Origin of the sequence: Pseudarthrobacter humi, from assembly GCF_024294965.1 — a bacterium.
Lineage (GTDB): Bacteria > Actinomycetota > Actinomycetes > Actinomycetales > Micrococcaceae > Arthrobacter > Arthrobacter humi.
This window is the reverse complement of the sequence record NZ_JANCLV010000021.1, coordinates 1-46,548: the sequence shown is the minus strand read 5'-3', so window position 1 is coordinate 46,548 and position 46,548 is coordinate 1. Positions and strand designations below refer to the sequence as shown.

46 protein-coding genes are annotated in these 46,548 nt (G+C 61.9%); 26 read left to right on the top strand and 20 right to left on the bottom strand.

The window, feature by feature from the left end:
- The first annotated feature begins 406 nt into the window (after nucleotides 1–406).
- The 11 genes from NFC73_RS19570 (at nucleotide 407) to NFC73_RS19520 (ending at nucleotide 12,367) form a co-directional block, all read left to right on the top strand.
- Nucleotides 407–1,612, top strand: coding sequence for an HIRAN domain-containing protein (locus tag NFC73_RS19570; protein ID WP_254752986.1), 1,206 nt, complete (start codon nucleotides 407–409; stop codon nucleotides 1,610–1,612).
- A 145-nt stretch (nucleotides 1,613–1,757) separates the two neighbouring features.
- Nucleotides 1,758–2,324 (top strand): recombinase family protein, encoded by a 567-nt coding sequence (locus NFC73_RS19565; RefSeq protein ID WP_254752984.1) that lies wholly within the window; start codon nucleotides 1,758–1,760, stop codon nucleotides 2,322–2,324.
- Between the two features lie 578 nt (nucleotides 2,325–2,902).
- A complete protein-coding gene (locus NFC73_RS19560; protein WP_254752982.1) occupies nucleotides 2,903–3,616 on the top strand; it encodes a GntR family transcriptional regulator in 714 nt (237 codons plus the stop codon).
- Between the two features lie 58 nt (nucleotides 3,617–3,674).
- Nucleotides 3,675–4,592: an ABC transporter substrate-binding protein gene (locus NFC73_RS19555; protein ID WP_254752980.1), complete on the top strand. Its 918-nt coding sequence runs from the start codon at nucleotides 3,675–3,677 to the stop codon at nucleotides 4,590–4,592.
- A 136-nt stretch (nucleotides 4,593–4,728) separates the two neighbouring features.
- Entirely contained in the window at nucleotides 4,729–5,544 is an 816-nt protein-coding gene (locus tag NFC73_RS19550) for an amino acid ABC transporter permease (RefSeq protein WP_254752978.1), read from the top strand.
- A gap of 1 nt (nucleotide 5,545) precedes the next feature.
- Nucleotides 5,546–6,334 carry an amino acid ABC transporter ATP-binding protein gene (locus NFC73_RS19545; RefSeq protein WP_254752976.1) on the top strand — a complete coding sequence of 263 codons (789 nt, stop codon included), beginning with the start codon at nucleotides 5,546–5,548 and terminating at the stop codon, nucleotides 6,332–6,334.
- A 25-nt stretch (nucleotides 6,335–6,359) separates the two neighbouring features.
- Nucleotides 6,360–7,493 (top strand): NAD(P)/FAD-dependent oxidoreductase, encoded by a 1,134-nt coding sequence (locus tag NFC73_RS19540; protein WP_254752974.1) that lies wholly within the window; start codon nucleotides 6,360–6,362, stop codon nucleotides 7,491–7,493.
- Nucleotides 7,494–7,737: 244 nt separating this feature from the next.
- The gene (locus NFC73_RS19535) at nucleotides 7,738–8,757 is read left to right on the top strand and encodes an NAD/NADP octopine/nopaline dehydrogenase family protein (RefSeq protein WP_254752972.1); all 1,020 of its coding nucleotides are present in this window, start codon (nucleotides 7,738–7,740) and stop codon (nucleotides 8,755–8,757) included.
- A 357-nt stretch (nucleotides 8,758–9,114) separates the two neighbouring features.
- Complete coding sequence (locus tag NFC73_RS19530; RefSeq protein ID WP_254752970.1) at nucleotides 9,115–9,411, top strand: hypothetical protein; 297 nt, start codon at nucleotides 9,115–9,117, stop codon at nucleotides 9,409–9,411.
- Between the two features lie 224 nt (nucleotides 9,412–9,635).
- On the top strand, nucleotides 9,636–9,845 hold the full coding sequence (locus tag NFC73_RS19525) for a hypothetical protein (RefSeq protein ID WP_254752968.1): 210 nt from the start codon (nucleotides 9,636–9,638) through the stop codon (nucleotides 9,843–9,845).
- Between the two features lie 1,799 nt (nucleotides 9,846–11,644).
- Nucleotides 11,645–12,367 (top strand): polysaccharide deacetylase family protein, encoded by a 723-nt coding sequence (locus NFC73_RS19520; protein WP_254752966.1) that lies wholly within the window; start codon nucleotides 11,645–11,647, stop codon nucleotides 12,365–12,367.
- 510 nt (nucleotides 12,368–12,877) lie between these two features.
- On the opposite strand, the gene NFC73_RS19515 is transcribed toward NFC73_RS19520, so the two are convergent.
- Nucleotides 12,878–13,537, bottom strand: coding sequence for a TetR/AcrR family transcriptional regulator (locus tag NFC73_RS19515; protein WP_141001228.1), 660 nt, complete (start codon nucleotides 13,535–13,537; stop codon nucleotides 12,878–12,880).
- Between the two features lie 122 nt (nucleotides 13,538–13,659).
- On the opposite strand from NFC73_RS19515, the gene NFC73_RS19510 reads away from it, so the two are divergent.
- The 8 genes from NFC73_RS19510 to NFC73_RS19475 all read left to right on the top strand — a co-directional run bounded on the left by NFC73_RS19510 (nucleotide 13,660) and on the right by NFC73_RS19475 (nucleotide 23,714).
- Nucleotides 13,660–15,000: an ABC transporter substrate-binding protein gene (locus NFC73_RS19510; RefSeq protein ID WP_251424534.1), complete on the top strand. Its 1,341-nt coding sequence runs from the start codon at nucleotides 13,660–13,662 to the stop codon at nucleotides 14,998–15,000.
- Entirely contained in the window at nucleotides 14,997–15,950 is a 954-nt protein-coding gene (locus NFC73_RS19505) for a carbohydrate ABC transporter permease (RefSeq protein WP_141001230.1), read from the top strand. Before NFC73_RS19510 ends, NFC73_RS19505 begins: the two co-directional genes overlap by 4 nt.
- Nucleotides 15,947–16,852, top strand: a complete 906-nt coding sequence (locus NFC73_RS19500) for a carbohydrate ABC transporter permease (protein ID WP_251424532.1) — start codon at nucleotides 15,947–15,949, stop codon at nucleotides 16,850–16,852. Before NFC73_RS19505 ends, NFC73_RS19500 begins: the two co-directional genes overlap by 4 nt.
- Nucleotides 16,849–19,983, top strand: a complete 3,135-nt coding sequence (locus NFC73_RS19495) for a glycoside hydrolase family 2 TIM barrel-domain containing protein (protein ID WP_254752964.1) — start codon at nucleotides 16,849–16,851, stop codon at nucleotides 19,981–19,983. The genes NFC73_RS19500 and NFC73_RS19495 overlap by 4 nt, the downstream gene beginning before the upstream one ends.
- Entirely contained in the window at nucleotides 19,980–20,957 is a 978-nt protein-coding gene (locus NFC73_RS19490) for an aldose 1-epimerase family protein (protein ID WP_308292699.1), read from the top strand. Before NFC73_RS19495 ends, NFC73_RS19490 begins: the two co-directional genes overlap by 4 nt.
- A complete protein-coding gene (gene galE, locus NFC73_RS19485; RefSeq protein ID WP_141001236.1) occupies nucleotides 20,954–21,976 on the top strand; it encodes a UDP-glucose 4-epimerase GalE in 1,023 nt (340 codons plus the stop codon). The genes NFC73_RS19490 and galE overlap by 4 nt, the downstream gene beginning before the upstream one ends.
- Nucleotides 21,977–22,343: 367 nt before the next feature.
- Nucleotides 22,344–23,369: an ATP-dependent 6-phosphofructokinase gene (locus NFC73_RS19480; protein ID WP_141001238.1), complete on the top strand. Its 1,026-nt coding sequence runs from the start codon at nucleotides 22,344–22,346 to the stop codon at nucleotides 23,367–23,369.
- A 72-nt stretch (nucleotides 23,370–23,441) separates the two neighbouring features.
- Nucleotides 23,442–23,714 carry a hypothetical protein gene (locus tag NFC73_RS19475; protein ID WP_141001239.1) on the top strand — a complete coding sequence of 91 codons (273 nt, stop codon included), beginning with the start codon at nucleotides 23,442–23,444 and terminating at the stop codon, nucleotides 23,712–23,714.
- Between the two features lie 431 nt (nucleotides 23,715–24,145).
- Here the strand turns inward: NFC73_RS19475 and NFC73_RS19470 are convergent, their stop codons facing one another.
- The 15 genes from NFC73_RS19470 to folE all read right to left on the bottom strand — a co-directional run bounded on the left by NFC73_RS19470 (nucleotide 24,146) and on the right by folE (nucleotide 36,124).
- Entirely contained in the window at nucleotides 24,146–24,787 is a 642-nt protein-coding gene (locus tag NFC73_RS19470; protein WP_254752960.1) for a plasmid pRiA4b ORF-3 family protein, read from the bottom strand.
- 409 nt (nucleotides 24,788–25,196) lie between these two features.
- Entirely contained in the window at nucleotides 25,197–25,787 is a 591-nt protein-coding gene (locus NFC73_RS21070) for a uracil-DNA glycosylase (protein ID WP_372494692.1), read from the bottom strand.
- A 250-nt stretch (nucleotides 25,788–26,037) separates the two neighbouring features.
- Nucleotides 26,038–26,259, bottom strand: a complete 222-nt coding sequence (locus tag NFC73_RS19460) for a hypothetical protein (protein ID WP_254752958.1) — start codon at nucleotides 26,257–26,259, stop codon at nucleotides 26,038–26,040.
- Between the two features lie 102 nt (nucleotides 26,260–26,361).
- On the bottom strand, nucleotides 26,362–26,841 hold the full coding sequence (locus NFC73_RS19455; RefSeq protein WP_254752956.1) for a hypothetical protein: 480 nt from the start codon (nucleotides 26,839–26,841) through the stop codon (nucleotides 26,362–26,364).
- 132 nt (nucleotides 26,842–26,973) lie between these two features.
- Nucleotides 26,974–27,342, bottom strand: coding sequence for a YegP family protein (locus NFC73_RS19450; RefSeq protein ID WP_254752954.1), 369 nt, complete (start codon nucleotides 27,340–27,342; stop codon nucleotides 26,974–26,976).
- Complete coding sequence (locus tag NFC73_RS19445; RefSeq protein WP_254752952.1) at nucleotides 27,311–27,469, bottom strand: hypothetical protein; 159 nt, start codon at nucleotides 27,467–27,469, stop codon at nucleotides 27,311–27,313. Before NFC73_RS19445 ends, NFC73_RS19450 begins: the two co-directional genes overlap by 32 nt.
- A gap of 83 nt (nucleotides 27,470–27,552) precedes the next feature.
- A complete protein-coding gene (locus tag NFC73_RS19440) occupies nucleotides 27,553–27,915 on the bottom strand; it encodes a DUF3040 domain-containing protein (RefSeq protein WP_254752950.1) in 363 nt (120 codons plus the stop codon).
- Between the two features lie 245 nt (nucleotides 27,916–28,160).
- Nucleotides 28,161–28,601 (bottom strand): DUF488 domain-containing protein, encoded by a 441-nt coding sequence (locus tag NFC73_RS19435; RefSeq protein ID WP_254752948.1) that lies wholly within the window; start codon nucleotides 28,599–28,601, stop codon nucleotides 28,161–28,163.
- A 298-nt stretch (nucleotides 28,602–28,899) separates the two neighbouring features.
- A complete protein-coding gene (locus NFC73_RS19430) occupies nucleotides 28,900–30,780 on the bottom strand; it encodes a glycoside hydrolase family 15 protein (RefSeq protein ID WP_254752946.1) in 1,881 nt (626 codons plus the stop codon).
- Nucleotides 30,777–31,253, bottom strand: coding sequence for a hypothetical protein (locus NFC73_RS19425; RefSeq protein WP_254752944.1), 477 nt, complete (start codon nucleotides 31,251–31,253; stop codon nucleotides 30,777–30,779). Before NFC73_RS19425 ends, NFC73_RS19430 begins: the two co-directional genes overlap by 4 nt.
- Before the next feature lie 11 nt (nucleotides 31,254–31,264).
- Nucleotides 31,265–32,389 (bottom strand): transaldolase, encoded by a 1,125-nt coding sequence (gene tal / locus NFC73_RS19420; RefSeq protein WP_254752942.1) that lies wholly within the window; start codon nucleotides 32,387–32,389, stop codon nucleotides 31,265–31,267.
- The gene (locus NFC73_RS19415) at nucleotides 32,386–33,192 is read right to left on the bottom strand and encodes a pyrimidine reductase family protein (RefSeq protein ID WP_254752941.1); all 807 of its coding nucleotides are present in this window, start codon (nucleotides 33,190–33,192) and stop codon (nucleotides 32,386–32,388) included. The genes tal and NFC73_RS19415 overlap by 4 nt, the downstream gene beginning before the upstream one ends.
- On the bottom strand, nucleotides 33,189–34,190 hold the full coding sequence (gene folP, locus NFC73_RS19410) for a dihydropteroate synthase (RefSeq protein ID WP_254752939.1): 1,002 nt from the start codon (nucleotides 34,188–34,190) through the stop codon (nucleotides 33,189–33,191). Before folP ends, NFC73_RS19415 begins: the two co-directional genes overlap by 4 nt.
- Nucleotides 34,190–35,440, bottom strand: coding sequence for an NAD(P)/FAD-dependent oxidoreductase (locus NFC73_RS19405; RefSeq protein WP_254752937.1), 1,251 nt, complete (start codon nucleotides 35,438–35,440; stop codon nucleotides 34,190–34,192). The genes folP and NFC73_RS19405 overlap by 1 nt, the downstream gene beginning before the upstream one ends.
- 51 nt (nucleotides 35,441–35,491) lie before the next feature.
- A complete protein-coding gene (gene folE / locus NFC73_RS19400) occupies nucleotides 35,492–36,124 on the bottom strand; it encodes a GTP cyclohydrolase I (RefSeq protein ID WP_254752935.1) in 633 nt (210 codons plus the stop codon).
- Nucleotides 36,125–36,208: 84 nt separating this feature from the next.
- On the opposite strand from folE, the gene NFC73_RS19395 reads away from it, so the two are divergent.
- The 3 genes from NFC73_RS19395 to NFC73_RS19385 all read left to right on the top strand — a co-directional run bounded on the left by NFC73_RS19395 (nucleotide 36,209) and on the right by NFC73_RS19385 (nucleotide 38,362).
- The gene (locus NFC73_RS19395; protein WP_254752933.1) at nucleotides 36,209–36,874 is read left to right on the top strand and encodes a helix-turn-helix transcriptional regulator; all 666 of its coding nucleotides are present in this window, start codon (nucleotides 36,209–36,211) and stop codon (nucleotides 36,872–36,874) included.
- A gap of 244 nt (nucleotides 36,875–37,118) precedes the next feature.
- Entirely contained in the window at nucleotides 37,119–37,985 is an 867-nt protein-coding gene (locus tag NFC73_RS19390; protein WP_254752931.1) for a universal stress protein, read from the top strand.
- An 86-nt stretch (nucleotides 37,986–38,071) separates the two neighbouring features.
- Entirely contained in the window at nucleotides 38,072–38,362 is a 291-nt protein-coding gene (locus NFC73_RS19385; protein WP_254752929.1) for a hypothetical protein, read from the top strand.
- A gap of 62 nt (nucleotides 38,363–38,424) precedes the next feature.
- Here the strand turns inward: NFC73_RS19385 and NFC73_RS19380 are convergent, their stop codons facing one another.
- Both NFC73_RS19380 and merA read right to left on the bottom strand, forming a co-directional pair.
- Nucleotides 38,425–38,841 carry a VOC family protein gene (locus NFC73_RS19380; protein WP_254752927.1) on the bottom strand — a complete coding sequence of 139 codons (417 nt, stop codon included), beginning with the start codon at nucleotides 38,839–38,841 and terminating at the stop codon, nucleotides 38,425–38,427.
- A 402-nt stretch (nucleotides 38,842–39,243) separates the two neighbouring features.
- Complete coding sequence (gene merA, locus NFC73_RS19375) at nucleotides 39,244–40,674, bottom strand: mercury(II) reductase (RefSeq protein WP_254752925.1); 1,431 nt, start codon at nucleotides 40,672–40,674, stop codon at nucleotides 39,244–39,246.
- A gap of 106 nt (nucleotides 40,675–40,780) precedes the next feature.
- Between merA and NFC73_RS19370 the strand changes: the two genes are divergently transcribed.
- The 4 genes from NFC73_RS19370 to NFC73_RS20900 all read left to right on the top strand — a co-directional run bounded on the left by NFC73_RS19370 (nucleotide 40,781) and on the right by NFC73_RS20900 (nucleotide 42,548).
- A complete protein-coding gene (locus tag NFC73_RS19370) occupies nucleotides 40,781–41,170 on the top strand; it encodes a heavy metal-responsive transcriptional regulator (protein ID WP_254752923.1) in 390 nt (129 codons plus the stop codon).
- 597 nt (nucleotides 41,171–41,767) lie between these two features.
- The gene (locus tag NFC73_RS20910) at nucleotides 41,768–41,923 is read left to right on the top strand and encodes a hypothetical protein (protein WP_308292698.1); all 156 of its coding nucleotides are present in this window, start codon (nucleotides 41,768–41,770) and stop codon (nucleotides 41,921–41,923) included.
- Nucleotides 41,924–42,131: 208 nt separating this feature from the next.
- Nucleotides 42,132–42,362 carry a CBS domain-containing protein gene (locus NFC73_RS20905; protein ID WP_308292697.1) on the top strand — a complete coding sequence of 77 codons (231 nt, stop codon included), beginning with the start codon at nucleotides 42,132–42,134 and terminating at the stop codon, nucleotides 42,360–42,362.
- A gap of 24 nt (nucleotides 42,363–42,386) precedes the next feature.
- Nucleotides 42,387–42,548 (top strand): transporter associated domain-containing protein, encoded by a 162-nt coding sequence (locus NFC73_RS20900; protein WP_308292700.1) that lies wholly within the window; start codon nucleotides 42,387–42,389, stop codon nucleotides 42,546–42,548.
- Here NFC73_RS20900 and NFC73_RS19360 read toward each other — a convergent pair.
- The gene (locus tag NFC73_RS19360) at nucleotides 42,542–45,262 is read right to left on the bottom strand and encodes a cation-translocating P-type ATPase (RefSeq protein ID WP_254752921.1); all 2,721 of its coding nucleotides are present in this window, start codon (nucleotides 45,260–45,262) and stop codon (nucleotides 42,542–42,544) included. The two genes, NFC73_RS20900 and NFC73_RS19360, sit on opposite strands and share 7 nt — an antisense overlap.
- A 262-nt stretch (nucleotides 45,263–45,524) precedes the next feature.
- Complete coding sequence (locus NFC73_RS19355; protein WP_254752919.1) at nucleotides 45,525–46,445, bottom strand: DUF8462 domain-containing protein; 921 nt, start codon at nucleotides 46,443–46,445, stop codon at nucleotides 45,525–45,527.
- Nucleotides 46,446–46,548: the final 103 nt, after the last annotated feature.

Genomic DNA, 46,548 nt, shown 5'->3' with positions numbered 1-46,548 from the left:
CTATCTTCGCGTACTGCACTCAAAACTGGACTGGACATGATTACTGGATTCCTGGCTCTCGCCCCACGCGATTAGGCGGACTTGCTATGAGCCCCTGGTACCGTTCCAGCCTGACACGTAGGGCACCCGCGAGAGCGGCCGACCCCACGGCTACCGATGACTCCGTCAGGAACGACCGCGCACTCAGAGTTTATAGATCAGCAGCTTAGGCGGTGATCCTGGACCTGTATGCCTTCTGCAGCCTTTAGCTCGCTGCAGTATGTCCATCAGCTATTCTCAAGATCAGGTCATGCGGCCTGATCAGCTTTGCGGTGATTCCTGCGTAGAGCCAAGCACCGGCATTTATGTGCCTGTCGGGTGCCTTTTCAAATGCATGCAAGATTGCTTAAAACAAATTGGGGGCGAAGTGGAGAAGTACTACCTGCCAGGAAAAGATAGCTGGCATAATTTTGATGTTGTTGGCGAGGCGTATCGAGAAGCGCAGGTTACAGCCGCGCTCGGCCGCCGCCCCCGGCTGGACGAGGAGATTGAAGAAGTCTTTGAGGCCTTTCTCATACCGGAGCCAGACAACCCCCATGACGCTAATGCTGTCTCCGTGCGAGTGAACGGACATGTGGTTGGCTATCTGGACCGAGACGCTGCGCAGGTGTACCGACCAATTCTCCACCGCATCGCTGCTAGCGGGATGGTCGCAACGACCACAGCCAGGATCTGGGCCGTGGTTCGAGAATCTTGGGAAGATAACCAGCGGGCACGATTTTTTGCAAACGTCCGCATCTACTTGCCCGAGCCCCACCAGATCCTTCCGCTCAATAATCAGTCCCAGGCCAACGCGGCAGTCCTCCCCTGGGGCGGCGCGCTACAGGTAACCGGTGAGGACAAACACTTCAACCACCTGTTCAACTACCTTCCAGAGAACAGCGAAGGGCTTGTTATCCTCACGATGCACAAGCTCGTCCAGACCCTGAAGAACGGCGCCGAAAAGCACCTCGTCGAGGTTCGCCTCGACGGCGAACGGGTTGGGCAATTGACCTCTGCTACCTCGAATCACTACCTGCCAACCATCGCCCACGCCGCAGATGGCGGCAAGGAATTGGGGATCTGGGCCAAGATCAAAGGCTCCGGTCTCGCAGCCGAACTAGTCATCCAAGGTGCCAGAGCCACGGAACTTAGTGACGACTGGCTCAATACGATGCCCACTTTCCCTCGACTCATACCGGAGGCCGCCGGATACGAGGTGCCGCCGGCGTTCATAGAAGAACCGCCGACCCGACGCGACCAGAGGGCTACCCTGCCGGCTACTGCTCCGCCATCAGCGCCTACCACCAATCCATCTGGATCCTCCCCCGTGAACATAACCTCGAAGCCGTTCAAAGGGCATGTCGTGGTCACCGAGAAAGACCGGCGATACAGCCCCATTACTCACCGATCAGCCGGAGTCGCGATAATCATCATCGCTGTCATCGTTGGCGCTATGCTCGGCGCGATCCCTCTAATTGGGCCAGTGCTATTCATCGGGTGTATGGTCCTCGGCATCATGGGCAACATCCGATCACGCAAGATCGCTGCGGTCCTTGAGAAGGAACGATCCATCCCCGATTTGCGCCTTTGAGAACTGACGCACCACTGTACTAAACCAGAGCCCCCACCTGACAATCAGAATGAGACCCACCACTCCGGCTCACGAGTCCCACGTCTTGACACACGCCGGAAAAGGCCCTAGAACTCAATCTGACGGTTCAGGGTTGGAGGCATCAGTGGTTGGGCAGCGGATCGGGTACGTGCGGGTGAGCACGCTGGACCAGAACGAGAAACGCCAGCTCGAAGGCCAGGTCCTGGACCGTGTCTTCACGGACAAGGCCTCCGGCAGGGACACGGCCCGGCCGCAGCTTGCTGAACTCCTGCGGTTTGCCCGCGACGGGGACACAGTGGTTGTGCACAGCATGGACCGGCTCGCCCGAAATCTGGATGACCTGCGTGCTCTCGTCCAGGGCTTCACCCGCAAGGGTGTCAGGGTGGAGTTTGTTAAGGAGAGCCTTGTCTTCATCGGCGAGGACTCCCCCATGGCCAATCTCATGCTCTCCGTCATGGGTGCCTTCGCTGAGTTCGAACGCTCCCTCATCAGGGAACGCCAGAGGGAAGGCATCGCGCTGGCCAAGCAGCGCGGTGCGTATAAAGGGCGGAAGAAGACCCTCACCCCGGAACGGGCGGCCGAGCTGGTCCAGCGCGCCGGCAGCGGTGTACCGAAAGCCCTCCTTGCCCGCGACTACGGGATCAGCAGAGAAACCGTCTACCAATATCTTCGCCACGCCAAACTCGAGTAAAACCCTCTCCCCCCGCGGGTGGCCGGCATGATTCCGTCAAGCTCTGGCTTGGCTTGACGGAATCTCCATTATCGGCGTTAGAAACTGCTGGTGAGGACGCCAAAAGCCATGGATGGGTTGGAATGCATGGTTCTCCCTCTGGTCAGCAGGGACTTAGGGTTTGGTTTCGTTTTGAGAGTGTCTGGGCTATTGGGTCGGAGCTGGCCGCTGGGCGGTAGCGCTTTCCAGCGGTTCAGAATCAAAGTTGTTGTGCTCAAGGCGAAGGTACCCGTCGGCGTCGAGGCCAACCGGGACAGGATCACCGATGACGCCTCGGAAGTCTTTGCCAGGTTCAGAGCTAAGGAAGCACATCAGGAACCAGCGTGAGTCACCGTCCCCCGGACATGCAGTCATGGTAGCTGCTATCCCCAAGCCCTGTTAGGTGTGGGGCAAATCCAACGAGTCGGTTCGACGGGCCCTGTTGCTCGACCGGCGAAGGAAGGTGCGCCACTCCTTGCCCAACAGTGCCGTGTGACGCTGACGACAATTTTTTCACTGAATCTATTGACCGGTCATTTGGTTAATTGTACGGTCAATACATGAGCACGCCACTTCATGTGAAGATCCGCACGGGCCTCGAAGCGAGGATTCAGTCCGGCGAATTGCCCCCAGGGGCAAGGATGCCGACTGAGGCCGAACTGCAGGCTGAGCACGGCGTCAGCCGTTCAGTTGCTCAGCGAGTCCTGAACGATCTCGCTCAGGCTGGGCTCGTAGTACGTCAAAAACGGTTGGGCACCCATGTCGCCGAAGGTGCCCGCCAAGTGAACCTGCTTCGATCCTTGGATCCTCGGATCGACAGTGCGGGTCTTCCCGGCCGTATGTTTGTGATTTCGGCGGAGATCATGCCGGCCGGCAAGGCAGAGGTCCAGGTACCGGGCCTCGATGACGATGACCCTGTTACACAGTTGGTCCGAGTCAGGCACGATCAGGATGACACCCCCATCGTCATCGAGGTCGTCGCCATCCCTTTCTCCTTGGCACCCAGGCTGCTTGAAGAACAGCTTGAAAGCCTGTCAGTCAGGGCACATTTCGCGAAGAACAAAGTGTCAATCGCAAGATCGCGAATGTACTTCGACCCCATCCTGCTGGAGCCCCGTCACGCGGACCTGCTCGGCATCGAACCAGGGGTTGCCGTACTGCGACGCCGTCGCCTGATGTGGCAACCCAACGGTCAAATCGCGGAGTCGGCGGCGTACTACCTGCGCCCTGACGCCCTTGAGTTCTACGTCGAATACTCCGAACCAAGCCATTAAGAAGTCCAAGGACCTCATCCCTGGGCCGAAGAACAAAACTTTTCAGGAGCACACCCCAATGAAACGACGACTTACCGTCTTGGCCCTCGCCTCTGTGGTGGGCATTTTCGGGATGAGCGCTTGCGCTAATCCCACCGATAACGCCGGCGCCCAGCAATCAGGCAGCACCGACATCCTTGCAGCTGTCCAGAAGGACGACGCCATCGCCGCGATGCTGCCAGAAGAAATCCGCCAAAAGGGCGGCTTCACAATCTCTATCAATGCCGACGTGGCCCCGGTCAAGTTCGTCGATGGAGACGGCAAGATCACGGGCCTGAACCCCGAGCTCCTCAGGGCAGCAGCAAAAGTTCTCGGCACCGAAGCTCAGTTCCAGGAAGGAACCTTCGATGCCATGGTTCCCGGGCTGGAAGCGAAACGCTATGACACCATAGCTTCAGTCGCTGACTTTGTCGAGAGGCAAACCCGGATTGACTTTATCGACTACCTGAAAAACGGTACGGCGATCATCGCCAGCAAGAACTTTGACAAGGAACAGGTCACGCCCGAGCAGTTTTGCGGCATGAGCATCGGGTACGCCCGGGGTACATCGCAGCAGGGCAACCTCGAGAAGTACGCCCAGGCCTGTGCAGAAAGGGGAGCTCCGAAGCTGGAAGTCAACGGGTATCAGAACTCTGGCGCCGGGATCCTGTCAGTGAAGAGCGGGGCCGCAACCGCCTACTGGGGCGACCTCCCGCAGATGTCCTACAACGTCAAAACCGATCCTGACTCTTTCAAGATCGTCTACCAGGAACAAAAAAGCGTCCTGGGAATCGGCATCAACAAGGACAACCCGAAGCTCCGGGACGCGCTCCGGGCCGCTCTGCTCAAGCTGGTCGAGGATGGCACCTACGACGCTCTCCTGGACAAATGGGGTCTTAAGGACTTCGGAATTCCTGACATGCATGTGAACAGCACCAACAGGCTTGGAGGCAAGTAACATGTCCAGCCTTTTGACCAAGCGGCGGACGGCCCAAGCCTCCACAAATTCTAGGACGCCAACCGACCTGGCTGGCCTCAAAATCAGGCCCAGAATCGGCGCAGCCCAGTGGCTGAGCATCGCCCTGGCGGTGTATGTGGGACTGGCAACCCTTGAGTTCTTCGCCTTCAATGACAACTGGAAATGGGATGTAGTTTTCTCCTATCTTTTCAGCCAGATCATCATGAACGGCCTGCTGAACACGATCTACCTCACGCTTCTCACCACCTTTTTTGGTCTGATTCTGGGTGTGATCACGGCGTGGGCACGCATGTCCCCCCTGGTTGTGCTGCGAACAATCGCGATCCTCTACATCTGGTTGATGCGGGCCATGCCCCCGCTGGTCATGCTGCTGTTCGTGTTCTTCTTCGGCGCGCTGGCGCCCACATTGGGTATTGGGATTCCTTTTGGCCCTACGTTCGCCGAAGTACCCGCCAACGACGTCATATCCCGCTTCAGCGCGGCAATCATCGGCTTGTCGATCTACCTGGGCGCCTACTCGGCAGAGATTTTCCGGGGCGGCATCTTGGCTCTGCCCTCAGGACAGTTCGAGGCCTGCAAATCACTTGGTCTTCCACCGTTCAAGGCCTACCAGAAAATCCTCGGCCCACAACTGATCCGCGTCATCATCCCGTCGCTGGCCAATGACGTCATCACGATCTTCAAGAGCACCTCGCTGGTCTCGGTCATCGGCTATACCGAACTCTTGACCACTGTCCAGACCATTTACGCCCGGAACTTTGAAACCATTCCCCTCCTCGTCGTCGCCGTCATCTGGTACCTCGTGCTGACAAGCATCGCGATGTTCGGCCAAGCATGGCTGGAAAAACGGTTCGGACGCGGATTTGCGCGCCGGAACCCCAGCAACCCAAAGGCAGCAGCCCTTGAGAACGCAGGCAAGGAAAACCTCTGAGATGACAACTAACCTGAAAACAGAAACACCGCTACTTCAACTCGTCGGAGTAAGTAAACACTTCGGCGCCCTCAAAGCAGTAGACGACGTCAGCCTGGACATCCGAAGCGGTTCCGTAACCTGCCTCGTTGGCCCATCAGGGTCCGGTAAGAGCACCCTGCTCCGCACTGTAAACATGATGGAAGAAATCAATGAGGGTGCCATCCTCTTCGAAGGCAAGATGATCGGACACGAAGTCCGCAACGGCCACCGTGTGCCCGTGTCCAAAAAAGTCGCGCGTCAACAGACCCTGAACTTCGGCATGGTGTTCCAGCACTTCAATCTCTTCCCGCACTACACGGCGTTGGAAAACGTCACAGCTGCGCCGATGATCGTGAAGGGCCTGCGGAAGAAGGACGCCGAAACTATCGGCCGGCGGGTACTGGAACAAGTTGGCTTGGGCAGCCGAATGGACCACTACCCCAGTGAACTCTCCGGCGGCCAGCAACAGCGCGTTGCCATCGCCCGTGCCCTGGCGATGGAGCCCAAAGTCCTGCTCTTTGACGAACCCACGAGCGCTCTTGACCCCGAACTTGTCGCCGAAGTCCTCGCAGTAATGAAGGGCCTCGCCGAACAGGGATCAACCATGATGATCGTCACCCACGAAATGCGCTTCGCTGAAGATGTCGCTGACGAGGTGGTCATGATGGACGCCGGCCGCATCATTGAACGCGGAGCGCCCCAGGAGATCCTCCATAATCCCAAAACGCCGCGAGCGAAGAAATTCTTCGCATCCGTCGGGGCACTCTAGCAACCAGAAAGGCTGAGAACCAGTCGTGCAACACAAAGTAATCGTCGTCGGGGCCGGAGTCATCGGCTGCTGCCTGGCAGATGAACTCACCCGCCGGGGAGCGTCAGTCACCGTCATCGACGCAGCCGAAGTCGGATCCGCCACCAGCGCGGCCACTTTCGCCTGGGTGAACTCCAACAACAAATCGCCGGAGGAATACAGCAACCTCAATCTTCTCGGCCTTCAAGCCCATGAGCGTTCAGCCGCCCGAGGCGGCGGACGGTGGTTCCACCAAACCGGAAACGTCCAGATCGCACAAAGCAACGACGAGCTCGAAGCCCTCCACCACAAAGTCGAAAAGCTCGCATCCAACGGCTACGAGGTTCGCCTGCTAACACCCGATCAGGTACGGGAGCTCGAACCCGCACTCGAAGCTTCACGCCTTACCGGCGGTGCCTTCTATCCAAAGGAGGGGTGGATAGACACACTTACCATGTGCTCCAGCCTTCTGAACCGGGCCATCGAGGCAGGCGCAGCCTTCGCGCCCTACCAAACCGTCACAAATATCCAACCAAACCGTGTGACAACACAAACCCCCGACGGCAGGGTGCACGAGTATGAGGCAGACACCATTATTCTGGCGGCCGGCAACGGGAACCGAAAAATACTCGCCGGCGCTGGCATCGACTTCCCCACCCTCGAGCCATCGGGCAGCGGTGCCGAAGGCGACGCGAAGAATGCCGGCATCGGGATCATCAGCACCACAGGACCCGTAGCATCCGGAATACGGCACATAGTGCGGGCAAATGGCATCGCCATGCGCCCGGCCCGCAACGGAGGGATAACCTTTGCCGACCACCCCACAGGCGGCAAATGGGACATCGACGACCCCAGAATCTGGACAGTCCCGGCACTATTGCTTGAGCGTGCCCGCGAACTTTACCCCGCCCTGAAAACAGTTGCCACAGAGAACGTCAGCCTGGGCATCAGGGTCCTGCCCGAAGACGGCCTCACCATCGCCGACCGAGTAACCGACCACCCCTCCATTTACACGGTTGCCACGCACAGTGGGGTCACTCTCTCAGCCCACCTTGCAGAAGCTGTCGCAGACGAGGTCCTGACGGGAAACCGGCACACGTCGCTGCAGGCCTTCGGCCTGTCCCGATTCGCCGCATTGTAGAAAACAAATCCGGGGCAGTGGTTCCGCCACCGACACTGACGGAACCACTCCCCCGGCTGCACCAATCTTCTTACGCGCTTCGGAGACGTTTCGACGAGGCAAGTTTCATGAGGCCGTCCGCGCGGCTCATGTCACGGTGACCCTAGCGACGGAGCGGCCTTCGCCGCTGGAATACCAGCCAGATCGACCCGCCACAATGGCCGCACTAAAGAGGCCACAGTGCCCTTTTCGATGAAAGAAGACGATGGTTAACGTCATTATCCGTTCCAATGAGGCGAATGCCGCGGCAACTGCGCTGACCCTGGCAGCGAGGGACCACCACGTGTGTCTCCTATCGGACAAAGTTTCTCCGGGGCTTTATCAGTTCTCATATTTTGGAGAGCCACGGAACGAGGTTCTCCGTGCGGTCGATGAACTTAAAGCTGGAGCACCGGTAATCGGGGTTGTCTTCGCGGAGGGCGAGGACGTGCAGGCCGGCATGCAGGACGTCCTACGGGTTGCCTCGCCACAGCTGATGGTCATCGTCGGAGGCGGTATCACCGGCGCCGTTGAAGCGGCCGAAGCGGCGCGCCGGTTTGGTCTCGATACCTCGAGCGTGCTGCAAATCGGAGCTTTTCTGTTCGGGGGGAATCTGAGCTCAGTGCGAGCGGAAAAGCATGACGTGTTGGCAGGCTTCCTAGGGCCAGAAACCCCTGACCATCTCGTGGAGCTGGCTCTGGCGACCTTCCCCCGACTTTCATTAGGCAATCCGGCCGCAGTCGCACTGTCGAGTATCAACGCCTTGTTCCACGTCCCTCCGATGCTTCTCAACGCGATGAGTGTCGAGCGGGCAGAATCCATAAGGTTCTATGTCGAAGGGTTCGGTGACAGCGTTTGCAGGCTCCTGCTTGAGCTGGACGCAGATCGCCTAAGACTCGGCGCCGCGTTGGGTCTTGGGCTCGTGCCGGTCCAAGAGCTGAAGGCCAGGTACAGCGGACCAGATGCACCAAAAGGCTTGAGTCTGAGAGAACAAGTCAACACCCTGTCCAGCCAGACCGCCGCCCTCCCTTCAAGCTTCCACCACCGGTTCCTGCGTCACGAACTGCGGTCCTCATTTGCCCCCATGGCGGCACTGGCCGCAGCAGTCCGGGTAGACGTCCCCACCATCAGTTCCATTCTAAGGCTCAGTGAGATTTTGCTTGAAGAAGACATCCTGGACCATGCCGCACGACCGGCCCAGGACTTCCTGAACCTGATGAATACTCATTCTCTTTCAATCAACTGAACGCCCATGGTAACCACTGCGCTCGAATCGCCCGCGTCCGGTCACCGGGAGCAAACATCTACAGCCTTGCAGGCAAATGGCCCGGAACCGGGCAGACCCCAAACAGGTAAGACGCTGCCTAGCACAACAACAGCAACAAGTCCCTGCGACGATGAATGTCACTTTTTCCTTGGCCCGGAAACAGACTGATCCTCAAACCCCGGCTCTGTAACTTCCAACCTGATCAGATTCCTAGACCACCGCAACCTTCTGATGCTCGCAACTCGGAAGGTTCCGGTCCTCCACCCGACACCCGCATGGGCCTGCAGTGCAGGTGGAACACTTTGAACAGCGAAGCCCTTTGGCAGAAGGAACGCGATGAAATCCGGACTATCTCCAGAAACGCGACTTGCCGACACCAATCAACTAGCTGAAGCACTGCCTCTTGAAGCCTTTGCCGCAATCCTGCGAAAACTAAATAAGGACGATCAGGTCTGCCTGCGCTTGGTTGACGGGACCAGCACCACCGGGATGGTTGACCTGATCTCCATCCACGGCGATGTCATGTGGCTTATAACTGCCGGCGGCCGACAGATGTTTATTCCGGACGACGTGAACGACATCGTCCGGAAGGCGCCCGAGCCACGAACGCATAAGGGCGCAAAGCCCTGCTAGAAGCCTTGGAACCAGCGACGAGAACCTGTTCACCGTCTGACTCGCCGAGGCGCCAGTGACGTGTGCGGATCGGGACTCGACCGCTGGAGTGCTTGATCTTTAGTGCTGGTTCCCACGCTGACCTTTGCCACAACCACGATCTACAGGAACCCGATGCGCCCACGTAAAAAAGTTGGGCGTCCGCGAAAGACCCGCGGGCGCGCCGGTCGGTTACCAGATTCCGTTTGAAGAGTTTTGCCGCGGTCCTGCGCCTGCTGCGCAAACAGGACCACGTGACCATACAGCTCCTCAACGGCCACAGCACCACCGGAACCGTCGACCTGGTCTCACTCAACGGGGACCTACTATGGCTCCATACTCCCTACGGCCGCCAAATGTTCATCTATAACGATGTCAGGGACATTACAAAATCTGCACCCGGCGGCTCCCCGTGAAGCCCAAGCGAGCATCGGTTGCCGGGCTCCATTGTCTGCGCTCCCCTGCAGGTCCCGCTCAACTCACGATCGCGCCGTGAGGACAGACGTGGAAAACCAGAGACCACAACAGAGCTAGTTTAATGAAGAAGAGCGCAGGTCGAATTCAGCGATGAAGAAATTTATCCCCCGCAAACGTAGAGCCGAGAGTAGAGGCCCTAGCCGGCCCGTTTCCCGAACCGGAGGACACTGCCCGATGACCGGGTGGTGGCAGCAGTAAGCATGGACGGCACCAAGCGCTTTGTGACTGAAGGAAGCATCATGCCTGCAAAGACGGACCAACCAGTCGAATGGATGCTCATCTCAGCTGACGCTGGACTGCGGCCGCCTACTCATGCCGTTCCCCCCGTAGGAGCCTGGATTGACTGATGTTGGCCGGCCCGTCACAGCCCTGGACGAGAAGCTTGCATTGCACTCCGTATCACTGCCCCCCTGGCCGGGTAGGAATATGGGCATGCCTGCGGGCAGCAATAGCAAAATCGACCTCGGCATGACTGCAGGGTCATTTGAGCTACGCGTAGTTCCAGATGAGGTGGGTAGCCAAACCCGGTCTGAGATTCACTGCGAGGATGACTGCCATTACTCCACGGGCCAGAGACGGATTAGCAGCCTACGGATGCGGCGGTGCCCCCACAGGTGGGGCCTCAGTTTCCGGAGCCTCCCAATCCTCGCAACTCGGGAGGCTCCGGTCCTCAAATGACTTCAAGGCGGCACGGGATGCCATCACGGGATGTTTTCACCACTGATTTAGGTATCGGCTATGTGGATCTGCTCTCTGTCTGTGTCTCATCCGGCAAGATGTCGGAATCCGGCTCCCGGTGGAAAAAAATGAAACCGTCCACTAGGAATCAGCACCGGGACGCCATCGAAGACAGCGTCTCGTCACTCTCCGACAATGAACTGATATTGCATCACCCGGCGACTTACTGTGTGGTCGTGTTGGGTGTCATATACCCGAGCGTCGTTCGGCAGCCGCGGTACCACGACCCTTTGGCCGAACCGGCTTTGCCGGCGGGAGCCACAGAGATGAGACGGAGCACCGACATTATCTTCTACGATCCCCTTTCAAGCAGTGCCAGCTTGGAATCGCTCCGAGCGAAACGCACAGCAATTGGGGAACCGTCCCAAACGAGCGCACGAAGGACCGATATAGGTCGACAAGAAGCCATAAATGCTGTGGTAGCCGACTTAGCGCGGCTGGCGGAAAAATCACTATCGTTCAAAATCCCGCAAGGGGAACAGAAAATGCCTATGGATTAAATTCTGGACATGAAACTCAGCGGCGGCACTGTTTTCGTCGCACTCCAGAGGCTATTCAGCCGCGGTTGAGGGATCGTTCTGGCCACCCCTCAATCGGTGGCTCCGGATTCCCGCCGAAACCAGCCGTAACGGCTACGTCTCGCAGGTAGCCGGAAGACGACTGTCGGCGCGCAGTCCGAGGAACACCATTCCTACATCGTGGGCCACAGCGCCAAAACCCCGGGCCCTCATAGTCCAGTGTGGATTCTCAAATAGCACCACCAATTACAACCGGAGACCTCTCTGTGGACCAAGCTCCGCGGCATTTCAGGGCCAGTCGCTCGCACCCCGCCCGCCGAACCCTGCTGTTGGCGGGAGCCGCAGCAACAATCATGGCCACAAAAGCGCTCACTCAGCAGGACCAGCCAATTCCGGACCTGCGGCAAAGTGAAAGCTCGCCTGCCAGCGGCAACGTCGGCTCGGACCAGGAAACCCCCTCACCCCAAGTCGCGGAAACAAGTATGCAAATTGGTACCGCCGCATCGCGGTCACCGTCCCGGTTGGAAATCGTGACCTCCTACGCCGGGCGAAGCCCCCGGTACTGGGGCCTGGAGGCCCCCGGCGTCCTGACCCACCTTGCAGCCGGCTCGGAAGGGATCGCCCTGACAGTCGATTTCTGCGGTGGCCCCGGCGGCAACGACTACGATTCAGCTCTAATTACGGCATTGCGGGACCGCCACATCCCCGCGACACTGTTCCTGAATTCCAGGTGGATTACCGCCAACATAGAAACAGCCCGCCAACTCGCCGTTGATCCGCTCTTCGAGCTGGCCAACCATGGAACCTCCCACCTGCCACTGTCCACCGCTGGAAAGTCCGCGTACGGAATCACAGGCACGCAAAACCCCGGGGAAGTGTACGACGAAGTAATGACCAACACTTCCGTCCTAGCCCAACTCACTGGAATTAGCCCCCGCTTATTCAGGCCCGGAACCGCTTACCTCGACGAGGTCGCGGCAAATATCGTCAAGGCTCTAGGTATGACCCCTACAGGCTTCAGCATCAACGCAGATGGCGGAGCAACATACCCGGCAGCAACCGTGGCCAGCGAAACAAGCAAGGCCCGGTCAGGGGACATCATCATATGCCACGGCAACCATCCTGGCTCCGGGACAGCCGAAGGCCTCATGCGCGCCCTGGACACCATCGCCGCCCGAGGACTACTTTTCGTCCATCTCGACTAGGTGTCGTGCCCGGCTGCGGTCTTATCATCCACCCTGGCGCAGCTGCAACTGTTGATCTATCTCCGAGTCGTCTCCAGGCGGACTCCGGAAGGTGAAGAGCATCAAAGGCCGCCAAACCAGTGAGTACGAAGCCGCTTCAGCGATGACCGGCGCCGGAATGGATTACACCCAAACCTGACAAACGTGTCCGTGCCGCATGTAAAACGGTGGGAGTTGGTTCTCCCCTCCCCCATGATGAAGTGTGCTGCTTCCGCCCACGGCCGTGGACAATTCCTATAAGTTATCCATCGCTACTGCTTCCAGGGACCTACCCCAACGGCTCCTACTTCCAGCCGTGGATAACCTGAATTGACCCCAGCTCAGAGGGGCTCCAGTTCCGGCCGTGTGGTCAGCACGCACGGGTTTGCCGGCCGTGCCAAGTTGACGGAATATCCGTTATCGGCTGACGCCGTGGCCCGTGGCGGGGACGGCGGCCACCTCTATCGGGAGCCGATTGGGGAATCATCGTCTTCAAAGTTTATTCAGCGCTTCCACGGGGGTCCCGGTACCAGATGACCACCGCGCATCTTCTTCCGGCACGAGAATCAGGTCGAGGTAGCCCTTGAGGATGCCGGGCACGTCCACATTGTCAGGGTTCAGGAGCCACTCGGTTTGGATTCCTTCCCAGAGGGCTACGATGGTGGGTCCCGCCACGTCCGGGTCGACGCCTGGCCGGAGCCGGCCAATGCTCGCGAGGTAGCGCAGCTCCCCACTATATTCATTCCGAAGCCGGGCGAAGCGCTGGACGAAGTAGTCGCGGGCCGGGTGGTCCTCGGTGGTTGCTTCTCCGGAGAGTACGGAGTAGAGCTCTACGAGGTGGGGTAGGCCCTCGTTGTGCTCCGCCTGCCGCACGATGGTTTCCGCAAACCGCTCGCGCGTGCCCGGGGTGCTCGTGGAGATACGGTCGCGGTATTCGAGTACCGCCACGAGCAGCTGAGCCTTGGTGGGGAAATGGTGGAGGAGCGTGGTCTGGTTGATCCCTGCCCGGTCCGCGACGTCCTGGATGCTGCCGCCGTTGTAGCCCCGCGACCCGAAGACCTCTATAGCGGCTTCAAGGATTTGCCGTTGACGCTCAGCGGTCTTGGCATACGGGCCGCGCGTGCCGGAGCGTGCCGTCGCATTGTTGGTCATGGATTCCAGTCTAGTTTCATTAAAAACTGAGTAGGTACTCAGCTTTTATGTTAGCCTTGTCACGTCGGGCCATACAGCCCCGGCGCCGTATCCGCGGCGCTGACCATAACGAAGTGGGACTCATGCCATCTTTGACACGACGACAACTACTTTGCGGCGGCCTTGGCGCCTCCGCCTTTGCCCTTCTCACCGGTTGCGCCACTCCGGGCACTGTTTCCGTCAATGCCGCACCTGCCATTCCCGCAGTCAGCACCGGCGAAAAAGTGACCCTTACGTACTGGTCCTGGCTCAAGAACGTTCAGAAGGTTGCCGACATCTGGAACGCGAGCCACCCGAACGTCCAGGTTGAGACCGTATGGATCCCCAGCGGCAACCGTGGCGGGTACTCCAAGCTTTACGCCGCGCTAGCGGCGGGCGGTGGCCCTGACCTAGCACAGGTTGAAATGCGTACCGTCCCTGAGTTCATGCTCGTCAACGGGCTCGTGGATCTCTCTCGCTACGGTGCCCGTGAATACGCGCACCGTTATGACCCCGCACTTTGGAGCCAAGTGAGCTTCTCCGGGGGCGTCTACGGCATTCCCCAAGACTCGGGGCCGATGGCCACGTTCTACCGCCCCGACGTCCTGGCCAAAGTAGGCGCGGCGGCACCTGCGACTTGGCAGGAGTGGGCAGCCGTCGGGAAGGAGCTCCGCGGTGCCAACGCCTACATCGACTGCTTCTCTCTCGCGGACACCTCTTACTTTGTCTCTTTCGCCGCGCAGGCTGGCGCTTGCTGGCTGCGCCCGGCCGAGGACGGATGGGTTATCAACATGACCGATGACTCAACGCTGAACGTCGCGCGGTTCTTTGACCGGGCGATCGACGACGGCATCGTCACCACCGCCTATGGACCCTTCACCCCCGGCTGGTACGCTGCGGCTGCGAAGGGGGAGCTCGCGTCGCTCACGAGCGGCAGCTGGGCGGATGCCCTTGTGCAGAGCGTCAGCGGCGGAGCGGGCAAGTGGCGCGTGGCGCCCATGCCCATTTGGGACTCCAGAGGATATGGCTCGAGCTACCTCGGGGGGTCCACCGCGGCGGTCCTGGCTAACAGCAAGCACCCCCGCGAGGCCCTCGAGTTCGCTGTCTGGATGACGTCCACGCAGGCCGGCATCGACGCCGAGATCGCCAACAGTGGCATCGGATGGTCCCCCGTGCCGGGCATGATCGGTACAAAACGCGAGGAGCCCTCCGACTTTTTCGGGGGGCAGAACTACAACCAGGACGTGATCGTGCCGGCGAGTAAGTCGCAGAACATGGACTGGTCTTGGTGGCCGGTCACCACGCAGTCTTTCAACATCCTGGGCGACGGGTTCCGCCGTAAGGCATCGGGCACGAGCCTCGTCGACACCGTAGTAGACGCCGAACAGCAGATCATGACCGCCTTCAGGAACAAGGGTCTGACGATTAGGAAGGAGCAGGCATGAGCGCCACCGCAGGTACCGCACGTCCGTCAGCACTCCAGCGGGAGGGGGGCGGACGGGCAAGGCAGCAGCGCCGCGCCGTCACCCGTGCACCCTGGATCCTGCTCGCGCCCTTCCTGGCGCTCTTTGCCCTCACGTTCATCTTCCCGATCATCGCTGCTGTCGGTTCCAGCTTCACGAAAGTGACCCGCAGTGGCCTCTTCGGCGAGACGGGCGTCCACTCCGGGTTTGCGGGGTTCGAGAACTATGCCCGCGCTCTCGGGGATGGAAGCTTCCTCGCCTCGATCGGCCGCGTGCTGCTCTTCGGGGTGGTCCAGGTTCCTGTCATGATCGCCCTATGTACAGTCCTCGCACTCCTGCTGGAGTCGGCCTCGGCTAAGTGGCCCGGGTTCTTCCGCGCGGCATACTTCATGCCGTATGGCGTGCCGGGCGTCATCGCGACCATTCTCTGGTCTTTTCTCTACGTCCCGGGCCTGAGCCCACTGGTGGACGCCGCCAAATCCGTAGGCCTCACCGTGAACTTCCTCGGCCCCGACACCGTGCTGTGGTCGATCGCCAACATCGTTACGTGGAGCTACACCGGCTACAACATGCTGATCATCATAGCCCAGCTCAAGTCCATCCCCAGTGAGATATATGAAGCTGCGCGCGTGGACGGTGCCGGACCCTTCCGTGTCGCGTGGACCATTCAGCTGCCCCTTATCCGGCCCGCCCTCGTGCTCACCACGGTGTTCTCGATCATCGGCACGCTTCAGCTGTTCGCCGAGGCACAAGTTCTCCAGACCGTTGCGCCGGCCGTCGACAGCCAGTACACCCCGAACCTCTCCGCCTACACCACGGCCTTTGCATACAACGACTACAACGTCGCCGCAGCCCAGGCCGTGCTCATCGCCCTCGCGGCCTTCATCCTCTCCTTCACCTTCCTCCGGTTCACGAACAGGAAGTCCTCATGACTGCCACCCCCACCCTTAGCCGGCCCAAGAACATCGCCGAGAATCCGCCTGTGCCCCGGCGCCGGCGCCCCGGCTCCACAACAATTCTCGTCACCGGGCTACTTGTAGTCGCCGCGCTCTACTTCCTGGTCCCCGTCTATTGGGTGGTGGTCGCCGCGACAAAGACCAGCGGGGACCTGTTCGCGACCAACGGGTTCCTGTTCGCCCCGCAGGTTGTCCTGTGGGACAACCTTGCGAACGTCCTCGCATACGGGAACGGCGTGTTTGTGCGCTGGTTCCTCAACTCGATTCTGTATGCAGGGGTGGGCGCACTCGCCGCGACTTACTTCGCCGCCGCGGGCGGCTACGCGCTGGCCAAGTACCGTTTCCGGGGCAACAGTCTCATCTTCGGGCTCATCCTCGGCGGCGTCCTCGTCCCCGGCACCGCCACGGCCCTGCCCCTGTTCCTGTTCTTCAGCCAGCTCGGCATCGCCAACACCTACTGGAGCGTCCTGCTGCCCTCCCTCGTCTCGCCGTTTGGCCTGTTTCTGTGCCGGGTTTACGCGCAGGCAACGGTGGATCCGGCGCTACTGGAGGCCGCGCGCATCGACGGCGCGGGCGAGCTGCGCATCTTCCACTCCGTGGGGCTGCGGGTTCTCACTCCCGCCCTGGTGACAGTGTTCTTGTTCCAGCTCGTGGGCATCTGGAACAACTACTTCCTGCCGCTCGTGATGCTCTCCGACTCGAAGCTGTTCCCCATCACGGTGGGTCTGAACAACTGGCTTAGCCAGGCCGACCGGCTCCCAGAGTTCTACGAGCTGACCACCGGCGGCGTACTGCTGTCTGTCATCCCGCTCGCCATCGCCATGATCGTCCTTCAGCGCTTCTGGCGCGGAGGCCTCACAGAAGGAGCCGTCAAATGAGCCCCCGCGCAGCGGAGGCCGCGGCCTCCACCGCCTACGTCACAGACCCGGGCCCCGGAGGGGGGCGGCGAATGCCGGCCCGTTCCTGGCTTCGCACCGACGCCCCGTCCCTGTCCCTCGACGGGCAATGGCGATTCCGGCTCCTCAACGGAGTCCCCGGGACACCCGGCGGGCGCGGGGTGCTGCCCCGAGGGGAAGCCGCGGAGGCGATGGCCGCTGCGGAGTACGACGACTCTACGTGGGAGGCGCTCCCCGTGCCCTCCCACTGGGTGCTCCAGGGCAACGGCTTGTACGGCCGCCCGATCTACACGAACGTGCAGTTCCCGTTCCCAATCGACCCGCCGTTCGTCCCTGATGAGAACCCCACCGGAGACTATCGCCGCACGTTCGAGCTGCCCGGCGGCTGGAAGGAGGCCGGCGGCACAGCGGGCACGGGCCGCGTCGTCTTGCGCTTTGACGGCGTCGAATCCAGGTACAAGGTATGGGTTAACGGCACAGAGATAGGCTGGGGTACCGGCAGCCGCCACGCCCAGGAGTTCGACGTCACTGACGCTGTCAGCGCTGGCACCAACACCATCGCAGTCCGTGTCCATCAATGGTCCGCTTCCAGCTACCTCGAAGACCAGGACCAGTGGTGGCTGCCGGGCATTTTCCGATCCGTGACCCTCTTGTCCCGGCCGGCCGGCGGCATCGAGGACGTCTGGCTCCGGGCCGGCTACAACAGCGGGGCGGGGACCATAGAACCCGAAGTGAAAGCGTCAGCATCGTCCTACCCTGTTCGCCTCCGCGTACCCGAGCTCGGCATCGACGTCGAGTGGTCCAACTCCGGTGATGTTGCACCGGTACCTGTTTCTGACGTCGAGCCCTGGACCGCCGAAACCCCACGGCTCTACGATGCGACCGTGGCCAACAAGGCCGAGACCGTGTCACTGCGGATCGGCTTCCGCACCGTAGAAATCGTCGGAGACCAGTTCCTGGTCAACGGACGCAAAGTTGTGTTCCACGGAGTCAATCGCCACGAGACCCACCCCACGCTCGGCCGCGTCTTCGACGAGGACTTCGCCCGCGAGGACCTCGCGCTCATGAAGCGCTCCAACGTCAACGCAATCCGTACCAGCCACTACCCGCCCCACCCGAGACTGCTCGAACTCGCAGACGAAATGGGCTTCTGGGTAATCCTCGAGTGCGACCTCGAGACGCACGGATTCGAGCGGCACGGCTGGGCCCGGAACCCGAGCGACGAGCCGATGTGGCGCGAGGCGCTCCTTGACCGGATCGAACGGACCGTGGAGCGGGACAAGAACCGACCTTCGATCGTCATGTGGTCCCTCGGCAACGAGTCCGGCACAGGACAAAATCTCGCCGCTATGTCCGCGTGGGTGCATGCACGGGATACGGGCCGACCAGTCCACTACGAAAACGACTACGCCGGCGCGTACACCGACGTGTACTCCCGTATGTACGCGACGCTGCCCGAGGTGGAGACGATCGGGCGCGACGGCGACACAACACCGCTGCTGGGCTGCTCCCCTGCCGAGGGGGCGCGGCAGCGGACCAAGCCGTTCCTTCTATGCGAGTACGTCCACGCCATGGGCAACGGGCCCGGGAACATATCGCTGTACGAGGACCTCGTCACGAAATACCCGCGGCTGCACGGCGGGTTCGTCTGGGAATGGCGCGACCACGGTATCGCCGCCCACGCTGCGGACGGCACCGAATTCTTCGCCTACGGCGGCGACTTCGGTGAGGAGATCCATGACGGCAACTTCGTGCTCGACGGCCTCGTCCTCTCCGACTCGACGCCCTCCCCGGGACTATATGAGTTCAAGACCGTCGTGGCGCCCGTGGGGCTTGCCTTTGAGGGGCTCGAGCCGGGCGGCAAGCCCCTTGTACGGGTGACAAACCTGCGACACAGCGCGGATCTGGGAGACCTGGTCTTTCGCTGGCGGATCGAGGACGACGGCGAACCAGTCGCCTCCGGTGAGCTCACCGTCGAGGGGCTCGACGGTGGGCCGCTCGCCCCTGGCGCCTCGGCCGCAGTCCCCCTTCCAGTGTCCGCCGAGGGATGCACTGGAGAGGTATGGGTGACCCTCGAGGCAGTCCTCGAACACGATGCCGGGTGGGCACCTTCCGGGCACGAAGTCGCCTCAGCACAGGGCCGTCTCGCGCCGCCCAAGAAGCACCCGCTGCCCTTCGCAGCCGGGCTCCCGGGCGGTGATTGGCGGCCGGGAGAAGGCGCTGGCCTCCTCGAGCTCGGCCCAGCAGTCTTCGACGAAGGGCGGCTCGTTAAGCTCGCGGGCCTCCCTGTGGACGGGCCCCGGCTAGAGCTGTTCCGGGCGCCCACGGACAATGACCGCGGCGAATCCCGGGGCGGCTACATCAACACCGACCCCTGGGCACCAGACGCAGACGGCATCCCGGGCGTAGGAGCTCCCGGGCCGTCGTCGGCAGCGCGCTGGCACACGGCCGGACTGGACCGGCTGCACGGGCGCGTTGAGACCGTCGATGTACTGGATGACCGTGCCCTCCGCGTGCGCACCCGGTACGCCGCGGCGGACCAGGCCCGCACCGTCACCGTCGAGGAGCAATGGCTCCTCGACCCCGAAGGTCTGTGGTTGCGGGTGGACATTCTGCCATCCTCCGATTGGGACGGCGTGTGGCCCCGCGTCGGCGTCCGATTCGGGCTGCCCACCGACGTGGACGCAGCGTCATGGTTCGGGCTGGGCCCGCACGAATCCTACCCGGACAGCCTCGAAGCCGCGCATGTAAGACGGTACGCAGCCGCGATCGATCAGCTCGCCGTGCCGTACGCGCGCCCGCAGGAGACCGGTCACCGCGGGGGCATGCGCTCCCTCGACCTGCTCCGCGGCTCAGAGCCGTGGGTACGGATCGACGCGTACCCGGACGCACGGGGCCGCCTGCCGGGCTTCACCCTGAGCCGCTACACGGCCCAGGAGCTAGCCGCAGCCACACACCCGCACGAGTTGCCTCCCGCCACGCGTTCATGGTTATACCTCGACGCGGCTCAGCACGGACTCGGCACCCGCTCGTGTGGCCCGGATGTCTGGCCGGAGTCCGCCTTGGCGCCGGAGGCGCGGACGCTCACCTTCCGCCTGGCGGCCTCCGAATGACCAGCCTCGTGATGTCCAGAATGAGCACCGATACCGTCCCGATCTCAGGTAGACAGACCACGCTGCGCTGCGGCCCCTACACCGCCGAAATAGCCAGCGTCGGTGCATCGTTGCGCTCCTTGCGCCACACCGGCAGGGACCTGATTCTCCCCTTTTCGGAACATCAGGTCCGCCCCGCCTATCGAGGGGCAGTCTTGGCGCCGTGGCCTAACAGGGTTATCGCGGGACGGTATGAATTCGAAGGCGTGGAATACCAGCTCGGTATCAACGAACCGAGCCGGGGCCATGCACTCCATGGACTATTGGCCTGGCAAGACTGGTGCCCCGTGCAATCCGACGAGTCATCGACCACTCTGTCCACCGTCGTTCAAGCGAGAAGCGGTTACCCCTTCCGTTTGGACGTACAGGTGTCCTACCAGCTGGATCATTCCGGGCTGCACACCACTGTTACAGCCACCAACACCGGCCCCGGATCAGCACCATACGGGGCCGCCGCGCACCCATACCTGGTCGCCGGCGAGGGCCGGGTCGACGACTGGATTCTCGAGCTGCCCGCACGAAAAGTTCAGCAAGTCACCCCGGACCTTCTGATACCTACAGGCGTTAACGACGTTTCAGAGGATCGACACTATGACTTTGTTGCCCCCCGACCCATCAGTTCCACAACGCTCGATCATGCCTTCACTGATCTCATACGTGACAACGAAGGTCACTCAACCGCACGCCTGACGACATGGGACGGGTCCGGAACTTCGATGACATGGGGTCGTGACTGTCCCTGGGTTCAGATACACACAGCCGACCTCCCGGATGCGGAATCCAGCAGAGCTGGCCTGGCAGTAGAACCAATGACCTGTCCGCCTAATGCCTTCAACACTAGGACAGACCTCATAGTCCTCCTTCCGGGGCAGAGTCATACCGCGAGCTGGAACATCGAAGCGATCCCAGTCAACCCAGCCCACACTCGCTCATGAAAATCTTGGTCACAGGGGGCACGGGCTACATCGGTTCCCACACTGTTCTTTCCCTGCAGGAAGCCGGCCACGACGTGGTCGTCATCGACAACCTGGTCAACTCCAGCGAGGAATCGCTGCGCCGCGTAGCCGAACTCAGCGGCAAGACCGCGGAGTTCCATCACGTAGACCTGGTGAACGAGGCAGCCGTCGAAAAGGTCTTCGCCGGCAACGCCATCGACGCTGTCATCCACTTCGCGGGCCTCAAGGCCGTGGGTGAATCGGTACAGGAGCCGTTGAAGTACTACTACAACAACCTGGTGGGCACCCTGAACCTGATCCGTGTGATGGACAGGCATGACGTCCGCTCCATCGTCTTCAGCTCCTCAGCCACCGTCTACGGCGAACACAACCCCATCCCCTACGTGGAAAAGATGGAGATCGGCGCCAACAACCCCTATGGGCGCACCAAGGAACAGATCGAGGACATCCTCTCCGACCTCGGCGCGGCTGACTCCCGCTGGCACATCGCCCTGCTGCGCTACTTCAACCCGGTGGGCGCACACCCCTCAGGCCGCATCGGCGAGGATCCCCGGGGCATCCCCAACAACCTGGTCCCGTTCATTGCCCAGGTGGCCGTGGGCCGCCGCGAGAGGCTCATGGTCTTCGGCGGCGACTACGACACCCCCGACGGCACCTGCCTGCGCGACTACATCCACGTGGTGGACCTCGCCGAAGGCCACGCCGCGGCCCTGAACCACATCGCGGACCGCACCGGTGTCTTCCGCTGGAACTTGGGCTCCGGCAAGGGCTCCTCCGTCCTGGAGGCCCTGCGCTCCTTTGAGAAGGCCGTGGGCAAGCCTATCCCCTACGAGATCACAGGCCGCCGCGCCGGAGACCTTCCCGCCTTCTGGGCCGATGCCACTTCCGCCCTGGCGGCCCTGAACTGGTCCACCACCAAGTCCGTTGACCAGATGTGCGAAGACCACTGGCGCTGGCAGAAGAACAACCCCCAGGGCTATATATCCCACCGCGAATGAACTGTAGGAGCAGTGGATAAATGCAGACAGAGAATTCCACCTGCACGGATTTTCATGAGCATGAACGCACGCAACACAATTCCATCACCATCCACGCGCACACGCGATCCCATTTGGAGGCCGCCGTGGAGGCCGCCGTCCAAGAACTCTCTGTTTGTGCGAGGTATGGGAAACAGGGAATTCTGGTAACCCGGACGGCTCCGGGAACGGTCATCGTAAGCCTTGACCCAAACGTTCCCTGCGGCATGAGCTACGAACGAACAACCTGGTAGTACACGAAGGCGATAGGGCGAAATCAGCCTTATGCCTGTCTTGGGTTTTTCTGATGGCCCCTTTCCAACATGGCAACTGAACCTAGGAATTACGCATGAAAATTGGAATCCTTACCAGCGGTGGCGACTGCCCCGGACTGAATGCGGTTATCCGCGGAGCCGTGCTCAAGGGCATTGCCATCCACGGCCACGAGTTCGTCGGTTTCCTCGACGGCTGGCGCGGCGTTGTTGAGGGCGACATCATCGACATTCCCCGCACGATGGTCCGCGGCATTGCCAAGCAGGGCGGCACGATCCTGGGTACCTCCCGCACCAACCCGTTCGAAAACGGCGGCGGCGCCAAGGTCATCAAGGCCCACATGGAGCGCCTGGGCATCGATGCCATCATCGCCATCGGTGGTGAGGGTACGCTCGCGGCGGCCAAGCGGCTCACCGACGCCGGGCTGAAGATCGTCGGTGTTCCCAAGACCGTTGACAACGACCTCGACGCCACCGACTACACCTTCGGTTTCGACACCGCCGTGCAGATCGCCACCGAAGCCATCGACCGCCTCCGGACCACCGGCGAATCCCATCACCGGTGCATGATCGCCGAAGTCATGGGCCGGCACGTGGGCTGGATCGCGCTTCACGCCGGCATGGCCGCCGGCGCCCACGCCATCCTCATCCCCGAACAAAAAGTCAGGATCGAGCAAATCACCCAGTGGGTAAAGGAAGCCCACCACCGTGGCCGCGCACCCCTCGTGGTCGTCGCCGAAGGCTTCATTCCCGAACATATGGACGGGGCTTATTCCGATCGTGGCCTCGACACCTCCGGCCGGCCCCGCCTGGGCGGCATCGCCGACCAGCTCGCCCCGGACCTGGAAGCCCGCACCGGCATCGAAACCCGTTCGACGATCCTGGGCCACATCCAGCGGGGCGGCGTCCCGTCCGCCTACGACCGTGTCCTGGCCACCCGGCTCGGCATGGCCGCCATCGACTCCGTGGTCGAAGGCTACTGGGGCACCATGGTGGCCCTGAAGGGAACGGACATCGAACACGTGGGCTTCCATGAAGCCCTGGGCCAGCTCAAAACCGTCCCGCAGAACCGCTACGACGAAGCGGCCGTCCTGTTCGGGTAAACGCCGAAAAGACAAACATCATTCGCGAACGCTAGCGCTCCCCGTCACAAATTTGCTCAGGGTTCTGCTGCCATGAAACTCGAGGACGACTTGCCAACAAGCACCACGCCGAATCAAGCCCAAACAAACGTCCACTCTTTCGCACTGTGGCAGCCTGTTGACGACTGGACTGTGCTGACCGACCAGGACGTCGAAGTTCATACTCAGGGCAGCGTGACCGACCGCGGGCGGGTCGAAGCTGTCATGGCCGACGGATCACTCCTGTGGCTGATACAGGACGGACCCCACAGCAGGCGCGTCGTAGAACAACAACCAGGAACCTACATCCGCCGTACCTGGAACTGATAGCGATCGTGTCGGGGGGAACTAGACCTGCGCACTCAAGCTTCAACGGCCAGCGGCTCCCACCCCATGGAGTCCGGATGATATAGCTCCGAGGGCATCTCGTCATTGAAGGGCACACCCCAACCTGACATCAGGCCGCCCCGTAAATATCGTCAGGATAGGGTCTAAAAGTCGATTCCTGCACTCTCCTACTGAACGGTCTCAGATGCAAATCTGACAGGATGCCTCGGAAATGCAGCGCCTATGTTGAAGCGTGCCAGGCGGTAATCAACGTCCACATCGCTGCCCACTGTATGCACATCGCGCCTTGTCTGGATGCTGCCGGGCCAACGAGCATAAGGTGGCCTGGGTTAGCGCTCAACCAATTGTCCAGACAGTGTCTGGACAATTGGGCTGGAGCCCCGGAGCAGCCAAGTATGCCTTCAGTGGCATCAGATTCCTCCGAGCGTCCGGTTCACCTCGGCGATGTCCAGAAGGTCTGGGTCGAACGGTTCGTCGGAGTTTTTTACCGCCGTGACCCATTCCGAGTAGCCGGTGTGGTCAGGATGGGTCGGGTCGGCGAGGGCGTCCAGGATGCTTTCGTATCCGGAGAGGCCGCCAGAGTCTTCCAGCGGGCCGCGTCGGGCGCCGTCGGTCAGCCGGGCCGGCGGGGTTGCTTCATCCGCCGGCCGGCGGGAGACCATCTCTATGTGGTGTAGCCAGCTGTCGCCGAAGTCGTATTCATAGAACGCCGCACCTGAACCCCTGACCAGCAGCTGGCCCAGGGAGCAGTCTTCTTCGGGAAGGTCCGTCGGCTCTTCGCACCAGTCTTGAGGCATCCACTGAAGGGTGTCGGGAATTTCACCGTCCATGGGCCGCAGCCGCGCGAAGGGATCGCTGTCCGTGAACCGGTGCAGATGCGCATCCTCCCATCCAAACGCCACCTGCAGTATGCGGTGAACCTGTCCCAGCGTCAGTGACGCTTGGAGCTCCAGCAGACGCCAGATCTCCGGCACGCTGTCGACAAGTCCCACGCGAACATCAAGGACCCACTCCCCCGGGTTGGCTGTCATGCCATCGCTAAGCTTCTTCACGCCACCATCGTTCCAGAACCGCCGCCAAGACAAGCTTCGAGTGCCTGTTTCGCAACTTACCTGGCCACCTACGGGTTTCTGGGGTTGTCTCAGTTAACAATGTGGCCACCATGGATGCTGCTCGCGCCGCGCCCTCCTGTCGGACGCGGCCATCGGAGCGATCATCGACGGCACCGAGAAGATCGACCGTCGCCGCATCGAGGCCACCGACTACGCCGCCGAAGAACACCGCCACACAGGTGCAGCCCTGTCCTCCGGCAGCCGCAAGCGCGGGCTGAAGCGGGCCCAGCGACGAACCAGCCGCGCCCCGCCCCACCAGGATCTTCGGCGGCGAGGGTTTCATCCCGCCACGCAGCCCGCAACGGCACCACCCTCGAGGAGATCGACCGTCTGGGGCGGTCAAATCGCCTCAGCGCAGGCGCTCATGTCTGTTGCCGGGGGATCCTTGCATTCCATGTCCTCGCAGGGCAGCACTGCGGGCGTTGGGGTTAGTGGTAATCCCTGCTTCCAGAAGCTCCTGCAATCCCAGGCGGAACCGGGCCTTGCCTCCGTGGGCGGGATGCCTCACTTTGGGCACGGATCTTCCGCTGGCGAGAACGCTGCGGTAGGCGACGTTTCCGACGGCTACGACAGACGTTATGGGGAACAAGCGGGTCAGGGTCAACCAAAAGGGCTGACCAGCGAGGGCCTCAGCCGTAGTGGGGGTGCGATTTGATAGGCATCGGTCTGGAAGGTGGGGATGGAGCGGGTAGGTGCTCCAGAGCAGGGGCAGGAAATCAAGTTCCGCAAGTACTCGCCACATCACGGTCGCTGTCGGCTCCGGTGCTATGGTCGGGGATCCGGCAGGCAACGTGTAGCCCTTTCCGGGCCCAAACAGTCCAAAGTGGTTGGTCCCGTCTTGGAGGATGGCCATGTTGGTAAACGGGACTCCTGTAATTCGCATCCCTCGAAAACCCGGCGCTTCCCCTAAGAGGAGTACTTTTGGTTTCCTTTGAAACATCTCCTGCAGATACAGCTCCAGATTGCGTCGGCGGCCGGCGTTCTCCGGGCTGGTGAAGTCGAAGAAATTATCGCTGTTCCTGCCGGCTTTCGCTGCAGCGAGTTGTTCCACGAATGCCTGGATTGAACGTGTGACCATGAATGTTCCCTTTGTGTCCCTGCGGGGCTGTGCTCGCGGCCGGCGCGTTTCTATAATCTGCCCTTGGGAAGCCGGACTGACGAACAGGGCCTACGTGGAAACTATGCAGCGGTCATTTCTCCGGATGCGTCGTTTTCCGGAGCCCCCAGGAATGCCCCTCGTTGTCGCGTTCTACCTCGATATCAGCAAGTTGCTCCTGGGATGCCATTTCCCCGTCATCGTTTCTGTGGATGATCGGCGTGTCCGCATCAGTTCTGTCCGCAGGCCCGAAGACGTTCATCGCAAGTCGCTGTGTCCAATGCATCAATCTGTTCAGGAGATTAAGATTCTCCATGTTAAGCGTTCTCCTCTCGTGGCTATCAGATTTGTCTATTGAACAGTACGGCTCAATTACAGGAGTGGAAGCGAAGCCATCTCTAACTTCGAGTGGCCCGTATCACCTCGACCGATTCTCAGCGTTCGCGTGGCCTCGATGGCCGCTCCCGTGGTCATAGGTGCGTGCCAGCTGCGCCAGCGCCAATGCAGCGACGAGGAGCCCAAAATCACGCAGGGCAACGTCATAAAAACCTGAGTACGTCAACAGGTTGATGATGATGCCCGCCAGCCAAAATGCCACAACGTACGCTGCGTAGCGCGGTTTGATGGCAATCAGGATCCCTGCGACAATCTCCACGAAGCCCACGATGAGCATTGCCGTATGCGCGCTGAAAGGCAGCAAACCGACAAGCCATGGAGCCAGGTATCCCTCCCAGTTCGTGAGGACGTTGGCGAACTTGTCCAGGCCGAAAACAACGGGGAGGACAACGAAACCGATCCACAACGTCAGAAACGCCCCATAGGCAGGTTCTACGCGTGCCCGGTGCAGGGTACGACTGATCCCGCTGTCGGCGGGGACAGGAATAGAGGTGGCAGCCACGATACTCTCCTTCTAATTACTGATGTTGCTAATTAAGTGAGCTGGGAGCGTGTCTTTCCATCACTCGCCAGCATGTCTCACCGGTTCCCGGCATAGGGAAGGGTGCACGAACGGCTTACGCCCCGGCTCTTTTCATCCGAACCATCGCGACGGCGCCCCTTGGTTGTGCCGTGACTTTGTCTTCGATGGCGTTGTGGGATGCGGCGCTCTTGTGGTGTGGTCTTGGATGAGGGCCATTGCTGCACATTCTCGTGCGAGGCAGATGGCCGCGACGGCCGAGTCCTTGTCGCGGTATGTTCCGGACACGGCCAGTACTTTCCCGGTGCTGGAAAGCAGCCTGAACTCAAAGGTTCCACGGCTGGGTTCCGCCAGTTCGAATGTTCCTGTCACGGCTCTGCATCCTCCTAGGGGTAGCGTCGGTCTAGTGAAGGACCTGATGAACTCAGCCAGGACCGGCTGAGTACCGGGGCTAGGGTTCCGGTTGCCTTTGTTTGTTGGCATCAGCGTCAGTGATGTCGTCAGATCCTTCAGCGGGGTCCTGGGAGTGGGAGCGGATCTCGGGAAATTCCCGGGAGGTGTCCCCTTCAGCCGGGGCCTCGCTGTGGACCCGGATATCGTCTGTTGCCATCTCTGATCCTTCCAATGCTTCACACCTTTCTGCGGCCGGTTCTGGTTGTATTTCCATTGAAATCCGAGAGAGCCGCAGGCGGATCAACGTGCAGGAGGCTTCATCGGCTTAGGCCGGGCAAAGTGGCCAGCGTAGCGACTCTCTACGAGAAGGTAGGCGCCTGTTCCCATTAGCAGGAAACCGCCGACGCCGACGACGACGATTTGTGAGGCGATTCCTGCCATGAGCAACACAACCCCGATCAGGAACGCTATAGCGCCGAAGTACGAGCTTGCCCTGAACCTGTTCCCCACGGAACCGGACGAGAGCTCCTGGGCCAGCCGTGGATCGTCAGCGGCTAGGTCCAGCTCCAGTTCTTCAAGTACTTTCCGATCTCTATCCGACAACGGCATCGGGAACCTCCTCTGGATCCTCTCCTCAACCTTTGGCGAGGCCTCGCAGCTCACAGTGGCTGTGCGCGGCTTCTAAATTTAACATTTTTGATGTTAGTATTATCGACCATAGGAGGGTTCCTGATGGAAGTCAAGGAGACCCGTTTCGGAGGCACCCGTGCTGTGAAATGTTCCCGGCGGGGTAGGCATTCCTGTGCCGTTTGGCCTTGTTTTAGCCATCGGTATCCAGTCGCGCTTGGGTGCTGAGCGGCGGGGTTATGTATTTTTCCTACTGGTTGAGGCGTGGCTGGTCGCCCTCATCAATGCGGGCTGGTCTGTGTCTGGTCGTGGTCGGTTCCTTGGCGGGAAGGGCCATGCCCGGCAACTGGCAGTTGGAGGCTCTCTTGAATCATCGCGCAGAGTACTGCTGCTTCACTGATGGTGGGCTCCTTGGTTGCCGTTAACAGCGTCAACGGACCCTGATGGGCCAGGTTTCGGAGCCGGGTGAGGGCTGCTGCCGGATCGGGTTCTTGGAGCTCTTTGCGATAGCGTCGGCTGAACTCTTCGAAGAGGCCGGGGTCGTGGCCGTACCACTTGCGTAGCTCAGCTGATGGGGCTATCGCCTTGCACCATTCGTCGAAGTGCGCCTTTTCCTTGCTTAGGCCTCGTGGCCAGAGGCGGTCCACGAGGATACGGATACCGTCCGTTTCCCGGGGTTCTTCATAGATGCGCCGTACTTTCACTTCATGCCGGGTGGCCATCGGGGTGTTTCCTCTCTGGGGTGGCGTCGGGGTGTCTGTCCGAATCACATTCGATATTGAAGGCCGCGAGTTTCCTTACGGGCTGATCTTCGTCCTTGCGTTGCTTGTGCACCGACTGATTGGTTCGCTTGAACGGCAGGCCATCAGGCAGTCCGCAACCCGTTGATGAGGTCTCGACGATGTTCCTGGCTCGGTGAACCTCTTCACAGTTTCGGGTTTGGGTGGCCGAGGCATTGTCTGGCAAGACAATGCGCCGGAATATGTGTCCTTCAGGGCTGTGCCCTCCCTGGCAAGTGGGTCATTGTTGTCCATGGTCAGTGGCATCTTCACCTTCCATTGGAGAATCCCGAAGGGCAAGCGCTGCCTGGACGAGTGCGGCATGAGTCAGGGCTTGTGGAAAGTTGCCCAGAAGGACGCCGGTGGCCGGATCGATTTCTTCGCTGTAGAGGCCCAGTTGATTGGCCTTGTCCACGAGGGCTCCGAAGAGTTCGCTGGCTTTGGTGTGCCTGCCGGTGCGGGCCAGGGCTTGCACGAGCCAGAATGAGCAGGGCAGAAATGCCCCCTCGGTTCCGGGCAGCCCGTCCCTGCCGGGCGGGTAACGGTAGAGGAAGGGGAAGCCGGCGGACAGCTCCTCCCTGACGGCATCCACTGTTCCCTTGACACGGGGCGAGCCGGTGTCTTCGAGGCCGATGACGGGCAGGACAAGCAGTGCTGCGTCCAGGTCAGCGGATCCGTAGGTGCGGGTATAGGTGTTCCTGGCAGGGTCGAAGCCCTTGGCCCTGATCTCGGCGGCGATTTTTTCCCTGGCTATCTGCCATAGCTGTCGCCGCCGCGCGCTGAGGTGGTGGGTTTGTCCGATGCGGAGTGCGCGGTCCAGGGCGAGCCAGCCCATCATTTTGGAGTGCACGTGCTGGGCGGCATCGGCGCGCAGCTCCCATATTCCCGCGTCGGGCTCCTGCCACCGCAGGGCCACCAGATCAGCGAAACCCCGCATGGCCCGCCACGTCTCTGAGTACAGCCGGTGCCCGCCCTGCACGAGTACCCAGGCCGCGTCAAGGACCCATCCGTAGCCGTCGAGCTGGTGCTGGTGGGCGGCGCCGTTGCCGGTGCGGACGGGGGTGCTGCCGGCGTACCCGGGCCAGCCGTGGAGGGTGTGTTCCGCGGGCACATGTCCTCCGGCAAGGGTCAGCAGCGCCGGCAGGCGGGGTCGTTGGAGCCGGCTGGCGTGCAGCAGCCAGCCAAGGAACTTCCGTGCTTCAGCGGATTTGCCGACACCCAGGAAGGCACCGACGCCGATGCTGGCGTCCCGTGGCCAGGCGTATCTGTAATCCCAGTTGCGTATGCCTCCCGGGTCCTCGGGCAGGGAGGTGGTAGGCGCTGCCACCGGCGCGCCGGAGGGGGAATAGGTCAGCAGCCGGAGTGTCAGCAGGCTGCGCAGGACGGCTTCCCGGAAGGGGATGCCTTCATCAATGCCGTCCGTCCAATCCCGCCAGCGGGCCTCGTCAGCCTCGACGAGATCCCAAGCTGATTCCGGATCGAGGTGAATGAGAGGTTCTCCATAGGCCAGCGCCAGTACGAGAGTGACAGGCTGGCCCGGGCGGACTGTCAGGAATGACTGGCGGCCGGGCTCCAGTTCCAGCTCCGGGCTGCAGCGAAGGGACAGGGCCAGCGGACCCCAATCGCAGACCAGGTTGCGCCCACGGCGCACGCGCGGGCGACGATGCTGTTCGCCCAGCCTAGGGTCAAAGCAAATGACAGCGGCCATGGGCGATTCCTCCGCGGTGAGGCGTCTGATGAGAACCGTTGTGGGCAGCAGCTGGCCGGCGACTTCAGCCACCATGGCTTCGGTGAGGATGAGGCGGCCTTCGCCCGAGGACCATACTGTTTCCAGCGTTGCGCTGTGGTGACGGTAGCGGCGGGAGACCTTTCGTGCAGGCAGGACCGGGCCGGCCACAAAGGTCCCTGCCTCGGCGCCGCCCAGGAGCGCACCGAATACAGGCTCGCCGTCGAACGCGGGGGCGCAGAGCCAGTCCACTGCACCATCGGCGGAGACCAGGGCTGCGGTGCGGGTGTCGCCCAGCAGCCCGTAGTCCGCGATGGGTGAGGGCTCCCACGTCCGGGCTGCAAAGGGGATCTCTTCGCCTCTTTCGGCCTGGTATGTTTTCCGCGGTGTTCTCATGACGTCCTCAGGAGCAGTCCGAGAACCGTGCCGTAAACCACGTGGGCGACGATGGCGACCGCAGGTGTCTGAATGCCGTAGTTCAGGCCGAGCAGACCCGGCGGTTCAAGGACAGCCCTGCTGGCCGGCCCCGCCCTTGTAGAGGCCATGCGGGGGTGGACGCCCGGCAGCAGGGGCAGGATGACCGTCAGGGCGACGGCGACGTGAACCAGCCCCAGCAGCGCCCCGATCCACCAGGTGGCCTGGCCCAGCAGGGCAAATGTAGCGGCGTATCCCAGGGCGAATGCCTGGCCCGCGGCAAGGTGGACGAAGAAACCCGCGACGCGTGCCCGATCCGGGTCCGGGGTCAACAGCGTGCCCAGCACCAACGGCAGGTCAAGACGGGTCCAGCCGGCCATTTGTGCTGCAATCATGACAACCGTCAGCACACTGGTGGCCAGCAGACCGAAGAGGGCCCAGCCCTGCCAGTCCATCCCAGCCCGCCTCAGGGTGCTTTCGCCAGAGAAGATGAAAGCCGCGCAGACAGCTGCTTCCGAAGTGCTTCCCAAGCGGTTTCGAAAACGGCGGCACCCTCGTCCTCAAGTCCGGCCGCGAGTGCGTCGTAGTCAATGCCGGCTCCCTGGATGCGGGCCAAGGCACGCTCTGCGTCAACGTAATTGGCCCGAACGGAGTCTTCCGGCACCTGGCCGTGGTCCTCTACGGCGCGCAGAGTGGCTTCAGGCATGGTGATGACTACGCCGGGAGTGATGAGATCAACAATGTAGCGGGTGTCCTTGTACGCGGGATCCTTTGTAGAGGTGGAAGCCCAGAGGGGACGCATCGGGTTGGCCCCTGCAGCTCGGAGGGCATGCCAGCGCGGGGACGAGAAAACGGCTTCGTAGCGTTGGTAGGCCAGCCGCGCGTTCGCCGTGGCCATCCTGCCGCGAAGTTCGGCTGCCTCCGGCCCGCCGATCGTGTCGAGCAGGGCATCGGCCGCGCTGTCGACTCTGGAGATAAAAAAAGATGCCACAGAACCTATCCTCGACAGTTCCAGCCCTGCCTGACGGGCCTGTTCCATGCCTGCCAGGAAGGATTCCATCACGAACTCGTAGCGGGCGAGGGAGAAGATCAGGGTGACGTTGATGCTGATACCTTCGGCCAGGCAGCGGGCTATCGCCGGTATCCCTGCGGGAGTGGCCGGGATTTTGATGTAAAGATTTGGTCGGTCGACCATCCACCACAGCGCCCGGGCTTCAGCGATGGTCACCTCCGTACTTCTGGCCTGCCGCGGTTCGACCTCTATTGAGACACGTCCGTCAATGCCGCTTGTCGCCTCATAAACGGGCAGGAGCAGGTCACAGGCCGCTCTAACGTCAGAACAGGTCAGTGTCCGCAGGGCCTCATCGACGGCAACACCGCGGACGGCCAGGTCATGGATCTGGGATTCGTAGGCAGCGCCGTTGCTGATTGCCTTGGCGAAGATCGTCGGGTTCGTTGTCACCCCGACCACCCGCCGATGGGCGATCAGGTCGGCAAGGCTGCCGGAGACGAGGCGTTCCCGGCTCAGGTCGTCAAGCCAGATTGAGACTCCAGCCGCGTTGAGGGCGGCCAATGGATCGTTCACGGTCATGATCCTTTGCTCGGCGGCGGTACTCCCGGCGCCGCCCGGTGTTCTGCAGGGCCGCCGTCCTGCCGGGCCAGGTAGCGGAGGAAGAGCATATCCCCGGAACGAAGCACGTGGTCAAGGTGCATGTGGCTCGGCTGGGGATTCTGGGTGGAACTCACCGCAATACGCACCCCTGGCCCTCCCACAAGTACGGGACTGACCGAGAGGCAAAGTTCGTCGACGCGGTTGGCCTGCTGGAACGTTCCAAACAGGCGTGGCCCTCCCTCGGAGTGGAGCCGTGAAAATCCACGCAACCCGAGTTCGTGGATCAGTACCTCCACATCAAGGCTCCGCTGCCCGCAGACGAGCACATCCGCCACCTTTTCCAGTCTCCTCTTTCGGGCGGGATCAGCCTCCTCGGCGGTGATAATCAGGGGCCGTTCGGCCGCGGCAGTGAAGAAGGGCATGCCCGGGTCAACGCTGAGGCTTCCGGAGACCATGGCGAGTGAAGGCCGGCTGCTCTTGCCGTGGTCCTGGCGCCATCGGCTGTCTTCCGGGTCGATGAGATCCCCGGAATAGCCTTCGGCCCGGACCGTTCCAGCACCGACGAGGATGATGTCGGCGACACGGCGCAAAAGCTTCATGATCCGCCGATCCGCTGCGTTGCCCAGCTCTCCGGAGCGGCCGTTGAGCGTTGCGGCACCATCCAGGCTGGAGACGAAGTTGAAACTGACCCGGGGCCCGCTTGCTACCGGATGTGTATACCAGTCCACCAGTTGCTGATCGGTGGCGGCAGCGACGTGTCCGGGCAGCAGACGATCAATCACAGCAGCACCCTAGACGGTTGCGGCACCGGTTCGTCCATCTTGTGGTGCCCCATGTTGTGCTGCAGTGACACCGGGTTCCGCCAGCCCAGCACCGCCTCCGTCAGGTGAAGCGCAGCAGCTGCGGCCGCAATGTTGTGCATGCGCAGGATACGCGCTCCGTTCAGAAGGCAGATGACGGCAGCAGCGAGTGAGCCTTCCACCCGCTGATCCTTTGCCTTGCCCAGGGTTTCGCCGATGAAGTCCTTGTTGGAGACAGCAGCGAGGACGGGGAAGCCCAACGCCGCGATGCGCCCAAGGCAGCGGGTGAGTTCCAGCGAATGAAGGGTGTTCTTGTTCAGGTCGTGCCCGGGATCGATGATGATCTGTTCTTCGCTGACGCCGAGCCGGAGCGCCTCGTCTATTTTTCGGCACAGAAAGTCCCGGACCTCCCCAACTACGTCATGGTAACCGGGCCGGGGCCAGGCGGACCGCGGCGGAGCCAGGCTATGGGTGATGATCAGGTGCGCCCCGGATTCAGCGACTGCCGCAGCCATGTCGGGGTTCCGGAGCCCGGAGGTGTCATTGATGGCATTAGCTCCGGCTTTGATGCTCAGTCGAGCAACTTCCGGGTTAAAAGTATCAGTTGAGATGATGGTGTCGCTGCGTTGGCGCACTTCTGTTATGACGGGAATGACACGGTCGGCTTCTTCGCGTGTGCTCAGGCAGGTCCCTGGTGCGAACGGCTGCCCGCCGATGTCAACCCAGTCCGCGCCTTCTGCCAGTGCGGCCATCGATGCGTCGATGGCCGCTTCGAGTCCGAAGGTCCGTCCAGTGTCGTAGAACGAATCCGGGGTGCGGTTGATGATGGCCATCAGTGCTGCCTGGCGGCGGAAATCGATAATCCGGCTCCCGAACCGGTGCACGGGGTGCAGGAGCGCCGGCTCGTACGTGGTGGTCCCAGGCGTTGCGGCTGCCGTCGCTCCCGGCGGTTCTCTCGTCTCCCGCGTTGGCGGCTGCATCACAAGTCGCTCAGCGGTGTGGCCGGGTCTGAAAGTTGCTGCGTGTGGACGGCGTGGGCGTTGGTGATCAGGGACTTAATGTCGTCCTGGACGTCCCAGACGTTGACGTTCATGCCGGCCACGACCCTGCCTTTGGTGGATGAGACCGGAGTGACCCAGAACGCGATGAATTTGCGTGAGGACGGGTCCCCGCGCAGGACCAGCTTCGCGTTGCGCGCCAATGAGGCGTAGCCGGAGTATTCCATGCCCAGGTCGAACTGATCGGTGTAGAAATAGGGGATGTTATCCAGCACGGCGGTCTGCCCGAGCATTGCCTTGGCCGCGACCTTGCCGCTGTTGATGGCGTTCGCCCAGTGTTCGCTTCGCTGATGCCTGCCGGTGATGGGATGGTAGGCGTTGGCCACGTCGCCTGCCGCGAAAATGTTTGGATCGCTCGTTCGCATTGATTGGTCTGTGAGTATGCCGTTTTCGATGGTGAGCCCTGCGGCTTCGGCCAGAGCGGTGTTGGGGATGACGCCCACAGCTGCCACAACCAGATCAGCCGGAAGTTCTTGGCCAGTGTCAGTGATGACGCCGGCAGCCCGGCCGTTGGCTTCGGTGATTCCGGCGACTGTCGTTTCAGTACGGAAGGACACTCCCGCTTCTTCGTGCCGCTGCATGAAGACGGTGCCGAGTTCCGGTCCGATGACAGCTTCGAGCGGGACCTTTTCCCGTCCCAGGACCGTAACCTCGGCCCCGAGTGTTCTGGCAGTGGCAGCGACTTCCATGCCGATCCAGCCCGTGCCGACGAGAACGACGCGCCGCGGGCCGTGATCTCCGGAGCGGCTCAGGGATGCCCGCAGCCGCTTGCTGTCCTCCAGTGTGCGCAGGCAATCCACGCCCGGCAAGGTGGCGCCGGGGACGGGAAGGGTGCGGGGCGAGGCCCCTGTCGTCAGCAGCAGCTGCCCATATTCCAGGACGCCGCCTCCTGCCAGAGTCACCAGGCCAGCTGCCGGATCGATGGATTCCACACTTTCACCCAGCAGCAGTTCTATCTGCTTGTCCACATAGTCACCCGGAGTGTATGGCAGCAAAGACTGCTCGTCCTCCCGCCCGGCCAGGAAGCCTTTGGACAGAGGCGGACGGATGTATGGGTAGTGCTTTTCCGCGCCCACCAGCGTGATTGTGCCATCGAACCCTTCAGCCCGCAGGGTCTGCGCGGCAGTCGCCCCGGCAAGGCCGGCTCCGACGATAACGATCTTGTTCATCATGACCATCTCCTTCCAATTCCGGATACAACTTTGCCCGGGAAAAACGAACCATCACTTCGGGAAAAAGCGGTCTTGGAGCGGTCCCGGAATACTGAGCTCCCCACGGAAGGCCGACGTCATCGTCAGGGTGCCGCTCGCCTCCACTCCCCGCAGCGACATGCACATGTGTTCGGCTTCCAGGACTGCGCCGGCGCCCCGTGCGTCGAGTGTTTCCATCAGCCAGTCCGCCACCTGCACCGTGAGGCGTTCCTGGACCTGTAGGTCTCTGGCGAACAATTCCAGGCCTCGGGCAAGTTTGGACAGCCCGATCAGCCTGTCCCCCGGAATGTAGCCGATATGCGCCACACCACGGAAGGGCAACAGGTGGTGCTGGCAGAGCGAATGAAAGGGGATGCTTTTCACGATAACCAGGTCTGTGTACCCGTCCGTATTCGGAAACGTCGTCCACGCCGCAGGCCGGGCAGTCAGCATCTGCTCAAAGGCTTTAGCCACGCGGCGGGGAGTTTCCGCCAGATGCGGATCCGACATGTCACGGCCCAGGGCAACCAGCAAAGCGGCAACGGCTGCCCGGGCACCCTCAACGTCGATCCCGGCCCTGCCCTCTTGCTCAAGATCAAGCCGGGCAAGCTCATCAATCGGGTCGGCGTACTGTCTCTGCCGGTCCTGGAACTGAGGGGATAGCATAATGCCCTTCTAAAGTTGGTTCTATTGAATTTAGAACGTATAATGGGGTCCGTCAAGTCCTCTTAGAGGTGGTTGAATTTGCTTATGAATCCTTCGTCGATTTCCGCGCAAGACCCCGACGTTGCCGCGTTGGCCGATCCGGTACGGCGCTCTCTCTACCGGGCCCTCATACGCAGCCCCGTTCCACTCTCCCGGGATCAGCTGGTCAGGATGTTGAACTTCGCTCCGAGCACCGCAGCCTTCCATCTCGAGAGGATGGTCCGTGAGGGTCTGCTGGAAACCGAAAGCAGAAAACTGGGCACGCGCACGGGCCCCGGATCCGGAAGGCCGACCAAACTGTATAAACCCGCAGTTGATGAGGTCAGCGTTTCCTTTCCCGCTCGTGAATATGAACTCGCAGCCCGCCTGCTCGCTTCCGCGATAGAAGCATCCCTGGTGACCGGCGAACCTGTCGAGGAAGCCCTTCGCACGATCGCCTACCGTGAAGGCCAAAGACTGGGGCTGCTCGCTGGAAGCACCGAGAAAGCCCTGGCCGACAACGGGTATGAACCCGAGGCCGACGCGCAGGGACTGGTTCTGGGTAACTGCCCGTTCCACCGCCTCGCCAAGGACCACACCCGGCTCGTATGCGGTCTCAATACCTCCCTCCTCCATGGAACGCTGGACGGCTGCAACGACACACAGCACCGAATCGAGGCCGCCCCCGAGAGCGCACCCTGCTGCGCCCGGCTGACCGCCGCCACGAAGTGAGCGGCACGGCAGCTGAAGTGCATGTCTCTCGCGGACACAGCGCGTCGTTTCGTGTTCATACGGTGGTGTGAGAGGCGGGCCAAGGCAACCTGGCCCACCTACCCGACTGCGCCAAAGCCACCACGGATTCTTGCCCTTCCGGACTAGAGTCAGCAACACCACTTCAGGAACGCAGGCCGGCCGACGCCGCCCGGAAACCCCGGCACGAAGCTGGATTCTGCCCCAGACCCAAAGGGGTTCACAGATGCGATATGTCGTTGGCTACACACCAAACGAACGCAGCGCCGACGCCGTTGCCTTGGCTTCGGCGATGGCCCGGGCCCAGGGCGCCCGGCTTGACCTGGTCCATGTGGTGGACCAGGGCGCGCTGCACGCTGCAGGGAATCCCGGCGGCGGCCAGGTCAGCGCCGAAGAGCAGGCCGTCCTGACCGCGCAGCGCAAAGGGCTCGGCCTGACCCCCGAAGACGTCAGCGTCGAGTTCCATGTGCGGAACGCCGATTCGTTCGCCGCAGGCCTGATCGACGCCGCGGTTGGAGCGGAGATGATTGTGGTGGGCGCGGCCAACGATGGGTTGTTCAAGCGCCACACAGTGGGCAGCGTGGCCAACGCACTGCTGCATGCCTCGCCGGTCCCGGTTGCGCTGGCTCCTCGAGGGTACCGCCGCACAGAGGCTGTGACCCGGCTAACCCTCGCCGTGGGGCAGCGGGCGGGTGCGGATGCCGCCATCGACTCCGCCGTTGATTCCGCCAAACGGCGCGGTCTTCCGCTGCGCCTGGTCTCGCTCGTGGAGCTGGATGCTGAAGGGGACAGAAGCGAGGTGGTCAACGCAGCGCACATCCATGCCAACACCGTACTCACCGAAGCGCCCCGCCGGCTCCCGGAGGGACACAAGGTCACCGTTGAGGTGGCTCATGGCCGGACTATCGAGGAGTGCATCGATAACCTGGAATGGGACGACGGGGAGATACTGATCGTGGGATCCTCCCGCCTGGCGGAGAAAAACAAGCTGTTCATCGGCAGCACGGCCAATAAAGTCCTGCGCGCACTGCCCGTTCCCATGATGGTTATCCCGCGCGACTACCAGCGCATGGGCACAGTGCTCGCGAACTAACCCCAGTCAGTCGTTTAACCGGCGCGCTTAAAGCACGACCCATGACCGGCCCCCGCTATCAGCCGTCTTGGGCGTACGCTTCTGACATGGAAGCTCAGTTTGAGGTTGAGGCGTTAATCGAGCACGAGTATCTGGTGCGCGCTCAGGCCGAGGGGGAAGTGATCGAGTCCAGGTTCAGAGTCGATCCTGGCGCGCTTGAACAGCTGGAGCTGGAGGGCGCCGACGAGCGGCAGGTGGTCAGGCAGACGGCGGTGTTTCTGGCCGCCCATCAACCGGTCATCGATTTCCCGCCCATGCTCGATCTGGCCGACGTCATCGCAAGCTACGACGACTACCCCGAGCAGCTGCGGCTGCAGTTGGCAGCGGAATCTGACTAAACCACCGGCACCTGATTCTCAGGTACAGCGGCTTGGGCCGCCTGTACGAGCCTGGAGAGAGCTCAGGTGTACAAACGGCTGTCGAAGACCGAACGCGGCCTTTCTGAGGGGTCTGGGTGGGCGACGATGACCCGAATGCCATCGGGGTCAACGCCTTCGACAAAAGTGACCCCTCCGGCTGTGTGGGTGTCCGTGTATCGCCCCATCTCCTTCAGAGCCTGCTGGAAATATTCCAATCCCTGGACACTGTCCGTGGCCCACATCAGCACGTGAAAGCCCAGACCCCCCGTGTGGTGCTCGGCCCGGTTGCCTCGCGCGATGAGGTACAGCTGGAAGCCGCCGGCGGCCAGAAGAAGAGCCGCATCCCCCTCGGAGCGGAGGGATACTTCACATCCGAACAGGTCACAGTAAAACGTCACAGACCTGTCCAGTTCGGCCACGAACAGGACCGATGACGCGACCTTGGCTGAATACCCCATTCAGTCATTATTAACCTGCCGACGCTACATGGCCAGCCTTCCCAGACGCTCCTGCCGGCACTGCTATGACATTCCACTCTGGCGTTCCCGGCTCTAGTCCGGTCCGTGCCGCGGCCTTCCACCCTTTCGGCCAGCCCTGGCCCGACATGCCGAGCAGCGGTGTGCAAACCGGACCCCTTAACCGTGAATCCCCTAACGATCCTCCTCAGACCCCTCCCCCACCGCCGGCGAGGGCCTGCTGGTGGTCGAGATGAGGGTGATGTCGGCCAGCCCCTCGCGCACCATTCTCTCCAATGGAAGGACGCTGTGCCGGGAGCGCCAAATTCATGGTCGTTACCAGTTGGTCCTTGGAAAGGCGGTCATGGGATTCGCTTTCTTGAGGTTCGGGGCCGCGCTCTTAGCTTAGGCACAGCAGGAGAGTTTGGAGACGTCGGTGGTGAAGGCTTTGCAGGCGATCCTGATGCCCTCGGTCATGGTCAGGTAGGGGCTCCAGGCGGCGGCGACCTGTGCGGTGGTCATGCCCGCCTCGAGCACGTAGACGCCGGCGGCGGCCAGTTCCCCGGCATCCTTGGCCACGGCAGTGAGGCCCAGGATCCGGCCGGTGTCACGATCGGCGACGACCTTGATGAAGCCGCGGGTGTCGCGGTTGACCAGCGCCCTCGGGACATATTGCAGGGGCAGGACCCGGCAGTCGCAGCGAATCCCGGCAGCGACCGCGTCCTTCTCAGTCATCCCGACGGCACCCACGGCCGGGCTGGTGAAGGTCACCCGGGGCAGGTACCGGTAGTCGACCTCGGCCACGGCGTCGGTGAAGGCGTTCTCCACGGCCAGGGCGCCGTGGGCCGCGGCGACATAGACGAACTCCCGATGGCCGGTCACGTCCCCGGCGGCCCAGACCCGCGGGTTGGAGCTGGCCAGACGCGAGTCGACCACGATCTCGCCGGACGTGCCGGTCTTTACCCCGACGGCCTCAAGGTTCAGCCCGTCGGTGACGGGCCGGCGGCCCATGGCCACGAGCAGCCGGGAGGCCCGGAACACTTCCTGGCCTCCGGCCACGGATCCGGTGGCGATGACCCCGCCGGTGGCCTGATCGAGGCTCACGGAATCCACGGTGGCCCGCCAGACCACCCGGATCCCCTCATCCGCGAAGACTCCGGCCAACGCCTTGGATACTTCCGGTTCCTCCTGCGAAGTGAGTTTGGAGCGGACCAGCATGGTGACCCGGGCGCCAAGCCGGGAGAAAAGCTGCGCCTGCTCCAAGGCAACATAGCCCCCACCCAGGATGAGCATGGTTTCGGGCACCTCGTCCAGTTCCATCGCCGTCGTCGAGGTCAGGTATCCGGCCTCGGCCAGTCCCGGAACGGGCGGCGCCCACGGTGTGGAGCCTGTGGCCACGAGGTAGTGTCCGGCCTCGATCGTTGTCACCGCACCGCCCGGTGAGGTGACCTGGAGCAACGGCGCATCCTGGCTTCCGGTGAACGCTGCGTCCCCGCTGACCATGGTCCAGCCGTAGTCGGCGGCCAGGTCGATGTACTTCTCCGTCCGCATGCTGTCAACAAGCGCAGCCTTGCCCCCGACGAGGGCCGGCATGTCCACAGGACCCGCCGAGGCCATCACGCCGGGGAAGCGGGCCGAGTCCAACGCCACGTGGCGGGCGTCCGCGGCAGCCAGGAGCGCCTTCGACGGCACACACCCGGTGTTAACGCATGTCCCGCCCACGGTGCCGCGCTCAACCATCACTACCCGCTTGCCCAGCCCCCTGGCCCGGATCGCGGCCGCAAACGCCGCGCCACCGGAACCAATGATCGCCAGATCGAACCGTTCGTTGCCCATCCCGGCGTCCTTCCCCGTGACTTGAAAGTTCCTATGGAACCATCATGAACCTTCCAGTACAGTGGAAGGTCAAATCGGGTGGCCACCGAAAGAGAAATCAGCGCACATGAGAATCGGACAGCTTGCAGAAGCAACCGGAACCACGACCAAGACCCTGCGGTTCTACGAGGAGTCGGGGCTGCTCCCGCCCGCCGAGCGCATGGCGTCCGGCTACCGGGACTACACCGACGATGCTGTGGGCCAGGTCGGGTTCATCCACCGCGGCCAGGCCGCCGGGCTCACCCTCGCCCAGATCGGGCAGATCCTGAGGATCCGCGAACACGGCCAGGCCCCGTGCTCGCACGTCCGGGACCTGCTAGGGGAGCGTCTGCGGGAACTCGATGCCCAGATCGCCGAGCTCCTTGCCCTCAGGGAAACCATCTCCGAGCTGCACGCCCAGGCCGCTGAACCTGAACCGGACACGTGCTCCGCTGACGAGGTCTGCCGCTACATCTGATCGGCATCCCCATGGGATGAAGTGGAGACGTGCCCCTCACCGGCATTGAGCGGGGCCAGAAATAACCGTTCCACCGGGGCCACAATTAGTTGACATACTCATACGGCCGTAGCCGTCGGACCTCATCCAGCTCGCCAATCAGTTAAGTGCCGCGAGTTCGGTAGTGTCGACTCATGGGTGGTGGCACTCTGCTGAATTTCGTGTTGGTCCTCTTCTTTGTGCTGTTGGGCGGTGTCTTCGCCGGCACGGAAATGGCACTGGTTTCCCTGCGCGATAGTCGGATACGTCAGGGCCAGGACGGCGGAGCTGGCTCGGAGCCCAAACCGTTTCCTCTCAGCCGTACAGATTGGAGTGGCACTTTCCGGTTTTTTCTCAGCCGCTTATGGTGCCTCCACCATTGCACCGGAAGTAACGCCTCTCCTTGAGGGCTTGGGATTGGGCTCCGCGTCGGAACCGGTGTCCTTTATCGGCATGACGTTTGCTGGTGGCCTACCTTTCCCTGGTGCTTGGGGAGCTGGCACCTAAGAGGCTGGCTATGCAGAATGCGGTGGGACTGACGAAGATTCTGGCTCCGCCTTGATCATCTTCTCGTAAATTATGCGACCGGTCATCTGGCTGCTGTCCGTCTTAACCAACGCGATGGTGGGGCTTGGCGGCGATCCGAATGCAAAATCGGAGAGCGTCAGCTCGGAGGAACTCTGGGACATGGTCGCCGAGAGCGAGATGCTGGAAGAAAGTAGCCGCACCTTCTGACGGACGTGTTTTGGAGCCGGTGATCGTTTGCTGCAGGAGGTCATGCGGCCTCGCACCGAGGGTGGCCTTCATCGAAGGCAACCTGAGCGTTGCGGATGCCCGTCGCAAGGTCAGGGACTCCCCGTATTCGCGCTATCCCGTGATTGGCAGGACCAGCGACGATCCATATCCGTGACCTGATGCCCCGGGATGAAGGGCATTTTGAGGTGTGGTGAAGGATATTGTTCGTGAGCTTCTTCCGCTGCCGGGCACGAATCGGATGCTGCCCTCACTGTCCAGAATGCGCAAACTGGGCAACCACATCGCACTGGTGGTGGATGAGTACGGCGGGACAGCCGGCATCGTCACACTTGAGGATCGCGTGAGAGTGACCAATGGATCTGTCGACGGTGACGGCGGCCTGATCCTGCAGGAATTCGAGTCGGTGTCGGGCATATAGTTGGCAGACGGCCATTACGAGACGGTGGCCGGCTTCGTCATCGACCGTTTGGGTCGCCTGCCCGGAACCGGTGACAGAGTGAAGATATCTGGCCATCCGCTGACCATGCTCGTCATGGATCGAATGCGCATCGGCCGGATCCGAGTGACGCCAGCGAATGACCCCCGCGTAGAAACCAGCTATTGATTCCGGGACCGGACAATCGCCTTCCGGGTTTCTTCCACCCAGAGCACGGAAGACCCCACGAGCAGAGTCAGTCCCCATTGCGTGGAGCTGAGCGCGGTAGTTCCGAAGAATCGCTGCAACTCGTCGAGGCTAACGACTAAGAACTGCAGGACCACCACAACCAGCAAGGCTACCCAGATACTGCGGTTGGTGAAGGTCTGCAGTGCGAACACGGAACCGGATTCCGATCGTACGTTGAGCAGATTGAAGACCTGGAAAAAGACAAAGGTCGTGAATGCAAGGGTGGTCCCCAGCAACGGATCGGTGGAACTCTCCGGGAACAGGACGGGCGCCAGGACGAGGACCGCAGTGGTTCCTGCTGCCATCACCACACCGAGTCCCAGGATCCGAAGCAGCCGGTTAGGAGTCAGCAACGGCTCGTTGGCTGGTCGCGGCTTTTGTTTCATGATGTCCGGCTCGGCTGGATCCACACCGAGAGCAAGTGCGGGCGGCCCATCCATAATGATGTTCACCCAGAGGATCTGCAACGCGGTGAACGGCGCCCCGCCGGCGAGACCGAGCACCCCGGCAATGAGGAAAATAAGAACGAAACCCCACGCCGTTGTGAGCTGGAACTTCACAAACTTGATGATATTCGCGTAGATCCCGCGGCCCTCCTCGACGGCTGAAACAACCGTCGCGAAGTTGTCGTCCGTCAGGATCATTTTCGCCGCGCCCTTGGACACGTCCGTGCCCGTAATGCCCATGGCAATGCCAATATCCGCCTGCTTCAGCGCCGGCGCGTCATTCACCCCGTCACCGGTCATGGCCACGATATTGCCGTCCTGCTGCAGAGCCTTGACCACACGGATCTTGTGCTCGGGCGCCACGCGTGCCAGCACTCCGAACCCAGCGGCACGCCGGTTGAGCTCGGCGTCGTCCAGATCATCCAGGGCTGCACCCGAAGCGGCCTCGCCTGGGATACCAAGTTGCCTCGCGATAGAAGAAGCCGTGACCAGATGATCGCCAGTGATCATGTGCACGGTGATCCCGGCGGCCCGGGCAGTCGCGATGGCCTCTGCCGCCTCCGCCCGGGGCGGATCAACAATTCCGACTACGGCGTAAATGGTCAGATGGTCCGCAGCGGCACGCAGTTCGTCGCCGTCTGAGGGCAGCTCGCCGTCCAGCCGGCGGCCGGCGATCATCAACGTGCGCAGGCCCTCGGCCGCCATCGTCTCGACATCCTCGCGGACAGCCGTCCGGTCCTCGTCGGTCAGCGGCAGAATGCCCTCGGCCGTGAGGATCGAATCCGCCCGTTCCAGGAGGACACCCGGCGCGCCCTTGGCGAAACAACGGAACCTGGCCGGCGTGCTGTCTCCCTTGGTGAAGTTCTGTTCGTGAAAGGTGGCCATGAACTTGTAATCGGAATCAAACGGCACTTCCGCCACCCGGGGGTGGTTGGCGCGGACGCCATCAACATCAATCCCACCCTTCTCGGCCAGCGCCACCAAGGCGCCTTCGGTGGGATCACCGACGAGCTTGCCGTCCCGGATCCAGGCATCATTGCACAGGGCCATGGAAACCAAGGCGTCGGACATCGCCGGCAGTGGCTCGCCGTCGCCACTGAGGATCTTTCCTTCCGTCGTGTACCCCTGGCCGGTGATGCGGAACGAACGCCCCATCATGTGCAGGCGCCGTACCGTCATCTCGTTCAGGGTCAGTGTGCCGGTCTTGTCGGTGGCGATATGCGTGGTGCTGCCGAGGGTTTCGACGGCGGATAGCTGTTTGATGATCGCACCACGGCGCGCCATTCGCGAGGCGCCCATGGCAAGAGTAAAGGCGACCACCGCCGTCAGGCCCTCCGGGATAGTGGCCACGGCAAGCGAAACTGCGGTGATCAGCAACTCAGACCAAGGCTGTCCGCGGGCAAGCCCCAAGACAAAGACGACGACTACTACCGCCAGCGCAACGACGGTCAACAGCTGCGTCAGCTGGCCGATACGCCTTTGAAGTGGCGTCCCTTCATCGCCTGCGCCCTCAAGCAGTGCCGCTATATTGCCAATCTGGGTGTACATGCCGGTGCCAGTAACCACCATGACGGCCCGTCCGCGGCTTACGTCCGTGCTCATAAAAAGCATGTTCGTTCGGTCACCGAGCGGCAGGCCGGGATCTTCCAGGGTAACGCCGGTCTTCTCCACTGGCTGGGATTCACCGGTCAGCGCAGCCTCAGCCACCTGCAGCCGCGCCGCCTCGAGTAGGCGGCCATCCGCCGGAACCGTGTCGCCCGCTTCAAGCACCACAATGTCACCGGGAACCAACTCCTCATTGGAGACTTCCTCTTCATGGCCGTTCCGGCGGACCCGTGAAGTGTCCACTGACATGGTCCGCAGAGCTGCGAGACTGCTCTCAGCCCGGCTCTCCTGAACATAGTTCAGGATTGTATTCAGCACGATCACAACCAGGATCACAACGGGGGTTTCCCATTCCCGGGAGACGACCGCACTGACAATGGCGGCGATGATGAGCACCACAATCATCTTGTCTGCAAGCAGCCGCAGAACCTTCTTCCAGACCTGCACTTTAGCCTCGTCCGCGAGCACGTTCGCTCCGAACTTCTCCTGTCTGGCACTCACGGCCGCGGCCGTGAGCCCCACGGAAGGGTCCACGTCCAAGGACGCTGCAACCTCGGACGATGAGCGAGTATGCCAATCCTTCTCGATAGTGCCGGAACCCATCGCGAATTATCCTTGCCGTAGACGTATCAGCACGGTTGCACTGACCTCAGGCTATCGGTCAGTCGTCTGTCTCCTGTTCGGTCAGCGCACGAATCAGGCAAGGTGACAATCGGCCACAGAGGGCATACAACCTGTGACGGCGCAGAGCCGTCTTCGACCCCTTTCAGATGGTGCCCCAAGGACGGCGGATACAGGGTGCCAGGCAACTCGTTCGTTAATTTCCGGAAGCCTATCGCAAGGCCGTTGGTGAAGGATCTACTGCTCACTTGGGTTGGCGCTGGATGAAGGCCGCCATTCCGGGGACGGTGAAGGCAATGACACCGTGTTCCGGAGCGTAGACAAGACCTTTTGCAATCAGGTTCGCCCGGATCGGGCCGAAACTGGCCGGGCCTCGCCCCAGGCGCGCCGCAATTTCGCCCGAAGAGCTTCCCTTGTCGCCGTCTTCGGCCATGGCCCTGAGGTAGTTTTGTTCGGCCCTGGTTGCCCGGTCCCAGCGGGCCCGAAAGAAACCGCTGTCCAGGGCTGCACGTCCGTTGGCTGCTCCGACCCGCGCATCGTCGTACGTGATGTTCACGCCGGTTGCGGCGTTCCAGGTGTCCTGTCCGAATTGCTGCAGGAAGTATGGGTAGCCGGCGCTTTCATCGACGATCAGTGCAACGGCGGCGTCGTCCCATTCGACCCCGTCATCGCCTGCCGGTACCGTCAAAGCTTCCGAGGCAACGGCTCCCCGGAGCTCCTCGATCTTTTCGTAATTGAACCGCTCGGCGTAGGACTTCGCTTCGGCGAGCACTCTGGGCAGGCTCGGCAAACCAGCAAATGCGAAAAGTACACGCCAGTCATCTTGCGCGGCGGCGTGGGCGATTGCGCAGAGCGCCACGAGCTCGGCCTGATCGAGATCCTGAGCTTCGTCAATCAGGATCGCCAGACCGACATTCTCCTCTTCCGCAGCCAATGCCAGGTCGTGGACGAGCTTGCGGAGGTCGGTTTCGAGGACCCCGGTGTCCGCTCCCCCACCGGAGGCCCCTGTGAGATCCAAGCCGAAGTTCCACGTACCGCTCTGGTCATAGGAGGCTTTGAAGCTGACGGCAGTCTTCAGGGCTTTCAGTAGCCGCCGCCCTGCTGACGGCCGTGCCAGATCGGCAAGTGGAGCGTGAAGGGCCTCCCCTAGGAGGCTGCTGAACAAGGCGGTTGTGGGGCGGGCGGAACGCCACCAATGGGCCGTCTAGCGGCGTGTTCTGGTCAGCACCCTTGGGTGCGACAACGGGGTCGTTCCGCCCGCTTGGCTT

What these genes read in the sequence shown, in the direction of transcription:
- NFC73_RS19560 (WP_254752982.1), top strand. Translation starts at nt 2,903, where the DNA reads ATGAGCACGCCACTTCATGTGAAGATCCGCACGGGCCTCGAAGCGAGG.
- NFC73_RS19555 (WP_254752980.1), top strand. Translation starts at nt 3,675, where the DNA reads ATGAAACGACGACTTACCGTCTTGGCCCTCGCCTCTGTGGTGGGCATT.
- NFC73_RS19545 (WP_254752976.1), top strand. Translation starts at nt 5,546, where the DNA reads ATGACAACTAACCTGAAAACAGAAACACCGCTACTTCAACTCGTCGGA.
- NFC73_RS19535 (WP_254752972.1), top strand. Translation starts at nt 7,738, where the DNA reads ATGGTTAACGTCATTATCCGTTCCAATGAGGCGAATGCCGCGGCAACT.
- NFC73_RS19530 (WP_254752970.1), top strand. Translation starts at nt 9,115, where the DNA reads ATGAAATCCGGACTATCTCCAGAAACGCGACTTGCCGACACCAATCAA.
- NFC73_RS19520 (WP_254752966.1), top strand. Translation starts at nt 11,645, where the DNA reads ATGCAAATTGGTACCGCCGCATCGCGGTCACCGTCCCGGTTGGAAATC.
- NFC73_RS19515 (WP_141001228.1), bottom strand. Translation starts at nt 13,537, where the DNA reads ATGACCAACAATGCGACGGCACGCTCCGGCACGCGCGGCCCGTATGCC.
- NFC73_RS19510 (WP_251424534.1), top strand. Translation starts at nt 13,660, where the DNA reads ATGCCATCTTTGACACGACGACAACTACTTTGCGGCGGCCTTGGCGCC.
- NFC73_RS19505 (WP_141001230.1), top strand. Translation starts at nt 14,997, where the DNA reads ATGAGCGCCACCGCAGGTACCGCACGTCCGTCAGCACTCCAGCGGGAG.
- NFC73_RS19500 (WP_251424532.1), top strand. Translation starts at nt 15,947, where the DNA reads ATGACTGCCACCCCCACCCTTAGCCGGCCCAAGAACATCGCCGAGAAT.
- NFC73_RS19495 (WP_254752964.1), top strand. Translation starts at nt 16,849, where the DNA reads ATGAGCCCCCGCGCAGCGGAGGCCGCGGCCTCCACCGCCTACGTCACA.
- NFC73_RS19490 (WP_308292699.1), top strand. Translation starts at nt 19,980, where the DNA reads ATGACCAGCCTCGTGATGTCCAGAATGAGCACCGATACCGTCCCGATC.
- galE (WP_141001236.1), top strand. Translation starts at nt 20,954, where the DNA reads ATGAAAATCTTGGTCACAGGGGGCACGGGCTACATCGGTTCCCACACT.
- NFC73_RS19480 (WP_141001238.1), top strand. Translation starts at nt 22,344, where the DNA reads ATGAAAATTGGAATCCTTACCAGCGGTGGCGACTGCCCCGGACTGAAT.
- NFC73_RS19475 (WP_141001239.1), top strand. Translation starts at nt 23,442, where the DNA reads ATGAAACTCGAGGACGACTTGCCAACAAGCACCACGCCGAATCAAGCC.
- NFC73_RS21070 (WP_372494692.1), bottom strand. Translation starts at nt 25,787, where the DNA reads ATGTTTCAAAGGAAACCAAAAGTACTCCTCTTAGGGGAAGCGCCGGGT.
- NFC73_RS19460 (WP_254752958.1), bottom strand. Translation starts at nt 26,259, where the DNA reads ATGGAGAATCTTAATCTCCTGAACAGATTGATGCATTGGACACAGCGA.
- NFC73_RS19450 (WP_254752954.1), bottom strand. Translation starts at nt 27,342, where the DNA reads ATGCCAACAAACAAAGGCAACCGGAACCCTAGCCCCGGTACTCAGCCG.
- NFC73_RS19445 (WP_254752952.1), bottom strand. Translation starts at nt 27,469, where the DNA reads ATGGCAACAGACGATATCCGGGTCCACAGCGAGGCCCCGGCTGAAGGG.
- NFC73_RS19435 (WP_254752948.1), bottom strand. Translation starts at nt 28,601, where the DNA reads ATGGCCACCCGGCATGAAGTGAAAGTACGGCGCATCTATGAAGAACCC.
- NFC73_RS19430 (WP_254752946.1), bottom strand. Translation starts at nt 30,780, where the DNA reads ATGAGAACACCGCGGAAAACATACCAGGCCGAAAGAGGCGAAGAGATC.
- NFC73_RS19425 (WP_254752944.1), bottom strand. Translation starts at nt 31,253, where the DNA reads ATGGACTGGCAGGGCTGGGCCCTCTTCGGTCTGCTGGCCACCAGTGTG.
- tal (WP_254752942.1), bottom strand. Translation starts at nt 32,389, where the DNA reads ATGACCGTGAACGATCCATTGGCCGCCCTCAACGCGGCTGGAGTCTCA.
- folP (WP_254752939.1), bottom strand. Translation starts at nt 34,190, where the DNA reads ATGCAGCCGCCAACGCGGGAGACGAGAGAACCGCCGGGAGCGACGGCA.
- NFC73_RS19405 (WP_254752937.1), bottom strand. Translation starts at nt 35,440, where the DNA reads ATGATGAACAAGATCGTTATCGTCGGAGCCGGCCTTGCCGGGGCGACT.
- folE (WP_254752935.1), bottom strand. Translation starts at nt 36,124, where the DNA reads ATGCTATCCCCTCAGTTCCAGGACCGGCAGAGACAGTACGCCGACCCG.
- NFC73_RS19395 (WP_254752933.1), top strand. Translation starts at nt 36,209, where the DNA reads ATGAATCCTTCGTCGATTTCCGCGCAAGACCCCGACGTTGCCGCGTTG.
- NFC73_RS19390 (WP_254752931.1), top strand. Translation starts at nt 37,119, where the DNA reads ATGCGATATGTCGTTGGCTACACACCAAACGAACGCAGCGCCGACGCC.
- NFC73_RS19385 (WP_254752929.1), top strand. Translation starts at nt 38,072, where the DNA reads ATGGAAGCTCAGTTTGAGGTTGAGGCGTTAATCGAGCACGAGTATCTG.
- NFC73_RS19380 (WP_254752927.1), bottom strand. Translation starts at nt 38,841, where the DNA reads ATGGGGTATTCAGCCAAGGTCGCGTCATCGGTCCTGTTCGTGGCCGAA.
- merA (WP_254752925.1), bottom strand. Translation starts at nt 40,674, where the DNA reads ATGGGCAACGAACGGTTCGATCTGGCGATCATTGGTTCCGGTGGCGCG.
- NFC73_RS19370 (WP_254752923.1), top strand. Translation starts at nt 40,781, where the DNA reads ATGAGAATCGGACAGCTTGCAGAAGCAACCGGAACCACGACCAAGACC.
- NFC73_RS20910 (WP_308292698.1), top strand. Translation starts at nt 41,768, where the DNA reads ATGCGACCGGTCATCTGGCTGCTGTCCGTCTTAACCAACGCGATGGTG.
- NFC73_RS19360 (WP_254752921.1), bottom strand. Translation starts at nt 45,262, where the DNA reads ATGGGTTCCGGCACTATCGAGAAGGATTGGCATACTCGCTCATCGTCC.